The sequence below is a fragment of the Bacillus sp. FDAARGOS_235 genome, from assembly GCF_002073415.2.
Taxonomy (GTDB): Bacteria; Bacillota; Bacilli; order Bacillales; family Bacillaceae_G; genus Bacillus_A; species Bacillus_A toyonensis.
In genome coordinates this window covers 2457672-2515342 of record NZ_CP020437.2, presented here as the reverse complement: position 1 = coordinate 2515342, position 57671 = coordinate 2457672, and the positions used below count along the sequence as shown (strand labels likewise).

The window sequence follows — 57671 nt, the reverse complement described above, 5'->3', positions numbered from 1 at the left end:
CGTTTTATTCTTGCCATCTAGGTTGGTGGAATGATGAAGAAGAATCATTCCAAGGTCAAGTCGATCGTTTGATGGAGCGTGTAGATAGCAATGAGCTTTCCTTCTTAATGGGGGATTTTAATAATAATGCTCGTTTGCAGGGTGAAGGTTATGAATATTTGATGCAAAAAGGTTTGTACGACACATACGAACTAGCGATAGAGAAGGATGAAGGAACAACTGTCCAAGGCGAGATTGCTGGTTGGGATGAAAATAAACATAATTTGCGAATCGATTTAATAGTGTGTAACCAAAGTAAAAGAGTTCGTTCTTCAAAAGTTATTTTTAATGGTACAAACCGAAATGTAATTTCAGATCATTTCGGTGTAGAGGTTCAATTAGATATATAATAGAAGAAATCCTCACAGGTAATAAAAGCTGTGAGGATTTTTTTTAGGAATACAAGTATTTCCAAGAGAAAATACTTGTATTTTTTATGACATTTCCTATATATTTGTTATTATTGAATGTAAAACTAATTTGGTCATTTTGTATGCATACTTTTTTTACTTCGTTATATAATGAAGTAAGTGAAATATTTAATGGAAAAAATAGTGTGTTTTCGTTTAATCCACGATGTAGAAAGTGATATAATTGCAAAATGTATGTATCATTTTCTAAAGAAGGAAAAATATATAATTAGGTGATAACTTCTATGAAACAAATTTGGCGTATTTATAAGACAGATTTACGGAATGTAGCTAAACATTGGGCTGCAATTGTTATTGTTTTAGGGTTAATGATTTTACCATCGTTATATGCATGGTTTAACATTAAAGCTTCTTGGGATCCATATGGAAATACAAAAGAAGTTCCCATTGCAGTTTCTAACCAAGATGCAGGCTCTAATTTAAGAGGGAAAGATATCAATATCGGGGACGAGATTGTAGATTCTCTTAAGAAAAACAAAAATCTTGGCTGGAAATTTGTAGATGAAAAACAAGCAATTTACGGAGTTGAGCGTGGGGATTATTATGCGAGCATTACGATTCCGAAAGACTTCTCTGAAAAAATTGCAACTGTTCTGGATGAAAATCCAAAGAAACCAGAACTGGATTACTATGTGAATGAAAAAGTAAATGCGATTGCACCGAAAATTACAGCAAAAGGTGCATCAGGTATTACAGAAGAAATTAGTAAAAACTTTGTTAAAACAGCAAACGGTGAGATTTTTAAAATTTTCAATGACCTTGGAATCGATTTAGAAACAAACTTACCAAGCATCGAGAAAGTAAAAGATCTTGTATTTAAGTTAGAAGCGCAGTTCCCAGAAATGAATACACTTATGGATAAGGCGTTAGATGATGCGACTCGAGCAGAAGATGTTGTGAAAGTAGCACAAAAAGAGTTACCGGTTGTAGAAAGTGTTATTAATGATGGGCAAGAAGCGTTAGGGAATTTAGATAAGTTCTTTGCAAACAACGATCAAACATTGCAAAATGCTCCTGGGACGATACGAAATCATTTAACAACGGCTAAAGATGTAATGGACAAAGCAAATACGTTTACGAACTTTTTAATGAATCCAGGGATAGACCTTTCTGGTATGAAGGGATTACCTGAGTTTCCAGCGCGTCCGGACCTTTCAAAGTTGAATGATGAAGGTTATAAAAATATTGCAAGAAATATTAATCAAACAGTGAATAATGTTTTGAACTCGGCACGTGCAGGAACAACATACGGGAAAAGTGTTGTAAACGGATTGCAAAATGGTCAGTTTGATCCAGAAAAGGCAAAGCAAGATCTTAATGCGGTTTCTGAAAATCTTCAAGGTCGTACAGATAGTGTTGCATACCTTATTAATGTATTTACTGAACTTCAAAAATCGGCTACGACTGATTTTGGTCAAAGCTTTTTCCAAGGGCGAGTGGATCGCTTAACTAAGCTGAAAAGCGGTATGGAAAATGCAAACAACGGTATTAAAGATATTGTAAATGTTATTGGTACAGGACAAGAAGTAAAGAAAGATGTAACAGATGCAGCAAATCAAAAATTAGATGCAGCAAATGGATTAATTGATCAAGCGGAAAAAGATTATAATGAAACATTTGTAGCAGATTATAAAAAAGCAGTTAGCACAGTTGATCAAGCGAAAGCTGATGCAAATGGAGCATACGATACTGTGAAAAATGAATATGATAAGGCAAAAAATACTTTTGAAGGTATTATAGCAGACGTAAATAATAGAGGTGTTAATGGATTAGATAGCACAAAAGTATATTTAAACGATTTAAATGGTCAATTACAAGCTACTAAGAATCTAATTGGTGATGCGATTCCGGTTCTAGAAAGCACAAATAAGGTATTAGCAGATGTAAATAGTGACAAAAACCTTAATAATGGAATTGCAAAATTGAATAAAGCACAAAATGCTGTTCAAAAAGGTATAGATGCAACAAATAAGGCAACTACATTAATTAACAATGGACAGAAGCCTACAAAAGAGGTTGTAGAAAGTATTAATGAAGCAACTAAAAATGCCTCAGCTCAATTAGGAGATTTCTTAGCAACATATGATTCAGAAATCGTTCCAAACTTTAATACAGCAATTGAACGTACGAAACGTATGTCTAAAAACACAACTCAAATTTTAAGCGAAGCAGACAAAAAGCTTCCAGATGTTAAAAAATTACTAGAAGATTCATCAAAAGGCTTAGTAGACGGTAGAAAGAAATTAGCAGACATTAAAGCCGAAATGCCGGAGACTGAGAAAAAGATTAAAGAATTAGCAGATAAAATTCGTGATTTTGAATCTGAAGAAGATTTAAAAGACATCATACGCCTATTGAAAAATGATGTTGAAAAGCAAAGTGATTACTTTGCAAATCCAGTAAATTTAAAAGAGAATAAATTATTTGCGATGCCGAACTACGGTTCAGCGATGTCACCATTCTATACAGTGCTTGCATTATGGGTAGGCGCATTATTAATGGTTTCATTATTAACAGTAGAAGTACATGAAGAGGGCGCAAATTATAAGAGCCATGAAGTTTACTTCGGACGTTTATTAACATTCTTAACGATAGGTCTTTCACAAGCGTTTATCGTATCAATGGGAGATATATTCTTACTCGGTACGTACGTAGTCGATAAATTCTGGTTTGTGTTATTTAGTTTATTTATTGGTGGAGTCTTCGTTTGTATCGTATACTCACTCGTTTCTATTTTCGGAAACGTTGGGAAATCGATGGCGATCATTTTACTTGTACTGCAAGTAGCAGGGTCGGGCGGAACATTCCCAATTCAAATGACACCGGCGTTCTTCCAAGCACTTTATCCGTTCTTACCATTCACGTATGCAATTAGTGCAATTCGTGAAACAGTGGGTGGAATGCTTTGGGATATCGTAACGAGAGATTTACTTGTACTAAGTGCTTTCGTAGTAGTTATGATTGTTGCTGCATTATTACTGAAAACACCAATTAATAAATCAAGTGAAAAATTCGTTGAGAATGCAAAAGGAAGTAAAATCATTCACTAAAAAAAGGTTCCTACCTCCGGTAGGAACCTTTTTGTTTAATCAAATTTTAATTTCTTTAATGCTTCTGCGAACGGGTTATTTAATGGTTCTTCTTCTTTGTTCTGTTGTTTCATATATTTTTGAACGTCACGCTTATCAGCTTTGTTTCCAGATTCTTTTTTACGTCGCTCCTGGAATGTCGATAATTTTTCGCGATAGCCACATTTACATGCAAAGATTTGACCTTCACCCTCACCACGTAGTTCTAGTTTCTTCTTACATTGTGGACAACGAGCGTTTGTTGTACGAGATACATTTTTACGATGACCACATTCACGGTCTTGGCAAACGAGCATTTTTCCTTTTTTGCCGTTTACTTCTAGCATTGGTTTACCACAGTCTGGACAAGACTTCGTTGAAATGTTGTCATGTTTATATTTTTTATCACTTGATTTAATTTCAGAAACAATTTCTTTCGTATAGTTCTTCATTTCAGAAATGAAGACTTCTTTTTTCAGTTTACCCTTTGCGATAGCCTCAAGTTTTTGTTCCCATTCACCAGTTAGTGTAGGAGATTTTAACTCTTCTGGTACTAAATCAAGTAACTGACGGCCTTTTGATGTAATGTGAATATCTTTACCACGCTTTTCAAGTAAAAATGAATTGAAGAGTTTGTCGATAATATCTGCACGTGTCGCTACAGTGCCTAATCCACCAGTCGATTTTAACGTATCAGCAAGTTGTTTATTTTGCGTATCCATATATTTTGTAGGATTCTCCATTGCTGAAAGTAAAGTCGCTTCATTAAATCGTGCAGGAGGCTTTGTTTGACCTGATGTTTGCATAATTAACTTTACAGCTAATGTATCACCTTTTTCAATGTGAGGTAGAAGCTGCTCTTTTACGTCATCAGTTACATCATCGTCTTCAAAGCGATTTTCGTATACTTCTTTCCAACCAGCGTGTAAAACCGTTTTTCCGCGTGCAATGAACGTTTCATTACCAACTTTTGTGCGTAACGTTAGTTGCTCGTATTCGAATGCAGGGAATAAAACAGCTAAGAAACGTTTCACAACTAAATCATAAATTTTACGCTCTTTATCTGTAAAGGATGAGAAGTTAACGTATCCTTCTGTTGGAATAATTGCGTGATGATCGCTTACTTTACTATCATCAACAAATGATTTATTAGGCTTAATTGGCTTTTGTAGTACTTTATGTGCTAACGGACGATATTCCCCGACACCGCACGCTTTTAGACGTTCTGGAAGTGTTCCAACGATATCAGATGAAATGTAGCGTGAATCTGTACGAGGATACGTTAACACTTTATGTTGTTCATATAATTTCTGCATAATGTTTAATGTTTCTTTAGCAGAGTAACCAAACTTTTTATTTGCATCACGTTGTAATTCAGTTAAATCGTAAAGACCAGGAGAGAATGACTTCTTCTGTTTTTTATCAATTTCCACAACAGTGGCATTTTGTTTATCTAGATTTTTTACAATACCATCAATTTTTTCTTTATTAAAACTACGGCTATTACCGTTTGCATCTTGCCAAGTTAGTTTTAACTTATCAGTTGTTTGAGCTTCGATACCGTAGTAAGTTTGAGCTTTGAAGTTTTTTATTTCATCTTCACGACTAGCGATCATAGCAACAGTAGGTGTTTGTACACGACCACAATTTAGTTGAGCGTTAAAGCGAGTTGTTAAAGCTCGAGTCGCGTTAAGGCCGATATACCAGTCAGCTTCTGAACGCGCAACTGCTGAAGCGTATAAATTGTCATATGCCTTACCTGGTTTTAAATTTGCAAAACCATCTTTAATTGCTTTATCGGTTACAGAAGAAATCCATAAACGTTTAATTGGTTTATTCAACTTAACTTTATCGATAATCCAGCGTGCGACTAATTCGCCTTCACGACCTGCGTCTGTAGCGACAATAATTTCATTTACATCTTTTCTAAGTAGCTGGCTTTTCACAGCATTAAACTGTTTACCAGTTTGTTTAATAACCGTTAATTTCAAACGCTCCGGTAGCATCGGTAAGTCTTCTAAATTCCACTTTTTATATTTCACATCATAGCTTTCTGGATCTGCTAATGTAACGAGATGACCTAAAGCCCAAGTTACAATATATTTACTACCTTCAAGATAACCGTTTCCTTTTTTATCACACTTCAGTACACGAGCAATATCTCGCGCAACGGAAGGTTTTTCAGCGATTACAACGCTTTTTGACATATTAAAAACATCCTTTCAAATTTCCATAAGTTAAATATAGCATACATTTTCTTGAGATTCAGTTTCGCTCGAGGTTTGAGCTGTTTTAGTGGAATGAACAAAACTCCCACTGATTAAAGTTTCACTTTATACGGAAAAGTAAAGAACTTGTTATTTTACTAGAATAAGAGTAGACTTTGAAGTAGATGAATAAGAAACACATGGGAGTTTGTGGATGCAAACTGAGAGTATGACTAATCCGTCATTGACCATTTGAACCTGTTGGATAATGCCAGCGTAGGGAGAGTGTAAAAGCACATGTTCAGGCACTTTGCATACGCGCAAAGTGCCTTTTTGTGTATCTCCCATCATTATAGTTAGGAGATGAAAAGGATGAATATGAAAGAAATTAGTAAAGTAGTGGATTTAGTGAGGGAATCTAATCCGCTCGTTCATAATATTACAAATGTTGTTGTAACAAACTTTACAGCGAACGGTTTGTTAGCACTAGGGGCATCGCCTGTAATGGCGTATGCAAAAGAAGAAGTAGCAGAAATGGCTAGCATTGCGGGAGCGTTAGTATTAAATATGGGAACACTTCGTCCCGAGGAAGTAGAAGCGATGTTACTTGCTGGTAAGTCGGCTAATACGAATGATGTACCAGTATTGTTTGATCCTGTTGGCGCAGGAGCAACATCGTATCGAACAGAAGTTGCGAGACATATTCCAGCTGAAATAGATCTAGCGATAATTCGTGGGAATGCAGCTGAAGTAGCTAACGTTATTAATGAGAGATGGGAAATTAAAGGGGTAGATGCTGGTACTGGAAATGGCAATGTTGTAAATATTGCAAAACAGACAGCAGAGGAATTGAATACAGTTGCGGTCATTACTGGAAAAGAAGATGTCGTTACAGATGGAGAGCGAACGATTCTTATTCGAAACGGTCACTCTATTTTAACAAAGGTTACTGGAACGGGTTGTTTACTAACTTCTGTAATAGGAGCATTTATTGCGGTAGAAAAAGATTATGTAAAGGCAGCAGTAGCAGCAGTAACATTTTATGGTGTAGCTGCGGAACTAGCAGCTGCTAAGACGGTAGAAAAAGGGCCTGGTAGTTTCCAAATTGAATTTTTAAATCAATTAGCGAATACAACTTCCGGTGATATTGAGAAGTATGGGAAGATTGAGGAGTTAGAGTAAGGGGATGAAACACATGATGCGCATTGAAACCAAGAAAATGTCTAACCTATTACAAGTGTATTTTATTATGGGAAGCAATAATTGCATGAAGGATCCGTTAGCTATATTGAAAGAAGCGTTAGACGGTGGAGTGACACTTTTTCAATTTCGTGAAAAGGGAGAAGGGACTTTAACTGGAGAGGATAGAGTGCGTTTTGCAAAGAAATTGCAGGCGCTTTGCAAGGAATATGGTGTTCCTTTCATTGTAAATGATGATGTAGAATTGGCCGTTGAATTAGATGCAGATGGTGTTCATGTAGGACAAGATGATGAAGGGATTACATCTGTTCGTGAAAAGATGGGAGATAAAATTATCGGTGTATCTACACATACAATTGAAGAAGCAAAATGGGCGATTGAAAACGGAGCTGATTATTTAGGAGTTGGCCCTATTTTCCCAACGAGTACGAAAAAAGATACGAAAGCTGTTCAAGGAACGAAAGGTTTAGCTCATTTTAGAGAACAAGGAATTACAGTGCCGATTGTTGGTATCGGTGGGATTACAATTGAAAATACTGCTGCCGTTATAGAAGCGGGTGCGGATGGTGTTTCAGTTATTTCTGCAATTAGTCTAGCGGATTCTGCGTATGAAAGTACGAAGCGATTAGCTGGGGAAGTAAATAAGTGTTTGTAGATAAAAGACCATGTAGTATGAAAATACTACGTGGTCTTTTGTCGTATAAAACAAAATATGCCGCCTAAACTAGTATGTATAAACATATATTGTTTCGGAGGCGAAGGCATGATTGTATTTCAGGATATTATAGCTGCTTATGAGAAAATGAAGGGCATTGTACATATGACCCCATTAGATTATTCAAGTACATTTAGTGAGTTATCACAGAATGAAGTGTATTTAAAGCTGGAGAATTTACAAAAGACAGGCTCTTTTAAAGTACGTGGTTCTTATAATAAAATGGTTTCTCTTGAGAAAGGTGATTTAGAAAATGGTGTTGTTGCGGCATCTGCTGGAAATCATGCGCAAGGAGTCGCTTATTCTAGTAATATGCTTAGTATTCCTTGTACGATTGTGATGCCAAAAGGTGCTCCGTTAAGTAAGGTACTTGCGACAAAAAAGTACGGTGCACATGTAGAATTACAAGGTGATGTATTTGATGATGCATTAGCTTATGCACTAGATTTAAAAGAGAAGACAGGAGCGAAATTTGTACATCCATTTGATGATGAAGCAGTAATTGCTGGTCAAGGTACAGTCGGTGTGGAAATATTACAACAGCTGGAAGATGTAGAGGCTGTTATTTGTCCTATTGGAGGTGGAGGATTAATTGCAGGAGTTGCGATGGCAATTAAAGAACAAAAGCCATCAGTGAAAATATATGGGGTGCAGACACTTGCTTGTCCGGGAATGAAACAGTCACTTGAGGAAAAGAAGGTAATAACAGTAGAGTCGACGCCAACTATGGCGGATGGAATCGCGGTTAAAAGGCCAGGTGATTTGACTTTTGAACTTGTACAACGTTATGTGGATGATGTGTTTTGTGTAGATGAAATGGAAATTGCACGAACGATGTTAATGCTTCTTGAACGGAACAAATTGTTGGTTGAAGGGTCTGGTGCGAGCTCATTAGCTTCTTTGCTTTATCACAAAGTCCCAATAAAAGAAAAAAAGGTCGTATCCGTACTAAGTGGTGGAAATGTCGATGTAAACTTTATTTCGCGTATTATTGAGCATGGAATGGTTGAAGCAGGACGCTTCATTCACATCGCGACAATGATTAAAGATAAGCCAGGCTATTTGCATCATTTGCTCGAGATTGTAACAAATTTTGAAGCGAATGTATTAAATATACATTTAGAACGGATTGGTACAAAGGTATTTCCAGGATATGCGCAATTGCACTTGTCATTAGAAACGAAAGATAGAAATCATATTGAAGAAATATTGAGTGGTTTAAAAAAGAAAGGGTATGTTGTAGAAGTTATTGATTGAAAAAATTAAACAAACGTTTAATTAAAAAAGCACAAACCCTTTTAAATTATAGGTTTGTGCTTTTTATTTAAAACATAATTGAAATTAAGAGCATTCCAATTCCGATAGAAGTAAAGGTTGCGATTAAGCCGGGAATCATGAAGCTATGATTTAAAACGTATTTACCGATACCTGTTGTACCAGTGCGGTCGAAGTTAATGGCAGCAACAATTGTTCCGTAGTTTGGAATGAAGAAGTATCCGTTTACTGCAGGGAACATAGCAATCAGTAATGCTGGCGGAATACCAAGAGATAGTCCAAGTGGCATTAAGGCACGAACTGTTGCTGCTTGGCTGTACAGTAAAATAGATAGAATGAATAATGCGATAGCAAATAGCCATGGTGCACTTGTAACTAAGTGCTGAATTGATCCTTGAATCATATTTAAGTTTCCGTTAAAGAAAGTATCTCCCATCCAAGCGATACCGAAAATAGCAACAACCGCTGTTGCTCCAGCTTTAAAGACGTTACCAGACACAATGCTTTCTACATTTGGTTTACAGAAAATAATAATAAGAGCTGCGATGGTTAACATAACCATTTCAATTGTGTTTGGCATGGAAAGACGAACTAGCTTCCCGTCAACCATCCATCCTGGACGAAGTGCTTCAAATGAACCAAGAAGTACGACAAGGAAAGTTCCTACTAGGAAAAGAATAACTGATAATTTAGCGCCTTTTACACCTACAAATTCTTTTTTCTCTTCAAGCTTAGGAATCATACCTTCTTTTAATCGTTTTAAGTATTCAGGGTCTTCATTTAGTTCTTTCCCCATTTTACTAGCAACGAATGCAGCTACCATACAAGCGATGAAAGTAGAAGGGATACTTACTTTTAAAATATCTAATAAAGTAATTTTATAGTCAGCTAACATTGCTAAAAGGGCAACTGTAGCAGCTGAAATGGGACTAGCTGTAATTGCTTGTTGAGAAGCAATTACGGCAATTGACATTGGTCGTTCTGGTCTAATTCCTGATTCACGAGAGACTTCTGCGATAACAGGAAGTACAGAATAGGCAACGTGACCAGTGCCAGCACATAGTGTGAATAAATAAGTAACAATTGGAGCGAAAAATGTAATGCGCTTTGGATTTTTTCGTAAAGCTTTCTCAGCTAGATGCACAAGATAGTCCATTCCTCCAGCGGCTTGTAAAGCACCAGCAGCAGTAATTACTGCTAAAATCATAAGCATTACATCGATAGGAGGAGCGGTTGGTTGCAAGTGGAAGACAAAAACGAGTATTGCCATACCAACTCCGCCCATTACTCCTAAGCCAACTCCGCCTAGGCGTGCACCAATAAAAATGCAGAGTAATAAGGTAAGAAATTGTAGCCAAAACATGATAAATTACCTCCGAAATTCATAAGTTAAGATATATTCGAATAATTTAATTTAAATGAAAATTAGTGAAATATCCGAAGGGATCTTTGATTTATATACGTTTTTTATTATATAACATAAAAAAAGTAACATTCACGTATTTTGTTAAATTATTTCGAAAAAATAATACATTAGAATTTTATATTTATATCTCTAAATAAGTAGACATTTTAATTTAAATGTTGTAACCTTGGAAAGAGAATAATTTAATTCTCATAGAACTCCCATATCGTTCAACTCGTTCAGCGAGAAAGGCAAACTGATGGAAACATGAGGGCGCAAAACTATAGGGGCTAAGGTCGAGAGGCTATGCTAGCCAGTTACCGGACGGATAGGGTTGGTCTTGACCAATGCTTTTTACATTGGTCTTTTTTTATTCTCGAACATATTGAGAATCATTTTAAACAAAATATTCATATATTTTGTTTTTTTGTTTTAAGTAATTAAGGAAGGTGAATATTGATGAAAAAGTATTGGCATAAGTTATCGTTTCTTCAAAAGAACGTCTTATTAACTGTATTAGTTATTTTGACGCTTGTTGGAAGTATGGGCGCGTTAAGTTTCAATTTGTTTCAAAATAGTATGATGTCTTTATTTGAAAGGCAGTCTATTGAAACAGGAGAGATAGTAGTACATGACTTGGATACAGAATTAGTTAAAGATATGGCGAAAGATCCTACAACTGAAAGAGTAAAAAAAGAAAAGTTAACAGAGCAATTAGATGAAGTGACAAAAGGTTTAAAAAGTGTGGGACAAACGTATGTTACAGGGGCAAAGCCGAATGAAAAACGAGAATTACAAATCGTTGGTTTGACTACAGAGTTAGCAAATGCGGTGCCTGTAAAGTCGGGAGATTATTATGAACAACCGACTCATTGGATGAATGCATATGATAAAGTGATGGATACGAAAAAGGCCCAAATGACAGAAGTATATGAAGATGAATTAGGTTCGTGGGTGACAATATTAGAACCAATTAAAGATGGAGAAAACAATATTGTTGCAATTGTTGCGGCTGATTTAGATGCTTCTATCGTTCCTAGTACAAAGAAGAATTTTTTGATACAGGGTTTACTCTTTATTATTATTTCATTAGCAATCGCGACTATTGCTCAATTCTTTATCGTACGTAACTCGTTAGCTCCATTAAAAGATTTACGAGAGGGATTACGTAAGATTGGTGAAGGTGACTTAAGTATTAAATTAAAAGAAAGACCAGATGATATTGGAATTATTAATGTTTATTTCAATGATACGATTGAGAAATTTAAAGGGATTATAGATAAAGTTAGGCAGACCGCTGAGCAAGTTTCTTCTTCTTCACATGAATTGTCGGCAAGCACCGAGGAAAATAGCATGGCAGTTCAAGAGATTGCAAGTTCTATTGAAGGTTTAAGAGTGGGGGCACAGTCTCAAGAAACTTCAGTCCAACAATGCTTAGGAATTGTGCATGGAATGGAAGATAAGGTAGAAGAGATAACTGGAGCTGCGGAACAAGTTGCGGTTGCCTCAGAAGGTATGGAGCAACATTCAATTGAAGGTAATGAAGTGATTGGACAAATTATTAATCAAATGAGTTTAATCCAAAATGCAGTGAAAGATTTATCTTCTATTATTTATTCATTAGAAACAAGATCAAAAGAAATTAGTGATATTGTAACTGTAATTACAGGTATTTCAAATCAAACAAATTTATTAGCTTTAAATGCTTCTATTGAAGCTTCGCGTGCTGGAGCAGCTGGAAGAGGATTTGCAGTTGTTGCTGATGAAGTACGTAAATTAGCAGAACAAACTGAAACGTCAGCGAAAGATATAGCAAAATTAATTAGTGAAACACAAGCTGAAACAGAAGAGGCTGTAGTTTCAATGCAAAAAGGTTCAAAAGAAGTAGAATCTGGAATTTCACTTGTTCAAAGTAGTGGTGCTTTCTTTGAAAAAATCTCGAAATCAGCACAATCTGTTAAAAATCAAGTGAAAGCTGTTTCTGGCAATTCGAGTGATATTTTACAAAATAGCCAGAATATCGTTCAAGTCGTAAATGAATTATCACATATTGCAAATACTTATGCGAATAGTAGTAGTAATGTTGAAGAAAGCATGAAGGAGCAAGAAATATCAGTACAAGATATTGCAGAATTAGCGACTTCTTTAAGTTGGCTTTCTCAGGAATTACAAGAGCTAATTGGTGAGTTTAAAAGCGAATAAGGAAAAGTGAAACTTTAATCAGGGGGGCAGCCCCCTTTGATTGTGAGTTGAACAAATCTGCCCGTTAATACGGGATAATAAAGGTGTGAATTTTCACACCTTTATTATATTTAGGAGAGGAATTTACATAAATATGAAATTAGCGATTTCTTATAATGAGATGGTAAAAGAATTTTTAGGGAAAGTAGAAGGGAGTATTCAAATACCTAAAGATGCGCAAAAGATAGAGTTTGGAATACAAAGAAAAACTATACCATTTCCAAAATTGACTCATATTGTAGATTTAATAGGAGCAACTGCAACGTGGTTGTATCATATTTCTAAAGAACAGCACATTATCGTGCTTTACCATACAAGAGGAAGTTTATTTCCTATTACTATTCAAGTTTCTAATTATCTTTCCTATGAAAGTTTGAACTTTCAGATTGTAGAGCAAGTGGAACAGATCCAAAAAATGAACGAGGGAGAAATAGTAGCGTTTCAAAATAGTAATGATTCATCTGAAATGTCACCTATTATTATTGGTGAAACGTATTATGAGCTACAAGACAAGAATACGTTACAATTTGTATTCAATAAAAATATGCAAAGTGTAGAAATGATATTTAATAGTGTTAATTGGAAAGAGACAACGATTACTCGTTATGCACAACAAATACAAGGTGTTTTAATTTATACATCACAAAATGCTAATAAATGTATAAAACATTTTAATGTTGTTACAGAGGCCGAGATGGCACTTTATAGTCAAGTGAATGATACGACAGCAGTATATCCTGAGAAAAGTATCGTCGATATGTTCTATAATACTGTTACTCAATTTCCAAACCGTATAGCTTTATCTTCAAGGGAAGGTACTTTAACTTATGAGGAGCTAAATAAAAAAAGTAATCAAATAGCTCATATGTTAATGAAAAACGGCGTCCAATTAGGAGACTATGTTGGAATATTTATGAAACGTAGCATAGACACAGTAGTAAGTATGGTAGCTATATTAAAAGCTGGTGCAGCGTATGTTCCGATTGATCCAGATTATCCGGAAAGTAGAATACAGTACATTATTCAAGATAGCCAAGCGAAAGTTATATTGATGAAAGAGACGCCTATAACATGTGATGGGGTTCAAACAGTTTCAATGTATGATAGTGAAACTTATGAAGATATAGATGTAAAGTTGTCTATTCATTGTGATGATGTAGCTTATATGATTTATACATCTGGTTCAACAGGGAATCCAAAGGGAACGATGTTAGCACATAGAGGCGTTGTTAATCTGTACACTTGGATGCAAAAGCAATATGAATTGACAGAAGAGGATGTATTTGCCCAATTTCCTTCCTTTAGTTTCGATGCTTCTGTATGGGAGTCATTTGCTTCTTTATTCTGCGGAGGAAACTTGTATGTATTATTAGAGGAAGAGCGATTGTCTGTAGAAGCATTTGCAAATGCAATCTATAAAGTGAAAGCAACTTCGATCTTGGCATTAGCGACAATTTTTGTTCGACAAGTAGCAACTTATTTAGCAGAAGAAAATATATATAAGCTAGCTTCCCTGAAAAGAATTGCGATTGGCGGTGAAATGTTGCCTGTAGAGGTTATTAAATTGTGGAGAGAAAGAATAAGTACAAATGTTGAAATTCATAATGTATACGGACCGACAGAATGTACTGTAGTGACGACAACCTATAAAATACCTAATCAGTTAAATGAGGATGTTGCGAGTATTCCCATTGGTAAACCATGTGCTAATTATCAAGTTATGATTTTGGATGACAATATGAATCTTTGTCCAATTGGTGTACCTGGTGAATTATATATAGATTCAGTAGGATTAGCAAAAGGGTATTTTAATAAGCCTAATAAAACAATTGAAGCTTTTATTCCGAACCCCTTTAATCCTATAGTTAATATATATAAAACGGGTGATATCGTTAAGTTGCTAGAGGATGGAAATATAGAGTTTTTACATCGGAAAGATGATCAAGTAAAAATTAGAGGACATCGTATTGAACTAGGAGAAATCCAAAGTAAAATTTCTCAAAATCATAATATAAAAGAAAATGCTGTTTTTGCTAAGAAGAGCAAGGAAGGTAGCCAATATTTAATCGCATTCTATACAACTTTGAACAAAAAGGAAATACCAGAATTAGTTTATCAGTTACAAGAGCAGTTACCGGATTATATGGTACCATCTAAATTAATTTATATTAATGAACTACCACTTACACCAAATAAAAAGGTTGATGTTAAAAAGTTAGCTCAATTAGAAGAAAAGTACGAGCCGGTTCGTCTACAGGAATATGTCGCGCCTTCTATTAAAGCGGAGAAACAGATAGCGAAAGCTTGGGCAGAGGTATTAGGAATTTCAAAAATTGGAGTGCATGATGATTTCTTTACAATTGGTGGACATTCGTTGAAAGTATTGAGAGTCTTAACATTGTTAAAAGAAGATTTTTCACATTTAACAATTCAAGATTTCTTTAAAGAAAGAACGATATATGGATTAGCTAGAATTGAGAGAGAAGTAAAAGTAGAGACAGAAGAAGTATTTCGTGAATATAAGGTGATTCACGAACCGAATACTATTACTTATTCGAATGTTTTAGAAGACACTAACATCTCAAATGTCTTTTTAACTGGAGCTACTGGTTATTTGGGGTCGCACATATTATATGAATTATTGAGAGATACATCTGCTACCATTTATTGTTTAGTAAGACCGACGAAAGATGTGCAACAAAGAATTATCGATACATTAACAAGCTACTTTAATGATATATGTGAAGAGTGGTTACAGCGTATACAGGCTGTACCTGGTGATTTGGGAGAAGAGTATCTTGGGATGAGCGAAGAGGAATTTATTTTAATTAGTTCTAAGGTCGATACGGTAATTCATTGCGGTGCAGATGTAAGACATTTTGGAGATGTAAAACAATTTAAAAATGTGAACGTCCAAGGCACGAGCCGTATGCTAGCGTTAGCCGAGAATGGTGCTACATTCCACTTTATCTCTACAATTGGTATTCCGATAGAATTAGCGGTAGAGCAATGGGATACATATATGGAAACAGGTGATTTCAATTATAATGTAGAGTTAGAGAATGTGTATTCCGATAGTAAACTACAGGCGGAAAATCTTGTTCGTGAAGCTTTGAAGAGCGGCATACGAGGGAATATTTATCGTGCAGGTAACCTAGCATGTCATTCAGAAACGGGTTCGTTCCAACAAAACATTGAAGGAAATGCATTTTATCGTCTTATTAAAACGATGCTTCTAATTGGAAAGGCACCAAATGTGAAGTGGAAAGTTGATTTTACACCAATTGACTTTGCCAGTAAGTCGATTGTATCGTATTTACAAGATCCAAAAATTGTAGGAGAGACGTTACATATTTGTCATCCACATCAAGTTGAATTTGAACATTTTATAAAGCTAATTGAGGGATGTGGATACAATCTTGAAATGGTTCCACTTTCGGAATATGTAAATATCGGGCTTGAATTAGCAAAAGGAAATGAAGAAATAGCAGAGTTAATTGCTTCTCAAGTTGCAGGAGATGGAGCACAGCAATCTGAAATTGTCATGGGTACTCGTAGAACAAATGAATGGACTAAGAAAAAAGAGCTGATAGTGCCAGCGATTAATAAAGAATTTATTCAGTTGTTATTAGCTCATGGTGAAAAAGTTGGATATTTTCCAAAAGTAATGAAATGATTATGTACGCTTTTGTTTGTTCAATAAAATAAATCATGCTACAATGAGAACGAATTAAGAACCGGGGAGCCAATTGGCTGAGAGGATGTAAGTATACATCGACCCTCAACCTGATCTGGATAATGCCAGCGTAGGGAGTTACTTTAAAGTGATGTAGCATAAGTTATTATAGAATAACTTGTATACAAGGCTTTCCTACATGGTAGGAAAGCCTTTTCTTTTTTTGGAAACATATTTTATAAGGGGGATTTTATTATGTCACAACAAGTTACAATGTCATTTTCAGTAGTACCGCAAGCAAAAACAAAAGATGTATATTCTGTTGTTGATAAAGCAATTGAAGTTGTACAACAATCGGGAGTTCGTTATGAAGTAGGAGCAATGGAAACAACGTTGGAAGGAGAATTAGATGTACTTCTTGATGTCGTGAAACGTGCGCAGCAAGCTTGCGTCGATGCTGGAGCTGAAGAAGTGATTACTTCTATTAAAATCCATTATCGTCCAAGCACTGGTGTAACGATAGATGAAAAGGTTTGGAAGTACCGTGATGAATATGCAAAACCAGAAGCAATCTAAACTTATTACAACAATTTGGCTTATCCTTCTCATTGCGATATGGGAAGGATCTGTTTCATTATTTAAAATCGAACCGTGGATTTTACCAAAGCCTTCTGCCATTGTTCAAGAATTAATTGGAATGAAGGATTTACTATTACCAAATACGATGCAAACACTGCAGGAAGTTATAATCGGACTATTTTTTGCGATTTTACTTGGGACGAGTATTGCAATTATTATGGACGTGATACCTTTATTTCGTATTTTAATAAATCCGTTGCTCGTTATTTCGCAAACGATTCCAATCGTTGTACTTGCACCGTTATTTATTATTTGGTTTGGATATGGGATGTTGCCGAAAGTAATGGTCGTCATACTCGTTTGTTTCTTCCCAATTGCGCTTAGTATTTTAGAAGGTTTTCAAACTGTAGATAAAAATATGTTGAAATTGTTGCAAACAATGAAAGCAACGAAATGGCAAGTTTACCAGAAAGTAAAGTTTCCGGCAGTGCTCCCATACTTTTTCTCGGGTTTAAAAATTGCAGTTACATATAGCGTGATGGGGGCAATTATCGGAGAATGGCTCGGTGCAAGTGAAGGGTTAGGGGTTATGCTTACGAGAGCTACAAAATCCTTTTTAACTGCTCGAGTATTTGGTGTTGCAGCAATTATCGTCATGGTGACATTATGTCTGTATTTTATCGTGGAGTTTATGGCAAGAATAACAGCACCATGGATATATAGAAAGGACGGCAGAAAATGAAAAAAGGTTTAAAAATTATGTTAGCTGTTTTATTAGCAGTAAGTGTGGCTGGGTGTAATCCGGCGAAGAAAGAAGAAAGTGCAAGTAAAGATAAAAAAGTAAAAGTTGTTTTAGATTGGTTTCCAAATACGAATCATACTGGCTTATATGTAGCGAAAACGAAAGACTATTACAAAAAACAAGGGCTTGATGTAGAAATTATCCAGCCTGGTGATAATGTCACAGCAGAGCAGATGATTGCTTCTGGGAAAGCAGATTTTGCGATAAGCGCACAGGAAAATGTAACATTAGCTCGTGTTGAAGGAATCCCAGTTGTTTCTGTTGGTGCAATTATTCAGCATAATACCTCTGCTTTTGCATCACTAAAAAAAGATAATATGACGTCACCGAAAGACTTTGAAGGTAAACGTTATGGTGGCTGGGGAGGACCAGCAGAAGAAGCAACGTTAAAAACAATTATGGAGAAACATCAAGCTGATTTTAATAAAGTCGAAAAAATTATCTTAGGACAAACAGACTTCTTCAAATCAATCGGTCGTGATGCGGACTTTGAATGGATTTATTATGGATGGGATGGCATTGAAGCGAAGCGTCAAGGAAAAGAGTTAAATACGATTATGGTGAAAGACTTAGATCCAGCGCTTGATTTCTATAGTCCTGTTATTATTACGAGTGAAAAACATACGAAGCAAGATAAAGACTTCGTGAAAAAGTTTATGACTGCAACGACAGAAGGTTATAATTTTGCAATTAAAGAGCCGAAAGAAGCTGCTGATATTTTAATTAAAGCTGTTCCAGATGTGAATAAGGAATTAGTACAAGAAAGTCAAAAGTGGTTAAGTACGAAGTATCAAGATGATGCAAAAGCGTGGGGAGTACAGAAGGAAGAAGTTTGGACGAATTACATGAATTTCTTATACGACAACAAAGTTATTAAAAAGAAAATTGATGTAAAAGATGCTTTTACAAATGAATTCCTTCCAAGTGAAAAATGAGCGGATTACAAATAAAAGATATTGTGAAATCTTTCGATGGAAAGAATGTATTAGCAAATATTAGTGCCTCTATACAGGAGGGAGAGTTTGTCTCTTTTGTCGGTCCAAGTGGTTGTGGGAAAAGCACATTGTTAAATATGATTGCGAGTGTTGAAGAGCCAACGAGTGGAGAGGTATTTTATAATGAGGAACATGTGAGAAAACAAGATGTTGTAAGCTATATGCCACAACAAGATTTATTATTACCGTGGCGATCGGCTTTACAAAATATTGTTCTTCCATTAGAAATTGAGGGGAAATCTAAAAAACAAAGGTTAACAGAAGGAATGGAAGCATTAAAGCAGTTTGAGTTAGATGAATATGCGGATCATTATCCTGATGCATTATCTGGTGGTATGCGCCAAAGAATTAGCTTTCTTCGTACATACTTATGTGAGAAGCCGATTATGCTACTTGATGAGCCTTTTGGAAAATTAGATGCATTTACAAAAATGGAAGTACACAGTTGGCTTTTAAATTCTTGGCATCAAGAAAAGCAAACAATTGTTATGGTTACACACGACTTAGATGAAGCAATTTTACTTTCTGATCGCGTATTTATTTTATCTCAAAGACCAGCATCAATAGTTGGTGAAGTGCAAGTGAAATTACCTCGTCCTCGAACGATGGATATGTTAACATCATTGGAGTTAAAGAAGGATAAGGAAGAAATTTTAAGTGTATTAGCTCCTTATATGAAAAAATAGAAAAAGTCTTTTAACAGTTTTAATCGTTTCACATGAGCTTCTTTCTATGAAACGTGGATAACGAAAGTATGGAATATCGAAGAATGGAACGTTTAAAAATAATCACAAAGAAAAGGCCGTAGCTTATATAAGCTACGGCCTTTTCTTTGTGATTAACATGATTTTCGAGAACTCTTACATGAGAATTGTATGAAGAAGCACTCTTATGGTGCGCTTATAAGCGTGCTTTTTCTGCGATTATGTTTATATTTATAATAATATTAGACGCCTTTCCCTAATAGGCAACTATCTTTTTGTATATATAGATAGCTTGAAATGGAATGAAAATTATTCCTATATATAAAGAATAAGGTGATTAGTATGGGAAGACAATAGAAATTAAAGGAAATTCATGTAAAATTCAGATGAACTTCACGCAAACTTCATATTGAAAACTAAATATAATTATAATAGGTTATTGTAATTTTGATTTGTGATTTTTCGCAAAATTAAAAGTTTGAATTTAGGAAAGATTATTCAAACCTAAATTCAAACTTTAGTGAAACAATTAAAGAATGTTACGTCTAGTTTTCGCTAATAACGGCATTTAAAAGTTCGGCAGGGTTACCTGTTCCTGCACCTCCTATTGTAATGAATCCACCAGGAGGAATTTCACCGTTCCATCCGGCATTTGTAATTACATAATGATTGTTTGTTTTACTACTAATTTTAGAATCCCAAACTTGTGTTAAATTGCCGTTATAATCAAATTCTAACTTCCAGTTTTTAATAGGGCTTGTGCCGTTATTTTTAATTACAATTGAGAAGTTATAGCCACTTCCCCAATTTGAAGTAACTGAAAATGTAGCCTTACCATTACCATCAGGAGGTGTTGTGTTAGCATCATCAGTTTTTACAAGAATAGAATTAGGTTGTGATTTATTCCCGGTAGCGTCCTTTGCTAGTATTGAAAAAGTGTATTCCGTATTAGGTTTCAAATTTTTAATTGTAATGCTATTTGATGTTGTACTCCATTTTTCTTCCCCAGCAGTAACTTCATACCCAGTAACTCCTACATTATCAGTAGATGCAGTCCAGCTTAATTGGACTGAGCTTGAGGTTTTATTAGTAACCACAATGTTTTTTACGTTCGTTGGTGATTCAGTATCTTTTTGACTGATAGGTCCACCAAGTAATTCGGTTACTAACGTATCAAGCAATTTTGGACCACTACAGCTATATTTTGGACTTGTGCGACAGTCACCACTAAGTTCCCAAAACATTGCCCCACTTAAACCTTTCGTTTTTATATAATCTGTTTTATATTTCATAGATTCATTGTCATCGTAGCTAATAAATGTGCCTGTAGTAGCATTGTATAAATAAGGTACTTTAGCTGTATCATTCCAATAGCGTACAAAACCATTTTTGTTTACGTAATTCGCTGCTAAATCACCGTAATCATAAACACCCGTATCACCAGTAGAATAATCATCCCAAGTACCTTTAGATGCTAGTTTGCCATCACTACCTGGTTTACATGGTTGATATTGCCCATTATTATCTTTTCCACAACTTTTCCAACCACGTCCGTAAAATGGTACGCCTAATACGAGTTTATCAGCTGGTACACCTTCATTTTTATAAACGTCAATAGCTCCATCTACGTAAAATTTCGTATCAGCTGCTGGATCATTCGGATCTTTATATAATGCGGCATTATGGTTAGAAGTTGCTTCCCAACCGCCGTGGAAATCATATGTCATAATATTAATCCAATCGAGTATTTGAGAGATTTTCTTTAACTCTGTATGATCGGCATAACGTTGACTTGCCCCTGAAGCAATTGTTAATAAATATTGTTTTCCATCTTCAGTACCGGCTTTATTTAAAGCATTTCGGACATCTTGAAGAAGGAGCGTGAAATTTTGTTTATCTTCAGGACGGTAACTACCACCAGGAATCGTTTCAACACCTGGATATTCCCAGTCTAAATCGACGCCGTCAAATCCGTATGCACGTAGGAAATCGACTGTTGATTCTGCGAATACTTTTCTAGTTTTTTCATCAGCTGCCATATCAGAAAATCGATTAGACCAAGTCCAGCCTCCGACGGAAATAATGGTTTTTAAATGAGGGTATTTAGCTTTTAGTCGTTTTAATTCTCCGAAGTTGCCACAACGGGCATATTTATCACAATCTTCCCAAGTTGTACCTGATCCTGGATAAGATTTTGTGACATCAGCCCAGGGCTCACCTAATACGAGAGTACCATTAGGAACTTCTTTATTTTGCAACGGTACACCAGATTCTTTACAGTTCCATGTTTGTTTATTTGGATTATCGGGATGTGTAGAAGGATTTCCATGTTTTCCATTCCAGCAAATATCAGCAAACGCATAGTTTAAATGAGTGAGCTTTGATGCATCGATGTCTGCAACTTGATAATTACGTCCGTAGATGCCCCACGAAGGAAAGTACCCAATAATTTTTTGGTTTTGCGTTGGTGAATTTGCTGATGCGAGATTTGGAGTAATAAAATTTGCGAGAAAAAGAGGTAAGAAGAGTAGTAGAGATAGCAATAGTAATGTGAATTTTTTTGACCTCATAGTCATTTCCCCTTTCAAGGTAAAAGATATATTTAAAGGCATTTGCCGATAAATCAAAGTGAATCTAGACGTATGAAACGTCTAGATAAAAATGATCAGACATCACGAAGTCTATACAAGGGAGCTGAGGTGATTAAATCGTAACAAATGTAAGATTTAGTGTAAACGCTTTATTGTATGAAGAAAGACTTTCTCAATACAAAAAGGCTTTAATACAAACTGCATATGAAAATGAAAGACCGGTGAGGAAGAAAATAGCTTATTATAAATAAATTTGAGAAAAAATTGTATGAAGTCAACTTGTAATGGTGTGGTAAGATGGTGAAATTTCATATAAAATAATAGTAAAAATATGTAAGTGAGAGGATAGTGTGGATGTGTTTTTGAACATTGCTGAAGAAAAGGTTCGACAAGCAATCTGGAATGGTGATCTGGATTATATTTCGAGAAAAGGAAAACCACTACAATTAGAAGATCTTTTAATGGTACCTCTAGAGTTAAGGATGAGCTATAAAATTTAAAAAATGCGGGAATGATTCCAGCAAAAATGGAATTACAAAAGATATATTAAAAATAGAAGATTTAATTGCTTGCTGTTATGATGAAGTAGAGAGGAAAAAATTACAAGAAGGGTTAACAGCAAAAACGTTGTGTTTTCAGCAGGTAATGGAAAAGAGAAAGATAGTTCAGCATTTCTTAAATTAAGTTAAGAGGGATAAGATGAATACATTTGAAACGATAGAAGAATTAGCAACATATATTGAAGAACAGCAATTAGTACTTCTATTTATTAAAACAGAAAATTGTGGTGTTTGTGATGTCATGTTAAGGAAAGTAAATTACGTATTAGAGAATTATGATTACGTAGAGAAAATAGAGATATTACTACAAGACATGCAAGAAGTTGCGGGGCGATATGCAGTATTTACAGGGCCGACAATTTTGTTATTTCATAATGGAAAAGAGATCCTTCGTGAATCGCGCTTTATTTCACTTGAAAATTTAGAGAGAACCATTCAATTATTCGAGAATTAGGGAGGTTTTTATATGGAATTTATTATTGTCATACTATTATTTGTTGTCATTGGAATAATTGTAATAGCTGTTCGATCAAACAAAAAGAAAGTAAACCTTACGAAACAAAATAACATACATAATTCGTCTAATAACTCATCACCGCTTTTTTTCTTTGCTGGATCTGATAATAATGACAGCTCACATGATAGCAGTTCACATGACTGTGGAGGGTCTTTTGGAGGAGATAGTGGAGGTAGTTGCGGTGGTGGCGGTGATTGATAAGAATACGCCTTATATAGGCGTATTTCTTTTTTAAACAAACGTTTGATTAGTTGGCTTACATACGCACACTAACAGTTAAATAAACGTTTGTTTAATATTTTTAACATGATAAGGAGAATGGAAATGGGAAGGGAACCGAAAGTGAAAAATAAAGGGAAAGTAGCATTGTTTTTATTAGTTGCTGGAGGTGTATTTCTTGTTAAACTTGGATTTAAATTTGGAACGATACATATGATCCGAACTTGGTTTGAAAGTACGTTTTCGTAAATAAGGAATATAGCCTCTTGCGAAAGAGGTTTTTCATTTGTTATCATTAGACTGAACGGTCGGTTTAAAGAGGTGTGAGTATGAGAAAAAGCGCAGAAGAGATAAAGAAGGAAATTGCATACAAAGCAGAAAATCTGTTTTCACAAAAAGGCTATGCAGCCACATCTATGGAAGATATTTGTGAAATTACAGAGCGAAGTAAAGGGAGTATTTATTACCATTTTAAAAGTAAAGAAGAATTATTTTTATTTGTAGTAAAACAGCATACGTATGATTGGCTTGAAAAATGGAATGAAAAAGAGAAGTTGTATAGTACTAGTATTGAAAAATTATATGGTCTCGCAGAATATTATGTAGAGGATATACAACAACCTATTTCGAGTGCAATAGAGGAATTTTCTATGAGCCAAGTTGTGAGCAAAGAGGTTCTAGATGAATTATTAGCTTTAACTAGAGAATCATATGTTATGTTTGAGAGATTAATCGAAACAGGTATACAGTCTGGAGAGTTTCGTGAAGAAAATGCGCGCGATTTGATGTATATTGTACATGGCTTATTATCAGGGCTTGGAGTGCTTTACTATGAGCTAGATTATAACGAGTTAAAGCGAGTTTATAAAAAGGCAATAGATGTATTGTTAAAAGGGATGGCAGCTGAATAATAAGTCAGCGGCTTTTCTTTTAAAACGAATTAGACCGAATGGTCGGTTTATAAAAGGAGGAGCGGAAATGAAAGCTTTATTTAAAAATCGAGCATTTATGCTCGTTATGGCATCCGATATTTTACAACAATTTGCGATTTGGATCAGAAATATGGCCCTATTGTATTTCATAATGGAGCGGACGAATAATGATCCAGTTTCAGTGTCACTATTATCGGTCATGGAATATGCACCTATTTTTATTTTTTCTTTCATTGGTGGCGCGTTAGCAGATCGCTGGAACCCGAAAAGAACAATGGTTGCTGGGGATGTGTTAAGTGTACTGTCTATTATAGGGATTGTTTTATTGTTAAAGATTGATTACTGGCAGGCAATATTTTTTGCGACACTCGTTTCCGCAATTGTAGGTCAGTTTTCTCAGCCTTCATCTTCACGCATATTTAAGCGCTATGTAAAGGAAGAACAGGTAGCAAATGCGATTGCATTTAACCAAACATTACAGTCATTGTTTATGATTTTCGGACCAGTTGTAGGATCGCTTGTGTATACACAACTTGGTTTATTTACGTCACTATATAGTTTAATCATTTTATTTTTATTATCTGCTATCGCCCTTTCATTTTTACCGAAATGGATTGAACAAGAGCAAGCAGTGAAGGAATCATTAAAAAATGATATAAAAGAAGGATGGAAATACGTTCTTCATACGAAAAATTTACGTATGATTACGATCACTTTCACAATTATGGGCTTAGCTGTTGGATTAACGAATCCATTAGAGGTGTTTCTTGTAATAGAACGTCTTGGAATGGAAAAGGAAGCAGTTCAATATTTAGCAGCGGCGGATGGAATAGGTATGCTAATCGGTGGTATTGTTGCTGCGGTTTTCGCTTCAAAAGTAAATCCGAAAAAGATGTTTGTATTTGGTATGAGTATATTAGCAATCTCATTTTTAGTCGAAGGGTTGTCCACATCATTTTGGATTACTAGTTTGATGCGATTTGGAACAGGTATTTGTTTAGCTTGTGTTAATATCGTTGTCGGTACGCTTATGATTCAACTTGTACCAGAAAATATGATTGGAAGAGTGAATGGAACCATTTTACCAATGTTTATGGGGGCAATGTTAATTGGAACATCACTAGCTGGAGGATTGAAGGAAATGACTTCATTAGTTATTGTATTTTGTATAGCGATGTCACTTATTTTATTAGCGATAGGGCCGGTTTTACGTATGCAACTAGATAAAGAAGATGTTGCTAATAAAGAGGAACTAACGAATTCATTCGCTTCGAAATAGCTATTGTAAGGGAGCAGAACTGCTCCCTTTTCCTATGGGAATCTTTTGACAATGAAATGTACCAACTATATACTGATGTTGTAAAAATAATTTTACAGGTTAGGAGAAACGATGTGAAAAATCAAATCTATGAATTGCGCACTGAAAATAATATTTCACAAGGTGCATTAGCTGATAAGTGTAGCGTATCAAGACAGACGATAAATGCAATTGAGAATAATAAATATGATCCAAGCTTAGCGTTAGCTTTTCGTTTAGCGGAAGTATTGGGAACAACTGTTGATAAACTATTTTTGTATAAGCTGTAGGGGAAAGAGAAAATAAGTCTTTTAGTTACGACATTAGTAGTTATAAGTATGCTAGCATTTGCACTTTACTATTGGTTAATTGAACTTCAAGTAAACTGGTATGCACTATTTATTTGTAGCATCGCATAATGTTGAAGGGCAAATGAGGAGAAGAAAGATTTAGAAAAACATGTATGAAAAACAAGTGCAAATGTTACATATTATGTACGCATTGTATTTATTTTTTGGTTTTTTTTTCGCATCGGTAGGTTTTAATAAATGGATAGATTTTCATGATATACCGCTTTTACTTACGTTATGTGCCGCTAGAGTTGTAAAGCCAGCTGTAGAGTTTTTACTTGTAAAGCGTTATCGTTAAAAATAAAGAAAGATCCTCTTCTTGTGTGAAGGGGATCTTCTTTTTATAGCGTTTTAGTTTTCGGATTAGGTGGTGTAACGGGTGTATCATTTTCAGGAACTCTAGTTAATAAGAATCCACCTATAATAAACAATACGATAATACTAAGGACACCAGCGTTTGTTTTTCCCGTTAATTGCGTTGTAACACCGACTAATACTGGACCCATGATCGCGGCAAACTTGCCAAATATATTATAAAATCCGAAGAATTCATTTGCCGATTCTTTAGGTACTAGTTTTGCAAAATAGGAACGACTAAGTGCTTGAATACCACCTTGAGAAGTGGCAACTAACATTGCTAAAATCCAGAAATCGAGTGTCGTTTTTAAGAAATAGGCATATGTGCAAATGATGATATAAATAATAATACCAACATATAGCATTTTTTTCCCTGTAAATGTTTCTGATAATTTTCCGTATAATAAAGCGAATGGACAAGCTACAATTTGTGTGACAAATAAGATGATTAATAGATTCGTTGCACTAATACCGAGATCTGTTCCGTAAGCGGTAGACATAGTAATAATTGTATCGACCCCGTCAATGTAGAAGAAATAGGCGATTAGGAACATAAAGACTGTTTTATATTCTTTAATATTTTTAAAAGTATCAGCAAGGCGTTTGAAGCTCATTGCAATTGGTCTTGGATGGCGTTCAATATAATGTGTTTGCTCTACGTTTTTTAGCATTGGAATTGTAAATAATCCCCACCAAAGAGCTGTTATTGCGAATGAAATTTGACTGGCAATGCCGACTGATAAAGGGATAGTGCCTTTTTGAGCAAGAATAATAAGAGCGATACAACCGATAAAAGGAATTGTGCTCCCAATATAGCCTAATGCAAAGCCTCGTGTAGAAATTCGATCCATTCTATCTTTAGAGGTAACATCTACTAAAAATGCATCATAAAAAATGTTTGCTCCAGCAAAACCGACTAGTGCTAGCATATAGCAACCTAGTAATAAGTACCACTGGGATGTTGGGACGACTGCTAGCATACTTGTAAATACGATGCCGAGTCCAAAGAAGAATGTGAAAAATCGTTTTTTAAACCCTTTATAATCAGCAACTGTGCCGAGAATAGGAGCAAGTATAGAAATTAAAAGTGTAGCGAATGAGTTTGCATATCCCCAATATGCTGTTGAAGTTGCACCAGATAGTCCAGCTTCTTTTGCAGCTGCTTTAAAGTAAATTGGGAATAGTGCAGTTGTAATGACGAGCGAATATACCGAATTCGCCCAATCATATAATATCCAGCTTTTTTCTTGTCTGGACATTTTTTTCATATAATGTTCCCCCTTAAATTGTTCTACTAACAGTGTACAAAAATAAAAATTATAAAAAGAGAAACAGTGATGATTTTTACATAACTTTTACATATATACACAGTTCTTTACAATTGTAGTAAATCCTCTATAATGGATCCGTCTGTTTCGCCTAAGTGCAAACCGAGTAATCTTGCGATAGTCGGACCTTCATCAATAAGTCTCATATACGGGATTGTAACGCCGCTTTGAATACCTTTTCCAGCAGCGATAAAAATTGTTTCATAGTTAGGCTTTGTTGGGGAGTAACCATGAGTTCCAAATGTATATTTTTTACTAGAAGTAACATCTTTTTTAGTAATTTCTTTTATAAAATCGCCGGTATAATTTTCAGTGAAATAATACCCCTCTTGTGCTTCCAACATAAATAAACAATTACCATCTGCACCGGATTCTTTCGCCGCTTCATCATGAAGTATAAATTCAATGCCATTTTGTTTATTTTGAAGCAGTTCTTCAAGAAGTAGTTGTACTTCCCGAATGGTATCCGTATCGTTTTTGTCTTTCACATATACATAGGCAGAACCGTCGCAACTTTGACAGTAGGCCTTCCAGTCTACTAATTTACCTTCTTTATTTAGAGATATAAGCTCTTTTTGATGGAATAGCACATTTAATTGAATTGATTTGTTTTCACTTAAAGCGCTATGATCACCAAGGGCAATAATTGTACTTTCTTCGTATATTCCACTTTCTTTTAATGCATGAATAATTTTTCCTAGACGTTCGTCGTGCCTATGGATAGCTGCTATTGTTTCGTTAGATTCAAAGCCATGATAGTGTCTTTGTGTGTCTAAATCAGTGAAATGCACAAACATGACATTAGGCCTTTTTGTAAGGATTGTATGTACAGCAGAAGCAAGAACGAAATCATCGAGTTCAGGTTGTGATAATCCATTTCGTATATGACCGAACCGTCGATTTAAATCTAATTGGTATAGCGGGCTACCGCTAAATAATGAAACTAAAATTTGATTTTGCCACGGTCTATTTGGAAAGATTTCCGGTAAATTGTAATCAATGTTTGCTCTTCCAGTAACAGGCCAAAGAAGGGCTGCTGTCGTTAAATTTGCTTTGCGTGCTTCATCATATAATGTTGTTCCTTTTATCGATTTTCGGTACCAATGCCAATCTGGTGATTCACGTCCTGGTTGAAGTAAAGTATTGGTAACAACACCATGTTTATTAGGGTAGTTTCCAGTAACGATTGTTGAGTGGCTTGGATATGTTACAGAAGGATAAATTGGTTCTACTTTTTCTACAACCGCGCCCTTTTTTATTAGAGATTGGAAGTTAGGTAATTTTTGTAGTATAGGAAAATCTAAAGCTGATAAACAGTCGAATGATAAAATAATGACACGATTAGTTAATGCTTTATCCATAAAGTAATCCTCCTAATTATATAAAACCTATTCTTATATATTACTATTAATACCTAGTAATAAAAATATGTTTCTGAATAAAATTTATTATTTATTTTCAGAAAAATTAAACATATAATAAGTATAAGGGATTGAATGAAAGGAGGGAATACTATGGACTGGCTAGATGGATTTGGTATTTTTTACATCATTGGTGGAATCACGATTCTCCTAGTATTTGCTATTTCATATTTACTAAAGAAACGTTTTCCAGACAAACAGTTTGATATTATATTTTCACTTAGTTTAGTACTTCTTTGTTTAGCTTTCTTTCCTGTAACAATGATAGCTATTGGTGGGTGGGAAGGAATGGGATATGGATTTATTTGTTTCTTCGTTCTACTTGGTACACTTATCGGTATGGTTGCACATCAACTTGTGAAAATCGTTCGAAAGAGCTACGTATAAAACTACAAAAAATGAAAAGAATATATAAAAATAAGAAAATTAGCTATTGTTTTAAAAAAGAATTTGTATTATGATAATCAACAAATTTATTTCGTTATAACGCTGAAAAAGGACTAGTACATGTCCAACCTTTTTTGCAGAGAGAGAATCCGTTTGGCTGAAAGATTCTTAAAGGGCGATATGGAACCTACCTTTGAGTTCTGCATATGCAGCGGGAAATTCCCGTTATCAAAAAGAGAGCATATACAATTTTTGTGTATGAATCAGGGTGGTAACGCCGGCAAAGCTCGGTCCCTATTTAGGGGCGCGGGCTTTTTTGTATTTTCTAAAAGGAGGAAGACTGACTATGGCAAAAGAACAAGTGCAAGCCATTACGAAGATGGAAGAGGACTTTGCGCAGTGGTATACCGATATTGTAAAAAAAGCTGAACTTGTTGACTATTCAAGTGTAAAAGGGTGTATGATTCTGCGTCCGTACGGTTATGCCTTATGGGAGAATATGCAGAAAGTGATGGATGAAAAGTTAAAGGAAACTGGTCATGAGAATGTGTATATGCCAATGTTTATCCCAGAGAGTTTATTGCAAAAAGAGAAGGATCATGTTGAAGGATTTGCTCCTGAAGTAGCATGGGTTACGCATGGCGGGGATGAAAAGTTAGCGGAAAGACTTTGTGTACGTCCTACATCGGAAACTTTATTCTGTGAGCATTTCTCAAAGATTGTTCAATCATATAATGATTTACCAAAGTTATATAATCAGTGGTGTTCAGTAGTTCGTTGGGAAAAGACAACGAGACCATTCCTTCGTACAACTGAATTTTTATGGCAAGAAGGCCATACGATTCATGAAACGGCAGAAGAATCGCAAGCTGAAACGTTAAATATTTTAAATCTGTATGCCTCTTTCTGCGAGGAATACTTAGCGATACCAGTCATTAAAGGACAAAAAACAGAAAAAGAAAAGTTTGCAGGAGCGAAGGCAACTTATACGATTGAAAGTTTAATGCATGATGGAAAAGCACTTCAAACAGGAACATCTCATAACTTTGGAACGAATTTCTCTGAAGCATTTGATATTAAGTTTTTAGATCGTAACGGTAAGTGGCAATATGTACACCAAACTTCGTGGGGTGTATCAACGAGAATGATAGGTGGACTTATTATGGTCCATAGTGATAATAACGGACTTGTAATGCCGCCAAAAGTCGCTCCAGTACAAGTTGTTATTGTACCTATTGCTCAGCATAAAGAAGGTGTGTTAGAAAAAGCAACAGAGTTACAAGGACGTATTCAGAAGGTTGCGCGTGTAAAAATAGATGCTAGCACTAAAACACCGGGCTGGAAATTTAATGAGTATGAAATGAAGGGAATTCCAATTCGATTAGAAGTGGGTCCAAAGGATATTGAAAAGAATCAAGTTGTACTTGTAAGAAGAGATACGAAAGAAAAAGAATGTATATCAATGGATCAATTAGAAGAACGCATTCTATCATTACTGGAGGAAATTCATCATTCTTTATTTAATAAAGCAAAAGTATTTCGCGATGAGAATACGTATAGTGTGACGAATTTCGAAGAGATGAAAAAAGCAGCTGATGAAAAGCAAGGGTTTATTAAGGCGATGTGGTGTGGAGAACTAGCTTGTGAAGAGAAATTAAAAGAAGAAGTTGGAGTATCTTCACGTTGTATGCCTTTTGAGCAAGAACATTTAGCTGACGAATGTATTTGCTGTAGTAAAGAAGCAAAGCACATGGTCTATTGGGGAAAAGCATATTAATACGCTTTCTGATAGATGCCAAAAGGACTTTGGGTTGCATAATAAACTGCAATCCAAAGCCCTTTTTAGTTTTATATTGGTTTCATGTATTTTTTAGATGGAAGGATGTTGGTCTTTATTTTGCATTTTTACGGCGAATAAACAATAACATACCAATTAGGAATGTTGAAAGTCCTATTAAAATAGATGCAGGATAATGTGCTGCAGTATTAGGTAACTTATCACCTTGTTTTGTCGCATTATCTTTTACGTTACCACCTTGTGAACTGCTATCGCCCTTAACTCGATTGCCACCAGAACCGTTGCCACCAGAATCGTTGCTACCAGAGCCGCTGCCACCAGAACCGTTGCCACCAGAACCACTGCCACCAGAACCACTGCCATCAGAGCCACTGCCACCAGAACCGTTGCCACCAGAACCGTTGCCACCAGAATCGTTGCTACCAGAGCCGCTGCCACCAGAACCGCTACCGCCAGAACCGTTGCCACCAGAACCATTACCATCAGAGCCGCTGCCACCAGAACCGTTGCCACCAGAACCACTGCCACCAGAACCGTTGCCACCGGAACCACTGCCACCAGAACCGTTGCCACCAGAACCACTGCCACCAGAACCGTTGCCACCAGAACCGTTGCCACCAGAACCACTGCCACCAGAACCGTTGCCACCGGAACCACTGCCATCAGAACCGTTGCCACCGGAACCATTGCCATCAGAACCGTTGTCACCAGAACCGCTACCGCCAGAACCGTTGCCATCAGAGCCGCTGCCACCAGAACCGTTACCACCAGAACCACTGCCACCAGAACCACTGCCATCAGAGCCGCTGTCACCAGAGCCGCTACCACCAGAACCGTTGCTACCAGAGCCGCTGCCACCAGAACCACTGCCATCAGAGCCGCTGCCACCAGAACCGTTACCACCAGAACCGCTGCCATCAGAGCCGCTGCCACCAGAACCGCTGCCACCAGAACCGTTACCACCAGAACCACTGCCACCAGAACCGCTGTCATCAGAACCGCTACCACCAGAACCGTTGCTTCCTGGAGGTTTATTATTATCTTTTGAGTTTCCTTCTGCTAAATGATCGCTGTTTTGTACAATAGCGTTTGTTGGAGAGAAGTTTTCCGTGGCTGCATTACCGATATTCAAGCCGCTAAAAAAAGATAAAGAAAGTGTTGATGCTAAAATGAAGATTTTCGTCATTGTTTTCCTCCTGAAAAATTAATATTCCATCTAAAATACATCCCTTTGTAATATTTCATAGGAGATATAGTTTTATGCAAAAAACTATATAGATAAGATGTTCACAAATTTTATGGCTATATTTAGATATTCAAAATAAATATTTCGGAATGATATGTTAAGATTAATAGTAAGAAGAATAAAAAAGGGAGGGCTGAAGAATATAGGATTTCTTATATTCTTATAAAAAATTATGAAACAAACAACAAAACAAATAATAACAGGTACATTTCTAGCGACAGCAACATCTTTTATTTCGACGCATGCCTTTGCAGAAAGTGATAATTTAGCGACAGTAAATGCAACAAATTTAAATATACGTGAACAACCTACAACTCAAGGGAAAGTTATAGGAACAGTAAAAAAGGGAACAAATGTACAAGTTTTAAGTAAGGAAAAAGAATGGGCTAAAATTTCTCATGATGGAAAAGAGGGGTATGTCACATTACAATTTTTAGGATTTTCGAATGGAAATCCAAACGTTGAACAAAAACAACAATTAACGATTAATAATGGACAAAAAGAAGAGGGAATTGTTACGGCAACTCGTTTGAATGTACGTAATAGTCCAACTCTAGGTAGTTCAATGATTGGCTATGTTCAAAAAAATGAAAAAGTAACGGTATTAGGAAAAGCGAACGGCTGGGCAAAGATTGAATATAAAGGAAAAGAGGGATATGTATCTTTAGAGTTTTTAAAATTTGGAGATGCAATTCAAACACCTGACACTTCTGGCCAAAAGCAACTGCAACCAATAATCAAAAATGGAGCACAAGAAGTAGGAACAATCAATGCAACAAGCTTACGAGTAAGAAGCGCAGCGAATACAAGTAGCTCGGTTTTAGGGAACCTAAAAAATGGTGAAAAAGTAACAGTACTAGGAAAAGCGAATGGTTGGGCAAAAATAAGCTATCAAGAAAAAGAAGGGTATGTATCGTTAGAGTTTGTGAAAATTGATGGCAACACAGAAGAGATAAAAAAGCCGGAACAACCGAAAACATCAGATGCAACGATTAAAAATGGAACGCAAGAAGTAGGAACAATTAATGCGACAAGTCTCCGAGTAAGAAGTGCGGCAAATACAAGTAGCTCAGTTCTAGGAAACTTGAAAAATGGTGAAAAAGTAACAGTACTAGGGAAAGCAAATGGCTGGGCGAAAATCAATTACCAAGGAAAAGAAGGGTATGTGTCGTTAGAGTTTGTGAAGTTAGAAGCAGGAAAACAAGAAGAAAAGCCAGCGGAAGACATTACGAATGGAACGCAAGAAGTAGGAACGATCAATGCGACAAGTCTCCGAGTGAGAAGTGCGGCGAATACAAGTAGCTCGGTTCTAGGAAACTTAAAAAATGGTGAAAAAGTAACAGTACTAGGAAAAGCAAACGGCTGGGCGAAAATCAATTACCAAGGAAAAGAAGGGTATGTGTCGTTAGAGTTTGTGAAGTTAGAAGCAGGAAAACAAGAAGAAAAGCCAGCGGAAGACATTACGAATGGAACGCAAGAAGTAGGAACGATCAATGCGACAAGTCTCCGAGTAAGAAGCGCGGCGAATACAAGTAGCTCGGTTCTAGGAAACTTAAAAAATGGTGAAAAAGTAACAGTACTAGGAAAAGCAAATGGCTGGGCGAAAATCAATTACCAAGGAAAAGAAGGGTATGTGTCGTTAGAGTTTGTGAAGTTAGAAGCAGGAAAACAAGAAGAAAAGCCAGCGGAAAACATTACGAATGGAACGCAAGAAGTAGGAACGATTAATGCGACAAGTCTCCGAGTAAGAAGTGCGGCAAATACAAGTAGCTCAGTTCTAGGAAACTTGAAAAATGGTGAAAAAGTAACAGTACTAGGGAAAGCAAATGGCTGGGCGAAAATCAATTACCAAGGAAAAGAAGGGTATGTGTCGTTAGAGTTTGTGAAGTTAGAAGCAGGAAAACAAGAAGAAAAGCCAGCGGAAAACATTACGAATGGAACGCAAGAAGTAGGAACGATTAATGCGACAAGTCTCCGAGTAAGAAGTGCGGCAAATACAAGTAGCTCAGTTCTAGGAAACTTAAAAAATGGTGAAAAAGTAACAGTACTAGGAAAAGCAAACGGCTGGGCGAAAATCAATTACCAAGGAAAAGAAGGGTATGTGTCGTTAGAGTTTGTGAAGTTAGAAGTAGGAAAACAAGAAGAAAAGCCAGCGGAAGACATTACGAATGGAACGCAAGAAGTAGGAACGATCAATGCGACAAGTCTCCGAGTAAGAAGTGCGGCGAATACAAGTAGCTCGGTTCTAGGAAACTTAAAAAATGGTGAAAAAGTAACAGTACTAGGAAAAGCAAACGGCTGGGCGAAAATCAATTACCAAGGAAAAGAAGGGTATGTGTCGTTAGAGTTTGTGAAGTTAGAAGCAGGAAAACAAGAAGAAAAGCCAGCGGAAGACATTACGAATGGAACGCAAGAAGTAGGAACGATCAATGCGACAAGTCTCCGAGTAAGAAGTGCGGCGAATACAAGTAGCTCGGTTCTAGGAAACTTAAAAAATGGTGAAAAAGTAACAGTACTAGGAAAAGTAAATGGCTGGGCGAAAATCAATTACCAAGGAAAAGAAGGGTATGTGTCGTTAGAGTTTATAACGATTGGTAAAGATTCCATAGATCCAACAAACCCAACAAACCCTGGACAGGTAACAGAAGAACGAGCAGTTGTAAATGCGTCTTTATTAAATGTACGTAAAGGTCCATCAACAGGTGCGGCAGCTGTCGGTCATTTGAAAAATGGAGAGACTGTTACGATCATAGGAAAAGAAAATGGCTGGGCAAAAATCCGTTTTAATGGCGGAGAGGGGTATGTTTCGTTACAGTTCTTAAAAGTTAAACAAGGTTCGTCTTCTTATGAAATTGTTACCTCATCACAAAAGGTTCAAAAACCAAATGAAGCGGAAGCAACACAAATTATGCAGAATATGAAAGAAGATGCTTACATTAAAAGTGACGGTAAAGTTGTAAATATGAAGCAAGGTTTCGTTCGTGCAAATGGTGTTATTAATATTTATGATATTACGACGGGTAAAAAGCTCACATATGTAAAGGGTGGAGCTGACCTGAAATTTGTAAAAGCTGTTGATGATCGTATTCATGTCCAAATTGATGGTATGACAGGTTATGTGAATATAAATGATGTTACATTACATCCGACAATGACTGGTGAGAAAACGTCGTATTATGCAACTAAAAATGGCAAGTTATATCATTATGTATACAATCCGGAAAATGGTAAACATGCAACGTATCAAATTGGTAATGCTCCGAAACATTTAAAAGAAGGAGAGCGTTACGAGGCTTTTGATAAGAAGCAAATTGGAGGACAAGATAGTTATCAATACTTTGAGTATATGCCACTTCGTGCAACATCTACTTATACAGGAGATGAAATTGATAATTTCTTACGTAAATCGAATGCAAAGAGTCCACTTATTGGATTAGGAAAATATTTTGTAAGTGCAGCAGAGAAATATAAGATGAATGCCGGTTACTTAGTGTCACATGCAATTTTAGAATCAGGATGGGGAACAAGTCGTATCGCGCAAGATAAGAAAAATTTATTTGGCTTTAGAGCGGTAGATTCAGATCCATATAATGGTGCAACTGGATTCAAAACATGGGAAGAAGGTATTGATTTTTGTGCGGCATATATAGATAAGCATTACTTAAATCCAAGTGGAAATACATATAATGGTGGAAACTTAGGAGATAAGGCACAAGGAATGAACGTCATGTATGCAAGTGATGAAAATTGGGGACAGCAAATTGCCTCGCTTATGTATAGAATTGATGCAATGAATGGAAGTAAAGATTTAAATAAATATCGACTTGGAACGTTAACGGCAGGTTCTCCGATATTCAAAAGTATGGCTGAAGGTCAGACTGGAATGACATCTCGCAACATTATGGTAGCCATTAAGAAAACAGTTAATACACCACAAGGATCGTATTATGAAATTGTTTCGGATAATAAAGAATACAACAGTGTCTACGTAAAAGCTGGATCTGTAAATCTTGTGAACTCTTATTAAAGGAAAACATCATCATTTCAATGCAGAAAAGTGAAGTTCATAATGTTAGAGGAAGTGACAGTGTGAAAAAATATATCGCATTTGATATTGGTGGTACACAGATTAAATATGGGATTATTTCAAAATCTGGGATATTACTAAATCACGAAACTACATTAACAGAGGCCCATTTAGGTGGGGAACAAATCGTTCAAAAAATTATTAGCTTGGCGGAGCAATTAATGAATGAACATGTTGTTTCTGGAATCGGTATTAGTACAGCCGGAATTGTAGATATTCATAGAGGAATCATAACTGGCGGCGTGGATCATATTCCACGCTATGCTGGTATTCCTATTATTGATAGATTACAAGCTGTATTAAAAGTTCCTATATCCATTGAAAATGATGTCAATTGTGCTTTGTTTGGAGAGATGTGGCAAGGTGTTGGAAGAAATGAAAATAATTGCATTATGCTTACCCTTGGAACGGGAATAGGGGGAGCTATTGTTATTAATAAAAAACTGTACAGAGGTCATTCATTTAGTGCTGGTGAATGGGGCAATATGTTGATCGAAGGGAAACAATTTGAAGAGGTTGCCTCGATTTCAGGGTTAATTTCTCTTGTGCGGAAGTATAAAGGTAGCGGGAATTGGAACGGTGAAAAAATTTTTGAATTATATGATCAGAAGGATAAAGAAGTTATACATGCCGTTCAAATATTCTTTAAACATTTAGCCATTGGAATTAGTAATCTTGCTTATATCTTCAATCCAAAAGTAATTATTATTGGTGGAGGGATTACTAATAGAGGTAATCGATTTTTAGAAGAAGTAAAGGAAGAGGTACGAAAATATTTAAATCCTGAGATTTATAGTAATTGCGAGATTAAAATCGCACAAAATCGTAATCACGCAGGAGTGATTGGTTCGATTTACCACTTCTTACATCAATATAAATAAATGATATAGGTGTTTTCATATAATTGAGAATTTATTCTTTTTCTCAATAGATAAATAATGCTACAATATAAGAGAAGAATACAATATTTTCCGATTAGGAAAATGCTTTGTAGAAAGGAAGAAACTTCATGCCTATTATTTTAGAAAAAGGACAAAAGATCGATTTAACGAAAGGACAACCGAGAGTAGCAAAACTACAGGTTGGCTTAGGCTGGGATCCAATTGGGCAATCAGGTGGGTTTCTGTCTTCATTATTTGGAAGTAAACCAAATGTAGATTGTGATGCATCAGTTGTTATGTTAGAAGGAGAGCGTTTTTTAAATAAAAATGATTTAGTTTACTTTGGAAACAAACTTTCTACTTGTGGTAGTATTATTCATTCAGGAGATAATTTAACAGGTGAAGGCGCTGGTGACGACGAAACAATTTTCGTAGAATTACATAAAGTTCCGAGCCGTATTAATCGTTTAGTATTCGTTGTAAATATTTATGACTGTGTAAATCGTCGTCAAGATTTTGGGATGATTCGTAATGCATATATTCGTATTCAAAACCCGCAAACAGGTGAAGAATTAGCACGTTATAACTTGTCAGATAACTATGCTGGCAAAACGACTCTAATTGCAGGAGAAATGTACCGACACGGAAGTGAGTGGAAGTTTTCAGCGGTTGGAGAAGGAACACAAGATAAAAATTTAAGTGAGATTGTATCACGTTATCAATAAAATAAACCGAGGAGGAATTGTATATGGCATCAATTTCGTTGAAAAAGGGACAAAAGGTAGATTTAACAAAAACGAATCCAGGTCTTTCAAAAGTTCTTGTAGGACTTGGTTGGGATACGAATCGTTATGACGGACAAAACGATTTCGATTTAGATGTTAGTATTTTCTTAGTAGGTGCGAATGGTAAAGTTTCAGGCGCAGAGGATTTCGTCTTCTACAATAATCCAAAAGGTGCGAATGGTGCTGTAGAGCATTTAGGAGATAACCGCACAGGCGAAGGTGAAGGCGATGACGAATCAATTAAAGTAGATTTGAAAAATGTTCCTGCTCACATCGAACGTATTTGTTTCACAATTACAATTTATGATGGAGAAGGCCGTAGCCAAAACTTTGGACAAGTTTCTAACGCTTTCGTACGTATTCTAGATGAAGAGAAAAATGCAGAATTAATTCGTTACGATTTAGGAGAAGACTTCTCTATTGAAACAGCGGTAGTAGTGGGTGAATTATACCGTCATGCAGGTGAATGGAAGTTCAATGCAATTGGAAGTGGATTCCAAGGTGGATTAGGTTCTCTATGTAATAACTTTGGTTTAGATGTAGAGTAATAGATTTATATATCCATCGGTGAAACGCATGTTTACTGATGGATATATTTTTAAAGATTAAAATATAGAGGTGAATATAAATGGTTATTCAGTTACAAAAAGGACAGAAGATCGATTTAGGTAAGACAAGCCCTGGTTTAACAAAAGCGGTAATTGGTCTTGGGTGGGATATTAAATCTTATGATGGTGGATCTGATTTCGATTTAGATGCATCGGCATTTCTATTAGATGCGAACGGAAAATGTACGAAGGAAACTGATTTTATTTTCTATAACAATTTACAGTCTCCTTGTGAATCTGTTCTGCATACAGGAGATAACCGTACAGGTGAAGGTGAAGGCGATGATGAGCAACTTGTTGTCGATTTGAAGAAAGTTCCAGCAGATGTACATAAAATTGCAATCACAGTTACAATTTATGATGGTGAAGGCCGTAATCAAAACTTTGGACAAGTCGGAAACGCATTCGTTCGTTTAGCGAATGAGGAAACAAACGAAGAAGTTCTTCGTTTTGATTTAGGGGAAGATTTCTCCATTGAAACAGCAGTTGTCTTTTGTGAATTATACCGTCATAATGGACAGTGGAAGTTTAATGCAGTAGGAAGCGGTTTCCAAGGTGGATTAGGTGCGCTTGTAAGAGCGTATGGCTTGGATGCATAAGAAGGGAAACGACATTCGTTTCCTTTTTTTGACCTTTCTATAAATCTAGCAAAGAATAGGGGATAAAGGTAAGATGAGCATTTTGCAAGAAATCATTAATACGTATGCTCAGTTTTTCGACTTAGATATGTGGATTAAAGTGTTGCAAGATCCAGTATCTTGGGGATTAATTGGTACACTTGTTGTACTTGAAGGGTTACTATCTGCTGATAACGCACTTGTGTTAGCGGTAATGGTAAAACATCTTCCGGAAGAGAAACGTAAAAAAGCATTATTCTACGGACTTATTGGAGCTTATGTGTTCCGCTTTATTGCGATTGGAATTGGAATGTTCTTAATTAAATTATGGTGGGTAAAACTTCTTGGTGCGCTTTACCTTGCTTGGTTATCAGTGAAATACTTTATTGATAAGCGTAAAGGTGCAAGTGAAGAAGAGGAAGCTCATGGTATGAATCAAAATAGTATTCTCTTTAGAATGTTCGGTGTCTTCTGGGGAACGGTTGCGATGGTTGAATTAATGGATATCGCGTTCTCTGTAGATAGCGTACTTGCTGCATTTGGTGTATCAAATGAAGTTTGGATTTTACTATTAGGCGGAATGCTCGGTATTTTAATGATGCGTGGTATTGCTGGCGTATTTTTAAAATTGTTAGAGCGTATTCCAGAATTAGAAACAACAGCGTATATTTTAATTCTAATTATTGCAGCGAAAATGTTATTGTCTCTAATTGATATTCACATTAGTCATACACTGTTCTTTATTATTTTACTTGTAGCATTTGGAGCAACATTTATAATTCACTACATGAAGAATTCTGGACAGGCTAAAGAAGAAGTTGCAGCTACTAAAAATAATCATAAATAATTGAAATGGGTTTGCTCGTTATGCGAGCGCCCATTTTTTATAACTAAAAATAGTTTATAATAGAAGAGAGACTTTATAAAAACGTAAATGTTTTTGGAGGTGAACTGTTGTGTTTTCACGTTTTACACTTCAACCATGTGCATTAAAAGAAGAATCAGATTTAAAACAATTTGAAGCGCTTTTAGAAAAACGCCCACAATATGAACTGACAGAGAATGAAATGAAATTTAGTTATATAGCAACGCGTATTCTTGGTGTTCCTAATGATGTAGATGAATATTTCAATGATTTATTTGATTATAGTGAAGCAAAAGGGATTGAGGTTTTGCATGAACAAAATTTAAATAAGGTGATTGATTCCGAAAAACTGCGTCATATTCAAGAGGTTTTTGCGTTACATCAAGAAGCACCAAATGGACTTACAGTAAATAGGCTTGTAGCCCATTTGTCTGGAAAGCAACTATTACCGCAAGTAGACAATCCTGATTTGCAACATTATATACATACGACGTTTATTTCTGTATTGAAATTGTATGAGAAACAACATAATCAATCTTTAAAGACAGAAGGATTCCGTCGTTTCTTAATCGATATGATTAAGTTAAGTGAGAATTATGTAACGAAGTGGTTTTCTACGATTAATTATAAGAAACAAATGCCGCGTATCATTTGGTATGGTGATGCACAGGAAAGTCGTATATATTTCTTATACTTTCTTATTATGCTCGGCTGTGATGTACTTTATTATCACCCGGAAGGAAAAGATGGCTTTGAGAATATCGATGAAGCGGGAAGAACTTTTGTTGTGTCTCATTCAAGCCGTATTTCTCTTGAACCATTTCCCGATCGTCGTCGCGAACGCGTCGCAACAGTAGCGTACCAAGCTTCAAAGGAAATTGAGCAAGTACTTCACCATGATAATTCACTACTGTATAAGCCGTGGCAATTCCGTTCGTATACACCTGTAGCACGTACATTAAAAACGACATATGATGAACTCTTTTTAATTACGAAAGAAAAGTCGTTTGTACGCCCAACATTCTTTGTTGAAAATAAACACATCTATATCCCTTCTTTATTTGCAAAAATATCAGGCGTTTCAAAGAACGATAAAGAATATTTTCAACGATTAAAGGCAGTTACATCATTCGATAACAGTTTATTAATTAATACATTCCCGTTTACGAAAGAACAAAAAGCGAATTTCCAATATCATTACCGAGATGCATTGGACCGCGGAGGAAAGTTACACCCGGATTTAATTATGAATAGCCATTGGTGGCCGCATAAGCGTTTACCGGAAGGTTTACAGCATGGTATTGCAGAGGCAATCATCCATACGTGTGAAAGTGAAATGTGTAAACCAGTTGGGAAAGAGATGAAACAAGAGGTAGCACTATATGTTTTCGCGCAGCTCTCTCAAATACCACCGAATATTTTAGAACAGCTTGAGAAATTTGATTATTCACAAGATGTACCGAAAATTGTTATATTTAATAATGAGAAGAGTGGAGAATTAACTCGTTCCGATGCTGTTTTACTACTATTTTTAAATCAAATTGGAGTAGATGTATTCCATTTCAATCCAACGGGGAGAAACGATATTGAACCGTATATTGAAGCAGGCGCATTTGATTCACATTGGCTTGAGGAAGTTAATTTTGATCTTGAGTTTCATGGTTCATCAGCCTATAAAAATTTATCACAAACAATAAAAGGACTATTTCGTCCATTTTTATAAGGAAAGGGAGAATACCATATGAATAACCCAGTCGTACTAGATTCAAAAACAGAATTAAATGAGCAAACCGCACAAGATGTCCGTTTACAACTTAGACAAGATGCGGAAGTACAACGTATTTATAATGCGGTAGATATTAAAGATCAGTTAGAATTAATCGAGCTTGGAAAAGAACCGTCTATGGAAATTTCACGTTTCGCTGATCAAATTTTACATACAATGTCTTTATCAAAAATAGAAGACTCTGGTGAATTATTAAAACAGCTTGGTAAAATTATGGACAGGTTTGATAGTAAAGATTTTGCGGAAGAGAAAAGTGGTTTCTTCTCACGTATGTTCAAAAAAGCAGATAAAATGATTGAACAAATCTTTAGTAAGTATCAGACAATGGGTCGCGAAATGGATAAAGTATACGTAGAAATTACGAAGTATCAAGATGAAATGAAAAAATCAATTGGTACGTTAGATGGCTTGTATGAGCAAAACTTAAAGTATTATTTAGATTTAGAAAAGTACGTAGTGGCAGGAGAAATGTTATTAGAGCGTTTAAATACAGAGTTAGTCCCGATGTATGAAGAGCGCGTACGTAATAATGATCAACTAGCAGGTATTGAATTAGAATCACTTAAAAACTCTGTTGAAATTTTAGAGCAACGTATTGATGATTTAGAAAAGGCACGTATGGTTGCTCTACTTACAGCACCACAAATTCGTATGATTCAACGTGGTAACAATAAATTAATCGGTAAGATTAATACAGCATTTATTACAACGATTCCTATCTTTAAAAATGGTATCATTCAAGCGGTAAATGCGAAACGTCAAAAGCTTGTTGCAGATTCTATGGCTGAACTTGATCGTCGTACAAATGAGTTACTGAAGAAAAATGCACAAAATATCGCAACTCAAAGTGTGGAAGTAGCGAGATTATCAGGTTCTTCTAGTATTAAGATGGAAACACTTGAAGAAACTTGGAACATTATTTCAAGAGGTATGCAAGAAACACAACAAATTGAAGAGCAAAATAAACGTGAGCGTGAAGAAAGTCGTAAGCGCATGGCTACACTAACAGAAAACATCAAAAAAGAATTACAAGGATAAAGTGAAACTTTAATCAGTGGGTTTTTGTTCATCCTCACTGATTGTTAACCTTCACCAATTGGGCGTTTATGGGCAGTTGATCTCCCACCTCAAGCTGAATTTTGAGGTGGGAGTTTTACTACCGGGAAAATAGTGGGATAAAGAAAAGGCAATGAGGAACAGTCCTCATTGCCTTTTAGTTTCTCTTAACTAATTTAATGATTTCATTCACAACGAGCGGAATGATACTTAACAAGAGAACAAATCCCCAATCGCGTAATGTTAATGCATGTACACCGAATATATTCGCTAGAGGAGGGATGGAGATGATACATACTTGCATAAGAACACCAATAAGAAGTGAGAAGACTAAGTATTTATTTGTAAATATCCCAATTGAGAAAATCGATTTCGTTCTTGAACGCAAGTTAAATGAATGAACGAGCTGAGAAAAACTAAGAACGACAAATGCCATCGTTTGAGCATGTAATAGAGCATCTTCATCAATTTGCTCTGGGAAAAGTGGAAATAAGTTTGTATCTCCAGCATAGAGTTTCGCCCCAACGATAAAGGCTGCTAACGTTAAAAATCCAATTACAACACCATTGAAAATAAGAAAAGGGACGCTCCCGCTAAATAGACTTTCTTTCGCACGTCGTGGTTTTTCTTTCATCACATCTGAATCTTCAGGATCAACACCGAGTGACAATGCAGGAAGTGTGTCGGTAATTAAATTAACCCACAAAATGTGGATTGGGCGTAATGGTGTCGCCCAGCCAAGTAAAATAGCTAAAAATAAAGCGATCATTTCTCCGAAGTTACAAGAGAGTAGGAAGAGAATCGATTTTTTTATGTTACGGTAAATATTTCTGCCTTCTTCAACGGCTTTAACGATAGATGAGAAGTTATCGTCTGTTAAAATGACATCTGCTGCGCCTTTTGCAACATCTGTCCCTGTAATGCCCATTGCTACGCCAACATCTGCTTGTTTTAAAGATGGAGCATCATTGACGCCATCACCAGTCATAGAAACGATATTTCCTTTCGCACGTAATGCTTTTACAATCTTCACTTTATGTTCTGGAGAGACCCTAGCGAATACATGTAAGTGATTAATTTTGTTTGCTAGTTCTGTATCTGAAATGTTATCTAGTTCAGTTCCAATCATAATTTCAGATTTTTCTTCAGCAATACCAAGTTCTTTGGCAATTGTAAAGGCGGTATCCTTATGATCACCAGTAATCATAACTGTACGAATACCAGCTTTTTTACACTCTGTAATGGAATCTTTTACTTCTGTGCGTGGTGGATCAATCATACCGACAAGACCGATAAAGATGAGATTTTCTTCGAGATGATTAATATCCACATCATTCGCATTATATTGTTTAAATGCGAATGAAAGTACTCTTAAAGCTTCTTGAGACATTGCCCCGGCAGCTTCTAATATTTGATTTTTATCAGAATTTGTGAAGACCTCAACTTTGTCATTTATAAAGATATGGGTGCAGTGAGGTAAAAGTTTATCAATAGCACCTTTCGTCATACTATAGTAGCTTTCATCGTATGTATGCACTGTTGACATCATTTTACGATCAGAATCAAAAGGTAGCTCGTTAACACGTTCATGTTTATTTTCTAAATGATCTTTTTGCATGTTAAAAGTGCTTCCAGCAACGAGAAGGGCAATTTCAGTAGGGTCCCCAGTTTGGGATTCACTACTATAAGACGCATCATTACATAACACCATATTTTCTAACAATAGACGGTGTACATCATTATTTACATTCAAATTTTCTAACTGAGCGTATGTGTTATCACTATAAAAGTGAGTAACGGTCATTTTATTTTGCGTTAATGTACCTGTTTTATCTGAACAAATAATTGTGACAGACCCGAGAGCTTCAACAGCTGGTAGTTTACGAATGATAACGTTTTGTTTAATCATACGCTGCACGCCAATTGCAAGAACGATGGAAACGATAGCTGGTAGTCCTTCAGGAATAGCCGCTACAGCTAAACTAATTGCAGTCATAAACATTTCTAACGTATCGCGTCCTTGTAAAAAACCGATGAGAAACATAATAGCGCAAATGGCTACAGCGACAAAGCCTAAATATTTTCCTACTTGTGCTAAGCTTTTTTGAAGTGGTGTCATATCATCATCTGATTCATGTAAAAGGGTAGCAATCTTACCAATTTGTGAGTTCATACCAGTTTCAACAGCAACACCAACGCCACGTCCGTATGTTACTAGCGTCGACATAAAGGCCATGTTTTTTTGATCGCCCAGTGGCACTTGTTCATCAGTTTGCATAGAAGGATGATAAAGTGCATCCTTATCAACAGGGACGGACTCACCAGTTAGAGCAGATTCTTCAACTTTTAAATTTGCTGTTTCGATAAGTCGTAAATCACATGGTATATAACGTCCAGCATCGAGCATGACGATATCACCTGGAACGACTTGTTCAGATGGAATTTCTTTTAGTTCGCCGTCTCGTTTTACGATAGCTTTAGGTGTTGCCATTTTTTTTAGTGCTTCCAAAGCTTGCTCAGCCTTTGACTCTTGGATGACACCAATAACTGCATTTAATATGACAACGAGCGCGATAATGCTTGCATCTGCCCATTCACCTACAAAGGCAGAAATAAGGGCAGCTATAAGAAGAACATATACGAGGACATCATTAATTTGGGAAAAAATCCGCTGCCATAAAGTACGTTTTTGTTTTACTGTTAATTCATTTGAACCAAATTTTTTTAAGCGTTCATTTACACCGTCAGCGGTTAAACCACTTTGTTCATTTGTTTTAAGATCCGTTAATATTTGATCTTTCGTCTTACTGTACCATTTGCTCATAAGTAAGCACCTCCAGTAAAAACAGTTAGCAATGGTAGTGTTGCTATTATTTGTGAGTAGTATGTACGGAGAAAAAATCTAAGATGAGCTTCTACTTCTATTGTACAATATTTTACAGTTGGTTGAGGAAAAGAGAAGAGTTGTCATGAATTTGTTGGAAATAAAAAAGAGCCTCATATAAGAGAGGCTTTTTTACTTTTTAATTAATGTACCTAATTCTTCTGTAATAGCTTGCATTTCACTAATGCTGAATGTTTCACGTTTCATAACATGCTCATAGATGTCACGTAAGTCCTCGTACATTTCTTCGTTAAAGCTAGCAGCTCTCATCGCTCCAGCATTAACCATACGTAATTTTTCTTTAATAGCTTCGACCATATATTCAACGTTTTCTTCTGACTTTACGGATAAATCCACCGAAGTGTCCCCCTTTAAAATAACATAAGGCTATCTTAACATTTTTTTATCATTTTCGTTAATGAATCTTTTCAATCCTATTAAATTAGTAGGGATTTCCTTTATATTTAATAATTGGTTGTTTATACTATAAGTATATATTAAGAAATGCACCAAGAAAGGAAGAAACAAAAATATGGTTCAAGTATTATTTGTTTGTCTTGGGAACATTTGCCGTTCTCCAATGGCAGAAGCGATTTTTCGAGATTTTGTCGTAAAAGAGGGACTTGAAGAGAAAATTGTCATTGATTCTGCAGGAACTGGAGATTGGCACATTGGTCATCCGCCACATAAAGGAACACAAAAAATTTTAAAAGAAAATGAAGTCGTTTTTGAAGGAATTAAAGCAAGGCAAGTAGAAAAAGAAGACTTAACAAAGTTTGATTATATTATTGCCATGGACAACAAGAATATAGCAGATTTAAAAAGTTTAGGTAAAACTGGAGGCTATATTGGTAGGCTGTCCGACTTTGTTCCAGACGGTGGCTGGACAGACGTTCCTGACCCTTACTATACAGGGAACTTTCAAGAAGTGTATGACCTTGTAACAGAAGGGTGTGCAAAGCTATTAGCTTTCATTCGAAATGAACAAGGAATATGAGGAAGCTTAGAAAGAAATACTTTCTAACATAAGAAATGAAAGGGTGAAGGAATATGGCAAAGAAAAATAATATTGCTCGAAACATTGCGCTTGGTGTAGCGGCAGGTGTAGCTGTATCCATGTTAAAGAAAGAAAACCGTGAAAAGGTAAAAAACACTGCTGAAAAAGCAAAAACAAAGATGATTGAAATTGGTGAAAATGCAAAGATTAAAGAAAAAGTGCAAACTGTTACAGATAAAGGACGCGAACTTGCTGATTTCAATGTAGTGAAAGCGAAAGTAGCAGAAATTAAAAAATTGACGCCGTCAGTTGTAGAGACGTTAAAAGAAACGAAAGAAATTTTTAGTAAGAAAAAAATTGAGCGAGAAGAAAAGCCAGAAACGATTGAAATTCAAGCTGTATCTCCAAAGGTAGATGAGCTTAAAGCAGAAGAAGAGCCAGTAGTTGCTGAAGATGGTGGTATGAAAGAAGCACGTGAATTATTTATGAAAGACTCACATGCAGAGGAAAAAAAAACTGAAGCGTACATTGAGTTAAAGCAAGATAAAGAAGAGAAGAAAAGCGTTTAAACATATATGAGAAAAATTTTAGAAAAGGTAAGAAGAAATCGCACTTATTCGTTCGGTAAAGATTTATACGATCGGACGATGCGTGATGATGTAGCGGGCTTGGCAGCACAGCTCGCTTATTTCTTCTTACTTGCTATTTTTCCTGGGCTTGTTTTCTTAATTACGCTTCTTGGATTTATTGACCTTCAAACAGAAAGTGTGCTCAATTTATTAGAACCGTACGTACCTGAAGATGCAATGTACTTAATTGAAGTAAACGTAGATAAAGTTGTAAATGAGCAAAATGGTGGTTTATTATCATTTGGTTTACTGTCGATGCTATGGTTTGCTTCAAATGGAGTAAATGCGGTTATGAATGCTTTTAACCGTGCGTATGATGTAACCGAAACACGTTCCTTTATTAAAACAAGAGCTTTATCAATTGTGTTTACATTAGCCATCATTTTTATGATTGTGTTTGCTCTAATTGTCCCAGTGTTCGGACAAGTGATTGGGGCAGCGGTATTTAAAGCAATTGGTTTATCGGATAGTTTTTCTTACGTATGGAGTATTACACGATTAGTAGCGAGTTTCTTCGTACTATTTGCCTTGTTTAGTTTTTTATATACATTTGCACCAGATCGAAAGTTAAAAAGAAGAGAAGTCATTTCAGGAGCAATATTTGCTACTGTAGGGTGGATTGTGGTATCGTACTCATTTGCTTATTATGTAGATAAGTTTGCGAATTACGCCAATACATATGGTGGTCTCGGTGGAATTATTATTTTAATGTTATGGTTTTACTTAACTGGATGGGTAATTTTACTTGGCGGTGAAATTAATGGTCTACTCCATCACTATAGAACGGGTGACAATAATTCCCGTAATGAATAATGAGCTCTTGTTCCATAATAAAAAGGAACAGGGGGGGATATTTCATGAGTAATAATAAAAAGAACCACAATAATAAAAACAACAATAAACAAAAGAGCAGTTCGCATCCGAAGCATAAAACAAGTAGTAGTGCGAACGGGCATAATAGCTACCATTAAAAAAAGCGGGTCCTCTATGAGGGACCCGTTTTTATTTGTTTCCTTTTAATAATCGTAACCCGTTTAAAATGACAAGAATTGTACTTCCCTCATGCCCAATAACACCAAATGGAAGAGCTAAAAATTGCAAGAAGTTTGAACAGATTAGCAGTGCAATTACAGCTAGAGAAAATACTACATTTTGCTTTACAATACGGTTCATTCGTTTTGATAAACGGATGGCTTGGGAAAGTCGAGACAATTCGTTCTTCATAAGTACAACGTCTGCAGTTTCTAAAGCTACGTCTGTTCCTTCACCCATTGCAACACCAATGCTAGCAGTAGCGAGCGCGGGTGCATCATTTATACCATCTCCGACCATTGCTACTGTACCGTATTTTTCTTTTAACTTTTTAATCGTTTCAACTTTTGTTTCTGGTAAACAGGATGCATAATATTCTTTTATATTGCTTTCAGCAGCAATGGCTTTTGCGGTTTCTTCATTATCGCCAGTAATCATGATTGCTTCCACACCAATGCTTTGTAAATCGCGAATAGCAGCAATGGTTTCTTGGCGGAGTGTATCTTTTAAAGCGATAAGTCCAAGGATACCATCTTCATCACTTATATAAACGACAGTTTTCCCTTCTTTTTCAAGGGAGGTAGAAATACCATTATGAAATGTCTTTGTTTCTTCCCCGATAAAATCAGCTTTACCAATTTTATAAGCTTTATTTTCTAATGTTCCTTTTAATCCAAAACCAGTTACATCTTCAACGTTTTCGGGTTTTTTTATCGAAATATCATAAGCATGTTTTGCATATTTAACAATGGATTCAGCTAAAGGATGTGTAGAGTGACTTTCAATTGATGCTGTAATAGAAAGTACTTCACTTTCTGCTATACCTTCTCGAACATATACATCTGTTACAGTAGGTCTTCCTTGTGTTAATGTTCCTGTTTTATCAAAGGCAATCGCCTTTACTGAAGCTAGACGTTCTAAATGAATGCCGCCTTTAAAGAGAATACCGTTTCTCGCTCCGTTAGAAATTGCAGATAAAGTTGCGGGTGTAATAGCTGCAACTAGTGCACAAGGAGAAGCGACTACAAGTAAAATCATAGCGCGATAAAATGTTTCATTCCAACTCCAATCCAGTAAGAAGTGAGGAACGAACATCATAAGCGCAACAACGAGTAGTACACCTTTTACGTATGTTCCTTCAAATTTTTCGATGAATAGTTGTGATGGTGATTTTTCACTTTGTGCACTTTGAACGAGACGAATAATCTTTTGGAATAATGTTTGATCGCTCGGCTTTGTAATTGTAATTTCAATAGCACCACGTAAATTCACAGTTCCAGCAAACACTTCATCGCCGAATTTTTTCTCATTCGGAATAGGTTCTCCTGTAATAGCAGCTTCATCAATATTTGTTTCACCATTATGAATTGTGCCATCAGCAGGAACACGTTCACCGGGTTTAATTAAAATAATGTCGTTAATTTGTAATTCTCCAACAGGAACACGTTCCTCGGTTCCATTTGAAATACGTAATGCTTCTTCAGGCTGTAAATCAAGAAGTGCTGAAATTTCTTTTTGACTTTTACTTAACGTATAAGATTCCATTGCACCACTTAGCGCAAAGATGAAGATTAAAATAGCACCCTCTGCCCAATAGCCAATCATGGCAGCACCGATAGCAGCAAAGAGCATGAGCATTTCAACATTTAGCTCTTTCTCTTCAATTGTGTCTGCAATGCCTTCTTTCGCTTTTGCAAATCCTCCAATTACATAAGCGAGGATATAGAAAGTAATACCTACACTTATCGCCTCATTTTTTGTGAATAACCAGCCAGCTAAAATGAAAATACCAGATAAGATTGCAAATATAAGTTCATAGTGCTTTTTTAGTGTTTGAATCCAAGATGGATTAGGTACGTTCTGTTTTGATGGTAATGTTTTTACTTCCGAGTTCATTATTACTCGCCCCTTTCAAATTCTTATTGAGAAAAAGAATCAAAATCGAAACCCCTATAAAACGACGAAAGCTGCCATCCGTAACGGATAGCAGCATTTCTGTTAAATCTGATTTTAATAGTTATTATGTTGTAATTATTCTATAGTATAGCATATGTTTTTGAGAGATGATATGTTTTTGTTTCAAGTATAAACCGAAAACTTGTGTTTTTACAGTTCCTTTGGTATATATGAATATTGTTCATAAAAAGATCGGAAAGGAAGACAACAAGTGAAGACAGAGAAATTTTTTACTCATCCGATTGGTGTATTTATTGCTGCGATAGTAGCAACCTTTTTATGGGGAAGCGCATTTCCCTTTATTAAATTAAGCTATGCTGAACTTGGGATTCGGCCACAAGAAGTCGGAGAACAAATATTATTTGCTGGTTATCGCTTTTTCTTATCTGGTATAATGCTCTTATTATTTTTTAAAGCGCTAGGAAAAGATATGCAGTTCAAAAAAGGAACAGGGAAGCAGTTAGTTCAAATTGGTTTGTTCCAAACTTTTCTTCAATATATATGTTTTTATATTGGAATGAGTTATAGCTCAGGAATTGAAGGAGCGATTATTTCAGGAACATCATCATTCTTTCAAATTTTACTCGCACACTTTTTATATAAAGATGATGCTCTCAATATGAGAAAAATAATGGGCGTATCAATCGGATTTTGTGGTGTCATTTTAGTGAATGTACCGAGTGATGGAAGTTTATCATTCCATTTTGGAATAGGTAGCTTATTACTTCTTGGGGCAGCGATGATGTATTCGTATGGAAATATATTAGCAAAAGAGGGTAGTAAAACGTTAGATATTGGGTATATGACAGCATACCAAATGATTTTTGGATCAGTTGGGTTACTATGTATAGGTGCATTACAAGTTGGAGCGATGCCATTTACTTTTAACCTATATACGATACTTATGCTCATATATTTATCGTTCTTATCGGCAGCGGGATTTTGTATATGGAATACAATTATGAAGTATAACAAAGTAGGAAAAGTCTCGATGTATATGTTCTTCATACCTGTCTTTGGTGTGTTATTATCGAGCATGATTTTAGGAGAAGCAATTCATTCATTTGTATTATTCGGTCTAGCATGTGTAGCAGCGGGAATCATTGTCGTAAATCGTACCCCGGCTAAGCAGAAAATGGAGCAAAAAAAACAAGTAGCGTAGAGAACAAAAAAGCGATTAAAATGGAAGAACAGTATTGTTCTTCTTTTTTTATGTAGAAAAAGGAGAACAGACTATATATAACGAAAAAAGATACATTAAAGCATTTATTGAGGAGAACATATTATGAATGTACTTTACATTGTGTTAATCGGACAAATAATTATTTTTTTAACAGGAGCAATTTATGCAATAGGACAGACAAAAAGAACAAGAGAAAATATGCCGTTACCTTTAGCAGTTCGTCTTATTCTTAGTTTTTCTTTAACAGGTAGTGCGATTTGGATATGGCTACAAGATCCATCGATAGAGTATAGCAGCTGGGTTGCATTAGGAATGACTTTATCGACTTTAGGAGATTTATTTATGGCAGGTTTGATTCCCTTTGGCCATCGATTAATTGGAGGGATGGTTACTTTTGCTCTTGCCCATTGTTTTTATGTAAAAGCATTTTTGCAAACAGGTATTTCATGGAATGGTTTTTGGATTGGTTTACTCGTATACGGACTCTTTCTAATTATAGGGTGGTTCTTTTTTATTCGAAATGAAAAACAGGACAAACTGTTTACGATAGGAGCCCTAATTTACGGCTTGTGGGTTGGGGGAATGGCTTGCTTTGCATTCGCCTTATACTATGAGAATACAGGAATATGGTGGATACCAGCGCTTGGTGGTTTGCTGTTTGTGATTTCTGATTTTATTATTGGTGTGACAGATATTGGTGGCCGCAAGCTGAAGTATGAACCACTTTGGATTTGGTTTACATATGTCGCTGCTCAGATGTGTATTGTATATGTAGGACTATAAAAAGATGCTCTCAAAAATAGTAGATAGACTATTTTGAGAGTATCTTTTTCTTTGATATTCTAATATATTTGTTTAATTAGTTTTAGTATTTGTTAAGTGTAAAATTCATAGGAAAATTTCTGCTTAATAAATATAAAATATGATATATCAAAATAATAAACTTGTAAGGAATAGCGTTTTAAAATTTCAATATCATAATTATATAATTTATAATTTTATGGAAAACAACTATCTGAAGTATTTATAATATAAATAAAAAGACAATGAGATGGTGGAATGATGCAAAAGAAAAAACGTTTGCGTGAGTTCTTTGGAATAATTGCAAGTGCATGTTTATTAGCGTTTTTGGCAAAAATCTTTTTGTTTTTCCCTACAACTGTAAAAGGAGCATCTATGAGGCCAACGTTACAAGATGGGGATAAGATAATTGTTAATAAGTTGGCAAAGCAATTTGAAAGTTATGGTAGAGAAGACATTATTGTTGTGAAGACGGATAATTTTTATGTGAAAAGAGTGATTGGGTTACCGGGTGATGTAATTGAGATGAGAAATGACCAATTATATGTGAATCATGAGGTGAAAAATGAGGAGTATTTGCATAGTAATAAAAAACAAGCTGAAAAAAAACTGATGAATTTAACAGAGGACTTTGGACCTATTACAATCCCTAAAAATAAGATTTTTGTTATGGGAGATAATCGCTTAATCAGTAGGGATAGTAGAAATGGTTTAGGACTTATTGATAGAGCAGATGTATTAGGAAAGTTAGAGGCAATTTATTATCCATTTGAACATGTGAAAATAATAAATTAAAGTAAAAAACCAAGCAAATTTCAGTTTGCTTGGTTTTTTATGTTAAACAGTAGGAGACTCGTTAGATACAAAGACGTCTTCATTGTTTTGGTTAGTACTTATAACAAATTTGTGTTGCAATAGTTGTAGTTTAAATAATGCTAAAGGATCATGATAAGTTTCTGGGTTGCTTCTTAGCGTTGCTAATGTTTGTTCGTCTTCTTGTATTTCAAGTTGAGCGGCTTCTACATTTTGTTTCAATACGCTAAGTGGATCTTTAAAGAACATCATGATATCACGCTCTAGTGCACCTTCAAATACTTCAAATTGAAGGAAGAATTGTTTTGAAATTGTTTGGGCAATTTCTGTATAGTCTTCCGTTTCAATATATTGTTTATATTTGTTTGCGAGCATAGATTGGTTTTTTTGCATATTACCAAATAATTTTCCGGCACTCTTTAAGAAAAATTGTGTCGGTGTGAAGCGTAATAAAATGTTGATGTTCGTTACTGTAATTCTATTTGTCATTCGTACGACATCTCGATGCCAATCATCTAGTAATTTGAAATCGCAAGGAAGTTTCATACGTTCTTCTTTATATAATTTATTGAACGTTTCACTCATTTCATCTAAATAAGCTTGAGCTTGAATAAATTCATTATGTGCTGTTTCAATCCAGTCTTGAATAGACCCAGTAAATTTAGGAAGAAGCACTTGTTGTACATGTTTGTCAATTCGTTCGTTCATCGCAGCATTTAATTCTTCATGAACTAATTTGAAATCACTATCTTCTTGAACAAGGTCAGAACAGCTCTGTAATAATTCAGGAATTTGAGAATGTATATCTTGTGTAATTTCTTCTTTCGTTAAAAGATAAGATTCTGTAATAGAACGGATTTTGTCTTTTTCAAGAGCGGTAAGATTGTTAATAAATCCATTAAGTTTTACAGATATATGTTTATTCCAGCGTACTGATTTCACTAATGTATGTTCTAATTCTACACGTTCATTTACAAGGTAAGCGATTGTCTTTTGAGTAAACCATATTAGCTTTTCTATACGTTCTTTCTCTATGTCACGTTCTGCAAGATTAGAGAGAATGGACTCTGTTACATCCCCAAGTTGCTGGCTACTCTCTTGGGAAGGAGAGTACGGGAAGAATTTTGCATTTGGGAAATGGACTGTAAGTTTACTAATTAGATTTTCATTGGTAGTCGTATTATTTGTGTGTAATACGAAATGAATTTGTAAGTTTGGCACTTGTTCACGTAAATAAAGTAATGTATCAAGTTCTTCGCCATGTAATGGTGAGGCAGAATTTAATATGTAAATAAGGCTCTCTGCTGCCTGTAAGTATTCAAAGTATGAGCTGTTTTTATCCAATTGTCCTTGAACAGATGGTGTAACAAGAAATGCAAACTTATTTTTTCTTAAAAATCTACTTGGTAACTTAATTTCTATACATTTTTTCTCAAGTTCTGACTGGGAAGATGTATCCATTATTTGATGGACTTCATCAAAGTTCGAGATGTTTTTTACATCTAGATCATTGAATTCCGTTATTGCAGTTTGACTATCGTCTTTAAATAGAATAGGAGCTGTTAAAGTCTCAGTTAAGATGTTCTCTCCTAATATTGAATTAACGAATGACGCTTTATCATGGTCACTTGTTCCAGCTATTAGTAGTTTATTAACATGTAAATCACATAGTTCATGGACGAGTAGCGTAAATTGATGACTTAAATCTACATCATTTTTCTCGGCCCATTCAGCAATTGTTTCGAATAGATGAGAAACGGTTTCCATATCTACATTTGTTTCAGCTGATGAATTAGAAAGTAAGGCTCCAGCACTTTTTACGAGTAATGATTCTAAAGTTGTAGGTGCAACTTCATTCCATGCTAATACGGCGGCAGAAACAAGTAAGGAATCCTTTGCTTTTGTTAAACTAAACCAATTTGTTAATAAATCAGGAACAAGACCGTTTAATTCATGCATAAAATGATCGCCAGTAATTAATGCAAAGTATGTTTCTTGGTAGCGGATAGAAATTTCATTCCAATTGTCATTGTTATCTGTTTCAATATGTAAAAATAAATGATTCATGCTTTGGATCCAAGAAAGGTATAATGGTTCATTTTGATAGCTGTTCCAAAGGGCAATAACAAACTCTTTAAATTGGACTTGGTCAATTGCATATAAAGCTTTTAAAGAATCATAGAAATATTCTGGTTTGATTTGTTTAGTAAATCCTTGGTTTACGTAATGGATTAAAGTATCGAACCAATGTAATGACTTTGTTCGAATTCCCTCTTGAACTGCAAGTTCGATAGCGTTGTTCCAATCTTCTTGTTTTTCATAGAAAGAACGTGCGATTGCAGTAATATTCGGATAGTCTGGTTGAAATGCCACAGCTTCACTAATCGTCTTAAAAGCTAATCCTAAACGATCTTGCTCGATATAAAGAGAAAGAAGTTGCAAGGAAACTTCCATCGTAAGAGTTGTACCTTCAGTTTGAATAGATTGATAAATTTCTTCTGCTTTTGGTAAGAATCCGAGTTCAAAATAGGCATCAGCAATATTTTTGGTTGCCCAAAGTTCAAGGTCGTTATTTACTTTCTCCCACTTAAATATGGCTGCTTCAAAATCTTTATTTTGATAATAAAATTCACCTTGAGCAAAGCGAATATTAGAAATGTTGGAGAATTCATTTTTAGATTCATTTATGTATGCTTCACCGAGTACTTCCGATACTGGAGTAGAAATTTCTTCTGTTAAAAATGTTTTATAGTAAACTTTTTGGATAAATTGATTTTCAATGGTCATGTTCGTTCCCCCCTGTATAATTTAGAAAAATGATGTTGTATGTAAAAGGGTACATGTTTTTTAATAGATAGAAGTTGTATTATATAGACCAAACTATGTTTTTGCTAGATGTATCATTTTTCTTGAGAGTTAAACCGTTGCGAAAAGTAGCTTTCCTTTATTGTAACAAAAAAACAAGCATATGAATTTTTATTTTTTAATCCTGATTGGTGTGGGCTAATAATCAGTGGAGATAGACAAAATACCCACTGATTAAAGTTTCACTTGATCGCTGTTAAAAGAATGGGTAGAAGTAGAGTTCATTATAAAAACAATGTATAGTGAATATGTATACCATGTTTGTCTTAAAGAGAGAACGGGCAAAATGTGGAATAACGATCGTGCATAGGATGTGTCTTCCGAATGGAACAACATATTGGCGAGTTAATCGCGCATTATGGGTATTTTGGAATTATTATAGCATTGGCTGGTGGGATTGTCGGATTACCGATACCAGACGAGTTTTTATTGACCTTTGTTGGTTATAATGTTTCAAAAGGCGTTATGTCAGGAACTGCTGCTTTTTCAAGTGGGATGGCGGGTGCGATGTTAGGTATTACATTAAGTTACATATTAGGTTTAAAACTCGGTCTGCCTGTTTTAAAAAAATATGGGCCGAAAGTTAGAATTAAAGAACATCACATTGAAAAAACACATGTTTTATTTGAAAAATACGGTCCATTTCTTTTAATGATTGGTTACTTTATACCAGGAGTACGTCATTTAACAGCATATTTTGCTGGGGTTTCGAATTTAACACTTTGGCGTTTTTGCTTGTACGCTTACGGTGGTGCGCTCATTTGGATAAGTGTTTTTATCGGACTTGGCTGGAAGTTAGGAGAGAAGTGGCGATTTGTCGAGTATAGTTTACATCATTATGGAATATGGATTTTAATCATTTCAGCAGTTGTTACATGCATTGTATGGTTTTACATAAAGAAAAAGAAAAACCGCTAATAGCGGTTTTTTTAGCTGAAAGCAATAAATAGTACACCAGCTGTAATAAAGACTACACCGATACCAGTCATAAAGTTTAACTTTTCACCGAGTATAATCATCGCAAGAATAATAGAAAACACTACACTTAATTTATCGATAGGGGCTACTTGAGAGACCTTTCCTGTTTTTAAGGCAAGAAAATAAAATAGCCATGACGAAGCACCTGCAACCCCACTTAATGTGATAAATAGCAGTGCTTTTTTATTTAGCAGTACGTCGCCGATATTTTGAAATTTACCTTGTATAATAATAACGCCTATCATAAATAATGCCATAATAATAGAACGAACTGTCGTAGCAACATTGGCATCGATTCCATCTAAACCAATCTTTCCAAAAATAGATACAAGGGCAGCAGCAATTGCTGATAATAGTGCGAATAATAGCCATGAGCTCATAGTAAAATTCCTCCAATCTTACATTATTATACATGAAAATCATTCTCATGTATTAATAACGAAATAATCCCCACCTTATATTTTTAATAAGGTGGGGATTATTATACTACTCTGCAATTTCCTCATAT

The 57671-nt window shown here is 35.6% G+C and carries 46 protein-coding genes, 2 pseudogenes, 3 riboswitches and 1 other annotated feature (2 of these 52 cut by a window edge); of the genes and pseudogenes, 36 read left to right on the top strand and 12 right to left on the bottom strand.

Annotation, left to right across the window (positions count from 1 at the left end; all coding sequences use genetic code 11):
* Together A6J74_RS14795 and A6J74_RS14790 are read left to right on the top strand one after the other, a co-directional pair.
* Positions 1 to 389: the final stretch of an endonuclease/exonuclease/phosphatase family protein gene (locus A6J74_RS14795; RefSeq protein ID WP_000772006.1), read on the top strand. The gene continues 403 nt to the left of window position 1, outside the view; 389 of the gene's 792 nt are visible here — the last part of the coding sequence; the start codon falls outside the window, past its left edge; its stop codon occupies positions 387 to 389.
* Between the two features lie 305 nt (positions 390 to 694).
* Positions 695 to 3520 (top strand): YhgE/Pip domain-containing protein, encoded by a 2826-nt coding sequence (locus A6J74_RS14790; protein WP_000810063.1) that lies wholly within the window; start codon positions 695 to 697, stop codon positions 3518 to 3520.
* 35 nt (positions 3521 to 3555) lie between these two features.
* Here A6J74_RS14790 and topB read toward each other — a convergent pair whose 3' ends face one another.
* Positions 3556 to 5745: a DNA topoisomerase III gene (gene topB / locus A6J74_RS14785; RefSeq protein WP_000047307.1), complete on the bottom strand. Its 2190-nt coding sequence runs from the start codon at positions 5743 to 5745 to the stop codon at positions 3556 to 3558.
* Positions 5746 to 5935: 190 nt separating this feature from the next.
* Positions 5936 to 6045, top strand: a riboswitch (TPP riboswitch).
* A 72-nt stretch (positions 6046 to 6117) separates the two neighbouring features.
* Here topB and thiM point away from each other — a divergent pair.
* The 3 genes from thiM (at position 6118) to ilvA (ending at position 8917) form a co-directional block, all read left to right on the top strand.
* The gene (thiM, locus tag A6J74_RS14780; RefSeq protein ID WP_001056099.1) at positions 6118 to 6927 is read left to right on the top strand and encodes a hydroxyethylthiazole kinase; all 810 of its coding nucleotides are present in this window, start codon (positions 6118 to 6120) and stop codon (positions 6925 to 6927) included.
* A gap of 13 nt (positions 6928 to 6940) precedes the next feature.
* On the top strand, positions 6941 to 7600 hold the full coding sequence (gene thiE / locus A6J74_RS14775; RefSeq protein ID WP_000984529.1) for a thiamine phosphate synthase: 660 nt from the start codon (positions 6941 to 6943) through the stop codon (positions 7598 to 7600).
* A gap of 108 nt (positions 7601 to 7708) precedes the next feature.
* Complete coding sequence (gene ilvA / locus A6J74_RS14770) at positions 7709 to 8917, top strand: threonine ammonia-lyase (protein WP_080609538.1); 1209 nt, start codon at positions 7709 to 7711, stop codon at positions 8915 to 8917.
* Positions 8918 to 8984: 67 nt separating this feature from the next.
* Here the strand turns inward: ilvA and A6J74_RS14765 are convergent, their stop codons facing one another.
* Positions 8985 to 10298 carry an anaerobic C4-dicarboxylate transporter family protein gene (locus A6J74_RS14765; protein WP_000498718.1) on the bottom strand — a complete coding sequence of 438 codons (1314 nt, stop codon included), beginning with the start codon at positions 10296 to 10298 and terminating at the stop codon, positions 8985 to 8987.
* 282 nt (positions 10299 to 10580) lie between these two features.
* Positions 10581 to 10665: riboswitch (cyclic di-GMP riboswitch) on the top strand.
* A 134-nt stretch (positions 10666 to 10799) separates the two neighbouring features.
* Here A6J74_RS14765 and A6J74_RS14760 point away from each other — a divergent pair.
* From A6J74_RS14760 to A6J74_RS14735, 6 genes are all read left to right on the top strand, one after another.
* Positions 10800 to 12542, top strand: coding sequence for a methyl-accepting chemotaxis protein (locus A6J74_RS14760; RefSeq protein WP_000761068.1), 1743 nt, complete (start codon positions 10800 to 10802; stop codon positions 12540 to 12542).
* Positions 12543 to 12675: 133 nt separating this feature from the next.
* Positions 12676 to 16257: a non-ribosomal peptide synthetase family protein gene (locus A6J74_RS14755; protein ID WP_098155480.1), complete on the top strand. Its 3582-nt coding sequence runs from the start codon at positions 12676 to 12678 to the stop codon at positions 16255 to 16257.
* Between the two features lie 52 nt (positions 16258 to 16309).
* A riboswitch (TPP riboswitch) is annotated at positions 16310 to 16411 on the top strand.
* Positions 16412 to 16512: 101 nt separating this feature from the next.
* A complete protein-coding gene (locus tag A6J74_RS14750) occupies positions 16513 to 16833 on the top strand; it encodes an MTH1187 family thiamine-binding protein (RefSeq protein ID WP_000082906.1) in 321 nt (106 codons plus the stop codon).
* A complete protein-coding gene (locus tag A6J74_RS14745; RefSeq protein ID WP_001057166.1) occupies positions 16805 to 17578 on the top strand; it encodes an ABC transporter permease in 774 nt (257 codons plus the stop codon). The genes A6J74_RS14750 and A6J74_RS14745 overlap by 29 nt, the downstream gene beginning before the upstream one ends.
* Positions 17575 to 18573 (top strand): ABC transporter substrate-binding protein, encoded by a 999-nt coding sequence (locus tag A6J74_RS14740; RefSeq protein WP_000715546.1) that lies wholly within the window; start codon positions 17575 to 17577, stop codon positions 18571 to 18573. The genes A6J74_RS14745 and A6J74_RS14740 overlap by 4 nt, the downstream gene beginning before the upstream one ends.
* Positions 18570 to 19319 (top strand): ABC transporter ATP-binding protein, encoded by a 750-nt coding sequence (locus A6J74_RS14735; RefSeq protein ID WP_000016055.1) that lies wholly within the window; start codon positions 18570 to 18572, stop codon positions 19317 to 19319. The genes A6J74_RS14740 and A6J74_RS14735 overlap by 4 nt, the downstream gene beginning before the upstream one ends.
* Positions 19320 to 19882: 563 nt before the next feature.
* Here the strand turns inward: A6J74_RS14735 and A6J74_RS14730 are convergent.
* Positions 19883 to 21907 carry a glycosyl hydrolase family 18 protein gene (locus tag A6J74_RS14730; RefSeq protein ID WP_001256713.1) on the bottom strand — a complete coding sequence of 675 codons (2025 nt, stop codon included), beginning with the start codon at positions 21905 to 21907 and terminating at the stop codon, positions 19883 to 19885.
* A 371-nt stretch (positions 21908 to 22278) separates the two neighbouring features.
* On the opposite strand from A6J74_RS14730, the pseudogene A6J74_RS14725 reads away from it, so the two are divergent.
* From A6J74_RS14725 to A6J74_RS14690, 8 genes and pseudogenes are all read left to right on the top strand, one after another.
* Positions 22279 to 22612: pseudogene (locus A6J74_RS14725) on the top strand (DnaJ family domain-containing protein).
* 15 nt (positions 22613 to 22627) lie between these two features.
* Positions 22628 to 22942, top strand: a complete 315-nt coding sequence (locus tag A6J74_RS14720) for a thioredoxin family protein (RefSeq protein WP_001091216.1) — start codon at positions 22628 to 22630, stop codon at positions 22940 to 22942.
* Positions 22943 to 22954: 12 nt separating this feature from the next.
* Positions 22955 to 23203, top strand: coding sequence for a hypothetical protein (locus tag A6J74_RS14715; RefSeq protein WP_000394360.1), 249 nt, complete (start codon positions 22955 to 22957; stop codon positions 23201 to 23203).
* A gap of 126 nt (positions 23204 to 23329) precedes the next feature.
* Positions 23330 to 23473, top strand: a complete 144-nt coding sequence (locus A6J74_RS14710) for a hypothetical protein (RefSeq protein WP_000532280.1) — start codon at positions 23330 to 23332, stop codon at positions 23471 to 23473.
* 80 nt (positions 23474 to 23553) lie between these two features.
* Entirely contained in the window at positions 23554 to 24135 is a 582-nt protein-coding gene (locus tag A6J74_RS14705; protein WP_001231936.1) for a TetR/AcrR family transcriptional regulator, read from the top strand.
* Between the two features lie 67 nt (positions 24136 to 24202).
* Positions 24203 to 25435 (top strand): MFS transporter, encoded by a 1233-nt coding sequence (locus tag A6J74_RS14700; RefSeq protein ID WP_000645354.1) that lies wholly within the window; start codon positions 24203 to 24205, stop codon positions 25433 to 25435.
* Positions 25436 to 25491: 56 nt separating this feature from the next.
* On the top strand, positions 25492 to 25743 hold the full coding sequence (locus A6J74_RS14695; RefSeq protein ID WP_073990719.1) for a helix-turn-helix transcriptional regulator: 252 nt from the start codon (positions 25492 to 25494) through the stop codon (positions 25741 to 25743).
* A 48-nt stretch (positions 25744 to 25791) separates the two neighbouring features.
* Positions 25792 to 26101: pseudogene (locus A6J74_RS14690) on the top strand (hypothetical protein).
* Positions 26102 to 26144: 43 nt separating this feature from the next.
* On the opposite strand, the gene A6J74_RS14685 reads toward A6J74_RS14690, so the two are convergent.
* Entirely contained in the window at positions 26145 to 27428 is a 1284-nt protein-coding gene (locus A6J74_RS14685) for an MFS transporter (RefSeq protein ID WP_000738837.1), read from the bottom strand.
* A gap of 107 nt (positions 27429 to 27535) precedes the next feature.
* Positions 27536 to 28849, bottom strand: a complete 1314-nt coding sequence (locus A6J74_RS14680) for an alkaline phosphatase family protein (RefSeq protein ID WP_000356455.1) — start codon at positions 28847 to 28849, stop codon at positions 27536 to 27538.
* Positions 28850 to 29002: 153 nt separating this feature from the next.
* Here A6J74_RS14680 and A6J74_RS14675 point away from each other — a divergent pair, with 153 nt between their 5' ends.
* The gene (locus tag A6J74_RS14675) at positions 29003 to 29296 is read left to right on the top strand and encodes a YesK-like family protein (protein WP_000383863.1); all 294 of its coding nucleotides are present in this window, start codon (positions 29003 to 29005) and stop codon (positions 29294 to 29296) included.
* Between the two features lie 93 nt (positions 29297 to 29389).
* Positions 29390 to 29595, top strand: a binding site (T-box leader).
* A gap of 47 nt (positions 29596 to 29642) precedes the next feature.
* On the top strand, positions 29643 to 31073 hold the full coding sequence (gene proS, locus A6J74_RS14670; RefSeq protein WP_001040988.1) for a proline--tRNA ligase: 1431 nt from the start codon (positions 29643 to 29645) through the stop codon (positions 31071 to 31073).
* A 115-nt stretch (positions 31074 to 31188) separates the two neighbouring features.
* Here the strand turns inward: proS and A6J74_RS14665 are convergent, their stop codons facing one another.
* The gene (locus A6J74_RS14665; RefSeq protein ID WP_080609536.1) at positions 31189 to 32280 is read right to left on the bottom strand and encodes an LPXTG cell wall anchor domain-containing protein; all 1092 of its coding nucleotides are present in this window, start codon (positions 32278 to 32280) and stop codon (positions 31189 to 31191) included.
* A gap of 232 nt (positions 32281 to 32512) precedes the next feature.
* Here A6J74_RS14665 and A6J74_RS14660 point away from each other — a divergent pair, with 232 nt between their 5' ends.
* From A6J74_RS14660 to A6J74_RS14625, 8 genes are all read left to right on the top strand, one after another.
* Positions 32513 to 36367 (top strand): SH3 domain-containing protein, encoded by a 3855-nt coding sequence (locus A6J74_RS14660; RefSeq protein ID WP_080609534.1) that lies wholly within the window; start codon positions 32513 to 32515, stop codon positions 36365 to 36367.
* Positions 36368 to 36429: 62 nt separating this feature from the next.
* Positions 36430 to 37308: an ROK family protein gene (locus tag A6J74_RS14655; RefSeq protein WP_000759854.1), complete on the top strand. Its 879-nt coding sequence runs from the start codon at positions 36430 to 36432 to the stop codon at positions 37306 to 37308.
* A 128-nt stretch (positions 37309 to 37436) separates the two neighbouring features.
* Entirely contained in the window at positions 37437 to 38033 is a 597-nt protein-coding gene (locus tag A6J74_RS14650; RefSeq protein ID WP_001121599.1) for a TerD family protein, read from the top strand.
* Between the two features lie 23 nt (positions 38034 to 38056).
* Entirely contained in the window at positions 38057 to 38641 is a 585-nt protein-coding gene (locus A6J74_RS14645; RefSeq protein ID WP_000146728.1) for a TerD family protein, read from the top strand.
* 80 nt (positions 38642 to 38721) lie between these two features.
* Positions 38722 to 39300 (top strand): TerD family protein, encoded by a 579-nt coding sequence (locus A6J74_RS14640; protein WP_000236645.1) that lies wholly within the window; start codon positions 38722 to 38724, stop codon positions 39298 to 39300.
* A gap of 73 nt (positions 39301 to 39373) precedes the next feature.
* A complete protein-coding gene (locus A6J74_RS14635) occupies positions 39374 to 40165 on the top strand; it encodes a TerC family protein (protein WP_000025680.1) in 792 nt (263 codons plus the stop codon).
* Between the two features lie 109 nt (positions 40166 to 40274).
* Positions 40275 to 41906 carry a YceG family protein gene (locus A6J74_RS14630; protein ID WP_000492834.1) on the top strand — a complete coding sequence of 544 codons (1632 nt, stop codon included), beginning with the start codon at positions 40275 to 40277 and terminating at the stop codon, positions 41904 to 41906.
* 18 nt (positions 41907 to 41924) lie between these two features.
* A complete protein-coding gene (locus tag A6J74_RS14625; RefSeq protein WP_001064417.1) occupies positions 41925 to 43007 on the top strand; it encodes a toxic anion resistance protein in 1083 nt (360 codons plus the stop codon).
* Between the two features lie 175 nt (positions 43008 to 43182).
* Here the strand turns inward: A6J74_RS14625 and A6J74_RS14620 are convergent, their stop codons facing one another.
* Both A6J74_RS14620 and A6J74_RS14615 read right to left on the bottom strand, forming a co-directional pair.
* Entirely contained in the window at positions 43183 to 45849 is a 2667-nt protein-coding gene (locus A6J74_RS14620) for a cation-translocating P-type ATPase (protein ID WP_080609532.1), read from the bottom strand.
* 192 nt (positions 45850 to 46041) lie between these two features.
* Complete coding sequence (locus tag A6J74_RS14615) at positions 46042 to 46266, bottom strand: DUF1128 domain-containing protein (RefSeq protein WP_000366197.1); 225 nt, start codon at positions 46264 to 46266, stop codon at positions 46042 to 46044.
* A 175-nt stretch (positions 46267 to 46441) separates the two neighbouring features.
* Between A6J74_RS14615 and A6J74_RS14610 the strand changes: the two genes are divergently transcribed.
* Genes A6J74_RS14610 through A6J74_RS14600 form a run of 3 tightly spaced genes read left to right on the top strand, consistent with a single transcriptional unit; the run spans position 46442 to position 48348 of the window.
* Positions 46442 to 46906 carry a low molecular weight protein-tyrosine-phosphatase gene (locus A6J74_RS14610; RefSeq protein ID WP_000250901.1) on the top strand — a complete coding sequence of 155 codons (465 nt, stop codon included), beginning with the start codon at positions 46442 to 46444 and terminating at the stop codon, positions 46904 to 46906.
* Positions 46907 to 46959: 53 nt separating this feature from the next.
* Positions 46960 to 47475, top strand: a complete 516-nt coding sequence (locus tag A6J74_RS14605) for a DUF4075 domain-containing protein (RefSeq protein ID WP_001085404.1) — start codon at positions 46960 to 46962, stop codon at positions 47473 to 47475.
* A 6-nt stretch (positions 47476 to 47481) separates the two neighbouring features.
* Entirely contained in the window at positions 47482 to 48348 is an 867-nt protein-coding gene (locus A6J74_RS14600; RefSeq protein WP_001226534.1) for a YihY/virulence factor BrkB family protein, read from the top strand.
* Between the two features lie 189 nt (positions 48349 to 48537).
* On the opposite strand, the gene A6J74_RS14590 is transcribed toward A6J74_RS14600, so the two are convergent.
* Positions 48538 to 50463, bottom strand: a complete 1926-nt coding sequence (locus A6J74_RS14590; protein ID WP_001083762.1) for a heavy metal translocating P-type ATPase — start codon at positions 50461 to 50463, stop codon at positions 48538 to 48540.
* A 271-nt stretch (positions 50464 to 50734) separates the two neighbouring features.
* Here A6J74_RS14590 and A6J74_RS14585 point away from each other — a divergent pair, with 271 nt between their 5' ends.
* From A6J74_RS14585 to lepB, 3 genes are all read left to right on the top strand, one after another.
* On the top strand, positions 50735 to 51685 hold the full coding sequence (locus tag A6J74_RS14585; protein WP_000845698.1) for a DMT family transporter: 951 nt from the start codon (positions 50735 to 50737) through the stop codon (positions 51683 to 51685).
* 123 nt (positions 51686 to 51808) lie between these two features.
* Complete coding sequence (locus tag A6J74_RS14580) at positions 51809 to 52489, top strand: lysoplasmalogenase (RefSeq protein ID WP_001102002.1); 681 nt, start codon at positions 51809 to 51811, stop codon at positions 52487 to 52489.
* Between the two features lie 276 nt (positions 52490 to 52765).
* The gene (gene lepB, locus A6J74_RS14575; RefSeq protein ID WP_000983290.1) at positions 52766 to 53302 is read left to right on the top strand and encodes a signal peptidase I; all 537 of its coding nucleotides are present in this window, start codon (positions 52766 to 52768) and stop codon (positions 53300 to 53302) included.
* Positions 53303 to 53344: 42 nt separating this feature from the next.
* Here lepB and A6J74_RS14570 read toward each other — a convergent pair whose 3' ends face one another.
* A complete protein-coding gene (locus A6J74_RS14570) occupies positions 53345 to 56107 on the bottom strand; it encodes a tetratricopeptide repeat protein (protein ID WP_000151398.1) in 2763 nt (920 codons plus the stop codon).
* A gap of 402 nt (positions 56108 to 56509) precedes the next feature.
* Here A6J74_RS14570 and A6J74_RS14565 point away from each other — a divergent pair, with 402 nt between their 5' ends.
* The gene (locus A6J74_RS14565) at positions 56510 to 57103 is read left to right on the top strand and encodes a DedA family protein (protein WP_000434869.1); all 594 of its coding nucleotides are present in this window, start codon (positions 56510 to 56512) and stop codon (positions 57101 to 57103) included.
* Between the two features lie 11 nt (positions 57104 to 57114).
* On the opposite strand, the gene A6J74_RS14560 is transcribed toward A6J74_RS14565, so the two are convergent.
* Complete coding sequence (locus A6J74_RS14560; protein WP_000100302.1) at positions 57115 to 57543, bottom strand: EamA family transporter; 429 nt, start codon at positions 57541 to 57543, stop codon at positions 57115 to 57117.
* Between the two features lie 106 nt (positions 57544 to 57649).
* Positions 57650 to 57671, bottom strand: partial view of a BH0509 family protein gene (locus tag A6J74_RS14555; RefSeq protein ID WP_000817786.1) — the end only. The gene runs 125 nt beyond the window's last position; the window shows 22 of its 147 coding nt (coding positions 126-147); its start codon lies beyond the right edge, outside the window; it ends in the stop codon at positions 57650 to 57652.

Excerpts from the sequence above, each read along its gene's own strand:
- A6J74_RS14790 (WP_000810063.1), top strand. The coding sequence starts at position 695 with ATGAAACAAATTTGGCGTATTTATAAGACAGATTTACGGAATGTAGCT.
- topB (WP_000047307.1), bottom strand. The coding sequence starts at position 5,745 with ATGTCAAAAAGCGTTGTAATCGCTGAAAAACCTTCCGTTGCGCGAGAT.
- thiM (WP_001056099.1), top strand. The coding sequence starts at position 6,118 with ATGAATATGAAAGAAATTAGTAAAGTAGTGGATTTAGTGAGGGAATCT.
- thiE (WP_000984529.1), top strand. The coding sequence starts at position 6,941 with ATGATGCGCATTGAAACCAAGAAAATGTCTAACCTATTACAAGTGTAT.
- ilvA (WP_080609538.1), top strand. The coding sequence starts at position 7,709 with ATGATTGTATTTCAGGATATTATAGCTGCTTATGAGAAAATGAAGGGC.
- A6J74_RS14765 (WP_000498718.1), bottom strand. The coding sequence starts at position 10,298 with ATGTTTTGGCTACAATTTCTTACCTTATTACTCTGCATTTTTATTGGT.
- A6J74_RS14760 (WP_000761068.1), top strand. The coding sequence starts at position 10,800 with ATGAAAAAGTATTGGCATAAGTTATCGTTTCTTCAAAAGAACGTCTTA.
- A6J74_RS14755 (WP_098155480.1), top strand. The coding sequence starts at position 12,676 with ATGAAATTAGCGATTTCTTATAATGAGATGGTAAAAGAATTTTTAGGG.
- A6J74_RS14750 (WP_000082906.1), top strand. The coding sequence starts at position 16,513 with ATGTCACAACAAGTTACAATGTCATTTTCAGTAGTACCGCAAGCAAAA.
- A6J74_RS14745 (WP_001057166.1), top strand. The coding sequence starts at position 16,805 with ATGAATATGCAAAACCAGAAGCAATCTAAACTTATTACAACAATTTGG.
- A6J74_RS14740 (WP_000715546.1), top strand. The coding sequence starts at position 17,575 with ATGAAAAAAGGTTTAAAAATTATGTTAGCTGTTTTATTAGCAGTAAGT.
- A6J74_RS14735 (WP_000016055.1), top strand. The coding sequence starts at position 18,570 with ATGAGCGGATTACAAATAAAAGATATTGTGAAATCTTTCGATGGAAAG.
- A6J74_RS14730 (WP_001256713.1), bottom strand. The coding sequence starts at position 21,907 with ATGAGGTCAAAAAAATTCACATTACTATTGCTATCTCTACTACTCTTC.
- A6J74_RS14720 (WP_001091216.1), top strand. The coding sequence starts at position 22,628 with ATGAATACATTTGAAACGATAGAAGAATTAGCAACATATATTGAAGAA.
- A6J74_RS14715 (WP_000394360.1), top strand. The coding sequence starts at position 22,955 with ATGGAATTTATTATTGTCATACTATTATTTGTTGTCATTGGAATAATT.
- A6J74_RS14710 (WP_000532280.1), top strand. The coding sequence starts at position 23,330 with ATGGGAAGGGAACCGAAAGTGAAAAATAAAGGGAAAGTAGCATTGTTT.
- A6J74_RS14705 (WP_001231936.1), top strand. The coding sequence starts at position 23,554 with ATGAGAAAAAGCGCAGAAGAGATAAAGAAGGAAATTGCATACAAAGCA.
- A6J74_RS14700 (WP_000645354.1), top strand. The coding sequence starts at position 24,203 with ATGAAAGCTTTATTTAAAAATCGAGCATTTATGCTCGTTATGGCATCC.
- A6J74_RS14695 (WP_073990719.1), top strand. The coding sequence starts at position 25,492 with ATGTACCAACTATATACTGATGTTGTAAAAATAATTTTACAGGTTAGG.
- A6J74_RS14685 (WP_000738837.1), bottom strand. The coding sequence starts at position 27,428 with ATGAAAAAAATGTCCAGACAAGAAAAAAGCTGGATATTATATGATTGG.
- A6J74_RS14680 (WP_000356455.1), bottom strand. The coding sequence starts at position 28,849 with ATGGATAAAGCATTAACTAATCGTGTCATTATTTTATCATTCGACTGT.
- A6J74_RS14675 (WP_000383863.1), top strand. The coding sequence starts at position 29,003 with ATGGACTGGCTAGATGGATTTGGTATTTTTTACATCATTGGTGGAATC.
- proS (WP_001040988.1), top strand. The coding sequence starts at position 29,643 with ATGGCAAAAGAACAAGTGCAAGCCATTACGAAGATGGAAGAGGACTTT.
- A6J74_RS14665 (WP_080609536.1), bottom strand. The coding sequence starts at position 32,280 with ATGACGAAAATCTTCATTTTAGCATCAACACTTTCTTTATCTTTTTTT.
- A6J74_RS14660 (WP_080609534.1), top strand. The coding sequence starts at position 32,513 with ATGAAACAAACAACAAAACAAATAATAACAGGTACATTTCTAGCGACA.
- A6J74_RS14650 (WP_001121599.1), top strand. The coding sequence starts at position 37,437 with ATGCCTATTATTTTAGAAAAAGGACAAAAGATCGATTTAACGAAAGGA.
- A6J74_RS14645 (WP_000146728.1), top strand. The coding sequence starts at position 38,057 with ATGGCATCAATTTCGTTGAAAAAGGGACAAAAGGTAGATTTAACAAAA.
- A6J74_RS14640 (WP_000236645.1), top strand. The coding sequence starts at position 38,722 with ATGGTTATTCAGTTACAAAAAGGACAGAAGATCGATTTAGGTAAGACA.
- A6J74_RS14635 (WP_000025680.1), top strand. The coding sequence starts at position 39,374 with ATGAGCATTTTGCAAGAAATCATTAATACGTATGCTCAGTTTTTCGAC.
- A6J74_RS14625 (WP_001064417.1), top strand. The coding sequence starts at position 41,925 with ATGAATAACCCAGTCGTACTAGATTCAAAAACAGAATTAAATGAGCAA.
- A6J74_RS14620 (WP_080609532.1), bottom strand. The coding sequence starts at position 45,849 with ATGAGCAAATGGTACAGTAAGACGAAAGATCAAATATTAACGGATCTT.
- A6J74_RS14610 (WP_000250901.1), top strand. The coding sequence starts at position 46,442 with ATGGTTCAAGTATTATTTGTTTGTCTTGGGAACATTTGCCGTTCTCCA.
- A6J74_RS14605 (WP_001085404.1), top strand. The coding sequence starts at position 46,960 with ATGGCAAAGAAAAATAATATTGCTCGAAACATTGCGCTTGGTGTAGCG.
- A6J74_RS14600 (WP_001226534.1), top strand. The coding sequence starts at position 47,482 with ATGAGAAAAATTTTAGAAAAGGTAAGAAGAAATCGCACTTATTCGTTC.
- A6J74_RS14590 (WP_001083762.1), bottom strand. The coding sequence starts at position 50,463 with ATGAACTCGGAAGTAAAAACATTACCATCAAAACAGAACGTACCTAAT.
- A6J74_RS14580 (WP_001102002.1), top strand. The coding sequence starts at position 51,809 with ATGAATGTACTTTACATTGTGTTAATCGGACAAATAATTATTTTTTTA.
- lepB (WP_000983290.1), top strand. The coding sequence starts at position 52,766 with ATGATGCAAAAGAAAAAACGTTTGCGTGAGTTCTTTGGAATAATTGCA.
- A6J74_RS14570 (WP_000151398.1), bottom strand. The coding sequence starts at position 56,107 with ATGACCATTGAAAATCAATTTATCCAAAAAGTTTACTATAAAACATTT.
- A6J74_RS14565 (WP_000434869.1), top strand. The coding sequence starts at position 56,510 with ATGGAACAACATATTGGCGAGTTAATCGCGCATTATGGGTATTTTGGA.
- A6J74_RS14560 (WP_000100302.1), bottom strand. The coding sequence starts at position 57,543 with ATGAGCTCATGGCTATTATTCGCACTATTATCAGCAATTGCTGCTGCC.